Origin of the sequence: Micromonospora sp. NPDC049114 (assembly GCF_040648635.1) — a bacterium.
Classification (GTDB): Bacteria; Actinomycetota; Actinomycetes; order Mycobacteriales; family Micromonosporaceae; genus Micromonospora.
Genome location: NZ_JBEZEA010000010.1, coordinates 155,324 through 200,739 on the forward strand (window position 1 = coordinate 155,324; position 45,416 = coordinate 200,739).

The following is a 45,416-nucleotide window of genomic DNA, read 5'->3' on the forward strand; positions in this document are numbered from 1 at the left end:
AGGTCGCCCGCCCGGCCGGGGTGTAGAGCTTGAGGATCCGGCGGAGCTTGGTCAACGGCGGAGCGGAGGAGCGGGTGACCGCGTCCAGGCGGGCCAGGTCCTGCTCGACGGCGTACGCGAACGCCTGCGCGAGCAACCGCTCCTTGGTGGCGAAGTGGTAGAACACCAGGGCCTGACTCACGCCGGCGGCCTGTGCCACGTCCGCCGTCCGGGTGTTGGCAAGACCGCGCTCCACGATCACGTCGCAGGCTGTGCGCAGCAGGGCATCCAGGCGGATTTCGGCCGCACGTCTCGTCACGACCGTTACCGTAGCCCATCCATCCGAACACGAACAGTTACCACCGCCGTCCGTTTCGTGAGGTAAGAGTCGGAAGCCGGACACTTCCCTGGAATGCCGTGGTCCGGTCTCCCGACGGTGTTCGTCGCGGCCGGCCGCTCGCCGCAGCGGTACGTCCTCGCTGGTCAAAGGGTCTCTGCTGCCGGCAGCGGCATCGACCGTCGCATGATGCCGGGGTTGTGCCCGTCGGGAGCTGATGGGGAAATCAGGTTAGCTCCCTAGGAAGCCTGCACCATGTGGGTCCGGCCCACCCCCTGGGTCCGGCCTCCCGCCCCGCCCGCGCGGGAGGGGACGCGCCGACCCGGACCCCGAGTTGGCAGTCGTTCACCGGCTCGGCTAAAGTTCTCATCCGTCACCCGGGAACGCCGGGGGCGTGCGGACGTAGCGCAGCTGGTAGCGCATCACCTTGCCAAGGTGAGGGTCGCGGGTTCGAATCCCGTCGTCCGCTCGGAGCTGCCGCCACGCATGACGGGGGCAACCTCGGTGGGGTGGCCGAGAGGCGAGGCAACGGCCTGCAAAGCCGTGTACGCGGGTTCAAATCCCGTCCCCACCTCGGCATTATGCACGGGCGATTGGCGCAGTGGGAGCGCGCTTCCTTGACACGGAAGAGGTCACTGGTTCAAACCCAGTATCGCCCACCAGCTGTGGACGTACGACTGAGGCCCGCTACCGGACAACCGGTAGCGGGCCTCAGTCGTACTGGCCGTCCTACTCGCCCGCGCGGAGCACCTCGCTCAGCCGGTCGCGTCGCCGCAGCGCCGACTCGACAGGTACGACCGTCGCGGCGGCCACGAGCAGCGCCACGCTCACCAGAGCGAGCAGCCACCACGGCAGGACCGCCCCCGGATCGGCGGCCTGGCCGGTGAGCAGCCGCAGGTCGAGCGGGCCGAGCGTCAGGCGTGCGAGCAGGGCCCCGAGCAGCGGGCCGCACACCGCGGCGACCACTACCGGCGGTAGCACCTCTCCGGCGGCGACCCAGCGGGCGTCGCGGTGCCGCAGGCCGAGGGTCCGCAGCCGGGTCAGGGTCTGCCACCGCTCCGCCGCGCCCGCGGCGGCGGCGAGCGTGAGGCCGAGCAGCCCCAGCGCCAGCAGCATCGCGGCGGCCGTCCACGCCAGCCGGAGGAGTCCTGCGGTCAGCGGCGCCACCCGCTGCGCCCGCAGGACGTCCGCGCGCAGTACGACGTCGGCGGCGACGCCGCTGTTCGACACGGCCCGCGCCGCGCCGGGGCCGGTCACCCAGACGGTGTTCGGGACGGCGGGCAGCCCGGCGCTCGCGAGGGCCGCGGCGTCCACGATGACGACGTCACCGGCGCCACCGACGGAGGGCGCGGTGCCGACGGCGGTGAGACGGATCGCCGGGGCAACGTCCCGGGGGAGCTGCAACCGCGTACCGGCCCGCAACTCACCGTCGCTCGACCGGACCAGCGCCGGGACGTCCCCGGGGCCGGGTTTCCGGAGCCGGGCCAGGTCCGGCGCGTCGGGCAGCGGGGTGGTGGCCAGCAGGCGCTGGAACGCCGCGGTGTCCACGATGACCAGGCGTGGGGTGAACAGCGTCGACTCGCTGAAGACGCGCGCCGAGTCGGTCACCTGCGCGACGACCACCTGCCCGACGCCCGGTGCGGCGGCGATGCGCTCGGCGACCGCAGGCGTGGCGGCCCCGGCCTCGGCGCCGACGTCGAGGCGGGCGTCGGCGCCGACGCTGCTCCACGCGCCGTCGGCCAGGCCCCGGCTGACCGTGGTGCCGAGGATGAACGCGAACGACGCGAGCGCCGTGGCGCTCACCAGAACCAGCAGCGGTAGCGCGCGCCCGGCGGTCGCGGCGGCCCGGGCGGCACCGAACACGGCCAGCGGGCGGCGCGAGCGCAGGCCCTGTCGAAGCGCGAACCGTGCCCCGAGGGGCAGCAGCCGGATCAGGACCAGCGCACCGACCAGCACGCCCAGCGCGGGGGCGCTGATCGGCAGGATGGTGTCGCCGGTCAGCTCGCCGGTGTCGCCGTCGGAGGCGACGGGCAGGAGCCCGCCCTGGTGCAGGGTGACGAACGCGGCGACCGCGGCGATCAGGACGGCCGCCTCCACGGCGGCGCGGCGCAGCTGGCCGGTCGCCCGGATCCAGCGCCGAGCGGCCGCGTTGGCGGGTTGACGCCTGTCGCGGCTGGCGCGCGCGGCGGCGAGGATGCCGAACGCCGGCCCGGCGACGGCACCGGCCAGGACAGCGGGAACGGCCCAGGCCCAGGAGACGCCCGGAGCCGCCGCGCGGGCGAGCGCGAGCCCGACGGCGGCGGCCGCGAGGGACACCACAGTGGACTCGATCGTCAGTTCCGCACCGAGGTCGGGTAGCGCCGCCCCACGCTGCCGGGCGGCGCTCAGCGCCGGGGTGCGGCGGCGGACCAGCAGGTCGGCGGCGAGCAGCAGGACCAGTACCGTGGCGGTCAGCACCCCGATGAGCAGGACGGCCGCCTGCGCGGACACGGCGCTGATCCGTCCGCGGACCTCGCGCAGGGTGACGTCGAGCCGCGACTCCCATTTCAGGGACTCGTCACGGGCGGCCGACGAGCCGGACGCTGCCTTGAGCTTGACCACCTGGCTGGCGAGCGTCGCTGTGGTGTCCCAGGTGAGCGCATCGGGGACGGGTGCGAAGTGGACGGTGCGCCGCAGTTCGTTCTCGCCGACGGCGAGCCGGGCGTCCGGCAGCGACTCGCGTGACAGCAGGCCGGCGATCCGGGTGATCCCCACGCCGTCGGCGCCGGGCACCGGGTGCAGGAGCGCCGGGGCGAGTCGCCAGGCGGGGTCGGCGCTGTCCGCGGGTCGGTAGATTCCGCTGATCCGGACGTCCTTCTTGCGACCGTGGCCGTCCTTGACCGGAATCCGATCGCCGGGGCCGAGGTGGAGTTCTGTGGCGTCCGCCTCGGAGAGGCCGACCTGCACCGGCCAGGGCGGTCCCTGGTAGGGGGTCACGACGTATTCGTCGGTGACCGTGGGCCCGGGCGCGCTGCCGGCGATCCAGGTCACGTCCGGGCCGCCGCCATCGCCTGCCAGGTAGGTGAACTGGAAGGTACGTGGCGCGTTGCCCTCGGTGACGGTGAGGATCGGGCCGCTGGCGACGGCGATGGGCGAAAGCAGCACGGCGTCCAGGTCGGGCCCGAGCGCGGAGGTCGCCCGGTCCCGGAAATTGTCGATGTCATCGGCGAGGTGGGCGGTTCGGACCCGCCCGCCGGTCGGGCCGTCGTCGCGTTCCCAGTCGGCGCCTACGAGGACGTTCGAGTCCTGGCCGGAGCGGCGGACCGCGTCCTGGACGGCCTTGTCGGCGGCGGCGCGGAGCAGCCCCGGCACGGCCCCGGCGAGCAGCGCGACGGCAGCGATGACGGCGGCGGTGAGCAGCAGCGGTCCGGCGTCGGTCCGGCCACGGCCGCGGACGCTGGGCCAGTGCGGCGCCGGCCACCGGCGGGTCAGCCAGCGGTTCACGGCGCCACCCGCAGGTGCGCGGCGTCGGCCCGGCGGACCTGGACGGTGACCACGACGGCGACTGCCAGCAGGCATCCGGCGAGCAGTACGGCGAGCAGCGCGGTCTCGGCAGGCCACGGCCACTGCGGCTGGGCGGCCGGGATGGGCGCGGCGCCGGTGTCGGAGCGCACGAGCAGGGGGGCGACGACGCGGGTGGCGAGCGCGCCGACGGCCGCGCCCGCCGCGAGCAGGGGCAGCAGCACGCCGACGTGCTGGCCGAGCAGCACGGCCCGGATGCCGCGCCGGGACATCCCGAGGCCGCGCAGCCGCGCCACCTCGACGGCGCGGGCCTGCAGATCGCAGGTGACGTGCAGGACGACGCCGGCGAGCAGCAGCAGGGCCGCGGCCGGGACGATGAGCCGCAGCGCGGCGGGCAGCCCGGCGCGCAGCGGGCCGCCGGTGAGGCGGGCGGTCTCCGCCTCGCGGTTCGTGACGGTGCCCAGGTGCAGGGCTGTGGCCCGTTCGGCGGCGTCGGGACCGGCGGGGTGGCCCACCCACCAGGCGTCGACCGGGAACGTCAGGTCGCCGGTGACGGCGCGTGCGCGGGACAGCGTGTCCAGGTCGGCAAGGACGGCGACGGCACCGGGGGCGGAGGGCACGGTCGGCACGACCTCGGCCACGACGATGGGGACGGGCGTGGTGCCGACGGTGACGCTGAGGGTGCTGCCGCTGGCGACACCCACCTCGCTGGCGAAGCGGGCGGACACGGCGACGGGCACCGGCCCGGGGTCCGCGAAGGCGGTGGCGACGAGGGTCCGGGCGGCGTCGTCGGCGCTGTCGAGGTCTACTGTCGCGGCCATCCGCAGCGCGGTTCCGGTAGGCGCGGGAGACAGTTGGACGGTCAGGTCGCGCATCCTGCTCGGAACCGGCGGCGCGGAGGTGGCGGTCCAGTCCGACCCGTCGGTGGGCCGCTCCGGCGAGCCCGCGGGCGGCACGGTGAGCGCGACCGCTATGGCGACGGGTCCGGTGATGGCCACGGGTTCGTCGCCCACGTCGGTGGTGACCGGCAGGGCGACCGCGACGAGACGCAGCCCGTCAGCTGTCGCGCAGGCGGGGAGCCGAAACTCCCGGCCGTCGAGCGGTATGGCAGGACCGGTGCAGGACGTGCGCAGTCCGGTGGCGTCCTGCAGCAGCAGCCGCGGCGTCACGGCGAGCGAGGCGCCGCCGGCCGCCGTCCCGCTCAGGACGAGCGGGGCGCCGGCCGCGACGGCGAGGCCGGTGATTCGGGTACGTGGTGCCAGGGTGGCACCGACGTCCGCCCATCCGCGGTCGCTGTCCACCGGCCCGCGCAGCAGCGCGTCGGCGCGGGTGGTGTCGACGGCTACCAGGCGTGGCGCGTCGCCGGCGGTGCCGAGCCACTGGCCGACGGCGGTGCCACGGTTGAGGACCGGACTCACCGCCCCGGCGGTGGCCGCGCTGACGACCGCGCCGTCTCCGGGCACCGGCGTCGTACCGAGGGTGAGTGCCAGGTCGGTGCCGACGGAGAGCGCGGCCTGGTCGCGCTGCGACTGGTGCCAGGTGGCGTCGAAGGCGAGGCCGAACGTTCCGGCCGCGCAGGCCAGCCCGACGAGCAGCCCGGCGGCGACCGCCTGGGGCCGGCGGGCGCTCTCGGACACCGCCAGTGGGAGGGCCAACCCACGGGCGCGGTACGCCAGCCGGTCGGCGCCGCGCAGGGCGGGCAGTACCACCCGCAGCGCCAGGGCGGCGCCGGCGGTGAGCAGCAGCGCCGGCGCGAACATCCGGACCGCGTCGGCGCGTGGACTGGCGACGGTGGGCTGCGCGTGCAGCTGCCACCATCCGGCGATGGCGAACACCGCGAGCATCAGGTCGGCGCCGGATCGGGCCAGCAGTTCGCGGCGGGTACGCCGGTCGCCGGGTGCCGGCACGGGCCGGATCGCCAGGACGGTGAGCACAGCGGTGAGCACCAGCGCGCCGCCGGCCACCGCGAGGACCTGCGCGCCGGTGATGGCCGGCCGGACGGTCAGCCCGGCATCGTCCAGCGGCGAGAGGTGGGTCAGGCCGGCGTGCAGGGCCGACGAGGCAGGTATGGCGAGCGCCGTGGCGACGGCGGCGACGAGCCCTGCCTCCAGTGTCGCGGTGGCCGCGAGTTGGCCACGGCTGGCGCCCAGGGCTGACCGCAGGGCTGTCTCGTCCGCGCGGATGCCCGCGGTGAGCCGGCCGGCGAGGACGAGTGCCGTCGCGGCCAGGACCCCGCCGAGGACGGCGGTGGCGAGCACGACGGCGGCTGTCGCGCGCCGTTGGTCGTCGGCGTTCCCCAGGGTCAGCGCCAGGTCGGAGGAGACACGGGCGAGCGTGACCCGGTCGCCGAGGGTGCCGGCCAGCCGGCGGTCGGCGCTGCGGACGGCCCCGGCCATGGTTTCGAGGTCGCGACGGTGGGGGTGGGACAGGTCCGGATGGGCGGTGATTTCCATCCGGTCGACGGTGGCCCCGGTGGTGAGCAGGTCGGCGAGGTCGACGAGGAACGGCCCGTAGGCGTTGACGGGTTGCAGGAAGCGGCCGTCCCGGTAGCCGGTGGCGGAGCCGGCCGCGGCGAGCGGGTCGCGGTCCCAGCCGCGACCGGGCAGCGGGCGTACGACGCCGACGACTGTCACGTCGATGGCCGGGACGGGCGGGTGGGCCAGCTCGGCGCCGAGGCGCACCCGGCTGCCGGGGGTGAGGTGCAGGAGTCCGGCTGTGGATTCCAGCAGCACCGCGTCGCCGGGGTGCTGTGGCCAGTGCCCGGTGATCAGCTCGGCTCGGGCCGGCAGGTCGTCCAGCCCCGACAGGTACGCCTGGGGCGGGACCGTGGTGCCCGGGGCGAGCGCGGGCGGCAGCGCCCGCAGCACCGTCGACGCCCGCGCGGTGGTCGTCACCGGGAACGGTGCGAGCGCGGAGGTCACCACGGTACGGGTGTCGGCGGCGACGGACCGCGTGTCCCGACCCTCCACGGCTCCGGTGTAGACGGTCACGTCGACGGCGGAGGGGGCGGCGCGGGCCACGGCGACCTCCAGCGCCCGCTCGGCGGTGCGGGTGACCAGCAGGGTGCAGGTGCCCAGCAGTGTCGCGCCGATCGTGACGACCCCGAGGAGGGCCGCCAGCAACTGCCACTGCGCGCGGGCACGCCGGCTGACCAGCCTCAGCATCGTCGCGTTACCTGGCGTCCGGCACGGGCGCGTACGGCTGCCCGGTCGCCTGTTCGTCGAGGTGTCCGTCGTGGATGCGGATCACCCGGTCGGCCAACGCCATCATCACCGCGTCGTGCGTCGACACCAGCACTGTGACGCCTTCGGATTCCGCTATCCCGCGCAGCAGGGCCATCACCGACAGACCTGTCTCGGCATCCAGTTGCCCGGTGGGCTCGTCGGCGAGCAGCAGCCGGGGCGAGGCGGCCAACGCGCGGGCGATCGCCACCCGCTGCTGCTGGCCGCCGGACAGCTCGGTCGGCCGCTGCCGGGCGTGATCGGCCAGGCCGACCAGATCCAGCAGCAACTCCACCCGCCGCTCGCGCTCGGCCGGGGCGGCGCGGGCCAGCCGCAGGGGGGCGGCGACGTTCTCCGCGGCCGACAGCACCGGGATCAGTCCGAAGCTCTGAAAGACGTACGACACCTTCTCGCGCCGCAGCCGGGACAGGCCGTCCTCGTCGAGCGCGCTGATGTCGGCGCCGTCGACGTGCACGGAGCCGGCGTCCGGGCGGTCCAGGCCGCCGATGACGTTGAGCAGTGTGGTCTTGCCCGAGCCGGACCGGCCGACGAGCGCCACCATGGAACCGGCGGCCACGTCGAACGACACCCCGCGCAGGGCGTGGACGACCGTCGGGCCGGTGCGGAAGCGTCGGTGTACGTCGCGCACGCGCAGCAGCGGCTCGCCGCTCATTCGCCGCTTCCCGCGTCGGGACGGATCGTGATGTGGTCGGGTTCCAGGGCCAGCCGGACCCGTCGGGTCAGCGCCAGCGCCTGGCGGAACTCGCGGGGCACCTGGACCCGCCCGGCCCGGTCCATCACGGCGTACTCCTCGGCGATCACGTGGGTGTCGCCCTCCGCGTCGGTGGTGGTGCGACGCAGCACCTCGCTGCTGGTGCGCCCGTCCCGGATCGCGATGGTCCGTTCGACCTGGCCGCTGACCTCCGCGTCGTGGGTCACCACGACAACTGTGACGCCGTAGCGCCTGTTGACGTCCCGCAGCACGCCGAAGACCTCCGCTGACGTGGCGGCGTCCAGTTCGCCGGTCGGTTCGTCGGCGAGCAGGACCCGCGGCTGGTTGGCCAGCGCCACAGCTATCGCCACCCGCATCTGCTGCCCTCCGGAGAGTTGCCCGGGGCGCCGGTCCGCGCAGTCGGCGACTCCGAGGCTGTCCAGCAGTTCGGCCGCGCGCTCCCGGCGCTCCTTCTTCGCGGTCCGGGCCGCCGTCATCGGCAGGTCCACCATCTCCCGTGCCGTCAGGTAGGGGATCAGGTTGCTCGCCGTCTGCTGCCGTACGAACCCGACGGTGTGCCGGCGGTAGTCCACCCGGTCCGCGCGGGACATCGCCAGCAGGTTCCACTTCTCGACCCGGACGCGCCCGGCGGTGGGGGCGTCGATGCCGGCCAGGATGGAGAGCAGCGTCGACTTGCCCGACCCGGAGGCGCCGACGACGGCGACCAGCTCACCACTCTGCACGGCCAGGTCCAGGCCCTGTAGCGCCTGCACCTCGATCGAACCGGTCTGGTAGATCCGCACCAGGTTCTCGCAGACGATGAGCGCGTCCCGGCCGAACTCGGGCGTCCGCGCGGATGGTTGCGGCAGGGACAGCGGTGTGCTGGACATTGCGAGCAGTTTCGCAATCCGCGGCTCCGTTGACCATGCCCCGGGGCGGCTTTTCTGCGTTCCGGGTGAGCATCTGCTCCGGGAACGTGTCAGCGAGCGGGCGGCCCGGTCAGAAGATCAGCAGCCGGACCTCGGCCACCGGCCGGAAACCGAGGCGGCGGTAGACCGCCTCGGCGATGGGTGACGAGGTGAGCGGGCGCCGATGTCGGCTATGCCGTTGCGGAGAGCAGTGCCTCGGCGAGGTCGGTGCGGGCGCTGAGCAGGCTCCGGCCCCGCCGGTGGGTCACCACCAGACCGGCCGCGCGCAACGCGGTGAGGTGCTGGGAGACGCCGCCGGGTGACATCCCGCTGCGACGGGCCAGCTCGGTGGTGCTCGCCGGCCCGATCAGTTCGGTGAGCAGCCGGGCCCGCCCGCGGCCGAGCACCGCGGCCAGCGCGTCCGGGACGCCGGTGGGCCGCTCCCAGAGGGTGCCCAGCCCACTGGCGGGGTAGGCGAGCTGCGGCGCGTCCCCGGCGGACACGCTCAGCACCGACGGCCAGACGAAGACCGACGGGACCAGCACCAGGCCCGGGCCGTCCGCGACGTCCGGGGCCAGGCAGTGCCGCTGCGCGACGACAAGCGTGTCGCCCTCCCACCGGACCTGCCGGTGCAGATCGTTGAGGAGCACCGCAGCGCCGTCCTCGGCGAGCAGCCGGGCGCGTGCGGTGACATCGGCGTCGAGCAGCAGCCGCAGTCGCGGCCAGTGCGGGGCCAGGGCGATCCGCCAGTACGCCTCGATCTCCTCGCTGAGGCGGCGCAGCCCGGCCGGCGGGTCGACGTACAGGGCGGCCAGCGCCGGCGTCCGGTCGCCCGGATACAGGTCCAGGTGGGCGCGGACGACGCTGGCCGGGGTGGCCCGCAGGGCGGTCAGTTCGGCGGCCAGATCGGGGTTGAGGTTGGCCGGCGGAGGGGTGAGGAAGTCGGCCAGGTAGCCGGGCGGGGTCGGCACGAGCTGCCAGAGCAGCCCACCGTCCGCCTCGATCAGACCCGCCTCGACCAGCTGTCGACGTACCCGGCGTACCCAGGGCAGGTGGACCGCGTGGTCTCCGGGGTCGCGCAGCACGCGGACGCTCGCGACGACTTCCCACAGGCAGGAGACGGCGAACCGGATGCGAGCGACGGCGCCCGCCGACATGCTGATGGCGACCACGGCACCCCCCGGTGGTTTCAGCTGGCGCTAAAACATTACCGGCGGTCGCGGGGCCGGCCGAGACTTGCCGCGTGAGCGAACACCACACCCGAGCCGAACTGTTCCGATCCCTGCACACCCCCGGGTCACCGCTGGTCCTGGTCAACGCCTGGGATGCCGCGAGCGCCCGCGTCGTTGCCGCCGCCGGCGCCCGCGCGGTGGCCACCACCAGCGCCGGCGTCGCCTGGAGTCTCGGGGCGTCCGACGGAGACATCCTCGGCCGCGACGCGGCCGTCGACCTGGTCCGCCGGATCACCGCCTCGGTGTCGCTGCCGGTCACCGCGGACATCGAGTCCGGGTACGGGATGACACCGGCGGAGGTCGGCGTGACCACCCGGGCCGTGCTCGACGCCGGTGTCGTCGGCGTGAACATCGAGGACGCCCGACGCGAGGGCGGCCCACCACTGCGCGACGTGCCCGACCAGTGCGCCCGGATTGGCGCGGTGCGCGGCGCGGCCGACGCCGCGGGTCTGCCGCTGTTCGTCAACGCCCGGATCGACACGTTCCTCAGTGGCGCCGACGACGTCGCCGAGACCCTGGACCGGGCCACCGCCTATCTCGCCGCCGGCGCGGACGGCATCTTCGTGCCCGGGGTGGTCGACCCGGCGACCATCGGCGCGCTGGTGCGGGCGGTGCCGGCGCCGCTGAACGTGCTCGCCGGGCCGGGTGCGCCGCCGGTGGGGGACCTGGCCCGGCTCGGTGTGGCCCGGGTGAGCCTCGGCTCGTCGATCGTGCAGGCCGCGTACGCGGTTGCCCGCCGGGCGGCGGACGAGGCCCTCGGTGCGGGCACGTACGACGCGCTGGCGGACGCCCTCGACTACGGCACGCTCAACGCCCTCATGCGGTGAACGGGGCGGGCAGCGTCAGGTGTCTCCCGTGGCGCGGGGGGCACGGACAACGCCGGGCCGGCCGCCTCTGTCGAGGTGGCCGGCCCGGATGTTCCGCTAATTCCGTCAGTGGTCGCCGGTGTCGTGTCACAGCGGCGGGGCGATGTCCCGCCGCTCCTCGACCCGGCGGTACTCGACCGGCTCCTCGACCCGGCGGTACTCCACCGGCTGCTCGGTGGCCACGGGAACCGCCTGGCGACGGCGACCCCAGATCAGCGTGGTCATGATCAGGCCGAGCACGCCGGCGCCCATCAGGATCCAGCCGACCACGTCGAGGTCGATGCCGCCGACGCTCGCGTCGAGCGCGAAGGTGAGGATCGCGCCGAGCGCGATCAGGAAGATGCTGGTGCCGATACCCACGACAGCCTCCTTAGGGGGTGTGGTGCGCTGTCGAGGTCCCTCAGTACCCCGGCGGCGACCAGCGCAATCGTCGCCGCCCAGGGTCGTGCGCCCGCCGATCTTGGCATCGGGTAGAGTTTGCCGCGTCGCCGACGTTCGTCGGGGACGTGCGGACGTAGCGCAGCTGGTAGCGCATCACCTTGCCAAGGTGAGGGTCGCGGGTTCGAATCCCGTCGTCCGCTCGCGATTTCGCCTCGACGGGCTTGAGCTCCCGGATCGGGCGGAAACCACGGGCGATTGGCGCAGTGGGAGCGCGCTTCCTTGACACGGAAGAGGTCACTGGTTCAAACCCAGTATCGCCCACCAGTAAAGAACGGCTCGTCATCGCATCCTCGATGACGAGCCGTTCTTGCCGTGCTGACACCACCGAGGCCCCGACGCCCGGCAGACCGCGGCAATCCGGTTGTGACGCCGGTGGGTCGTTGCGAGACTCGGTCCCGTGCCTGCCCCGGACCGTTTCCGCGCCGCCGTACGCGTCTGGGCGGCCGGCGGTCCGGACGCTGCGACCGCCGCCGACACGGCCCGGGAGTCGGCGGCCGGCCTGCGTACCGTCGTGCTCGTCGAGGGGGTCAGCGACCAACGTGCCGTGGAGGCGCTGGCCGAACGACGGCACCGCGATCTGGCCGCCGAGGGGGTGTGCGTGGTGCCGCTCGGAGGCGCGATGAGCGTCGGTCGGTACCTGCGGCTCTTCGGCACGCAGGGCCTCGCCGTGACCGTGCGGGGGCTGTGTGACGAGGCCGAGGAGGGCTTCTTCCGCCGGGGCCTGGAGCAGGCGGGTTTCGGTGCCGGCCTGAGCCGGTCGGCGATGGAGGCGCTCGGCTTCGGTGTGTGCGTGACAGACCTGGAGGACGAGCTGATCCGCGCGCTCGGCAGCGACGGCGTCGAGCGGGTCATCGCCGAGCAGGGCGACCTGGCCCGCTTGCGCGTGTTCCAGAACCAGCCCGCCCAGCGCGACCGCTCGGTCGAGCGGCAACTGAGGCGCTTCCTCGGGACGATGAGTGGCCGCAAGGCCCGCTACGCGGGGGCGCTCGTGCGCGCTCTCGACCCGGGCGCCGTGCCCCGCCCGCTGGACCTGCTGCTCGCCAATTGACCGGCCCGAGCCCGGTAGCCGGCCCGAGCTCGGGTGCCGGCCCGATCCGGCAGCGCCTGGACGTTGGGGCGGGGTTCTGCCGAGGGCAGATCCGCTCGCGGTGAACAGGAACGCCACGCGACGCAGCCACCCGGCAGGGTGGAGCACATGAGATTGCTGGTGTTGGGCGGTACGGGTTTCGTGGGCGGCGCGACTGTCGCCGAGGCGGTTCGCCGGGGCTGGTCGGTGACGGTGTTCAACCGGGGGCTGCACGGGGCGGTCCCGCCGGGCGTACACCGGTTGCGGGGTGACCGGAGCGCGCCGGACGGGCTGGCGGCGCTCGCGGACGGCGAGTGGGATCTGGTGGTCGACACCTGGGACGGCGCTCCGCGCGCCGCGCGCGACGCTGCCCGTGCCCTGGTCGACTCCGTCGGGCACTACACCTACGTGTCCAGCGGCTCGGTCTACGCCGACCCGGTGGTGCCCGGCTCGGACGAGACCGCGCCGGTGGCCGACGCCGACCCGGACGCTGTCGACGGCGACTACCAGCACCTCAAGGCGGGGGCGGAGCGGGCGGTGCGGGAGGTCTTCGGTGACCGCGCGCTGATCGCCCGGGCCGGGTTGATCCTCGGGCCGGGGGAGGACATCGGCCGGCTGCCCTGGTGGCTGAGCCGCACGGCGCGGGGCGGCGACGTGCTCGCCCCCGGCCCGGCCGAGCTGCCGATCCAGTGCATCGATGTGCGCGACCTGGCCGGCTGGATGCTGGACCAGGGCGCCCGACGGCGGGGCGGGACGTTCAACGCGGTCAGCCTTCCCGGGCACTCCACAATGGGTGAGCTGCTCGGCGAGTGCGTGGCCGTCACCGGTTCCGGCGCCCGGCTGCGCTGGACCGACCCCGAGTCCATCCTCGCCGCCGGGGTGGAGCCGTGGAACGAGCTGCCGATCTGGTTGCCGCTCGGGCATCCGTACCGCTGGCTGCTGGAGCGGGACACCAGCCGGGCCCACGCGGCGGGGTTGACCTGCCGGCCGGTGGCCGAGACGGTGGCGGACACGTGGCGGTGGCTGCGGGAGGTGGGCACGGTCCCGCCGCGCGCCGGCAGGCCCGGCCGCGGTTCGGTCGGCCTGGACCCGGCCCGGGAGGCCGCGCTGCTCGCCGCCACCGAGCCGGCGGCGAGCTGACCGGCGGTCGCCGGCTCATTTGTGTGAAGCGATCGACGGCCATTGTCCGGTGACGGCGGGTGCGGCCGCAGTGATCATTGCGGGCTAGTACCCCATTTGTTATCACGGGCGGTAGCGGACATAGACAAACCTCTTAGCCAGTCCTACAGTTCGGCCGACTAGTTCTCATCAGCACGGGGGAAACGTGATGACCACTGGCCGCTGGCTGCTGCCTGCCCACCTCAAGAGACGCTCCCTACTCGTCGTCGCAAGCGCGGTCGCGCTTGTCGGCACATCCGTCGCGGTGCCCGCGCAGGCCGCACCGGCCGCGGCGCCGAAGCCGTCGACAGGCATCTCCGAGGCGGCCGACTCCGCCTCGGCCTCCGCCGCCGCCCGCCGCTCCGGTGAGCGGGTGGAGGTCGCGTCGGCGCGCACCGAACTGACGCAGGTGTTCGCCAACCCGTCCGGGGGCTTCACGGCAGAACTGGCGGTCGTGCCGCAGCAGGTCAAGCGCCCCGACGGCTCGTGGGCGGTCGTCGACCTCGCGCTCCGTCGGGGTGCGGACGGCTGGCGGCCGACGGCGTCGGTAGCGGACGTGCGGTTCTCCGACGGTGGTGATGCCGCCGCGGTGGTCCTGTCCCGCAACGGCAGGTCGTTCTCCCTGTCCTGGCCGGGTGGTCTACCCCGTCCCTCGGTGTCCGGTGACTCGGCCACCTACGCGGACGTGCTGCCCGGCACGGACCTGGTGCTGCGGGCCACCCGGACCGGGTTCACCCACGTCCTCGTGGTCAAGACTCCGGAGGCGGCGGCGAACCCGCGTCTGCGGGAACTCCGCTTCGACCTGGGCGGCGACGCCCGGGTGGTGCGGGGTCGGGACGGTCGTCTGTCGGCCCTCGCCGGCGATGAGGTTCTCGCCGCCGCCGACAGCGCCGTAATGTGGGACTCCCGCGCCGGTGTCGCGCCGTCGGGCCAGCGATCGGCGACGTCCTCGGCCGGGGACGCCACGTCGGCGGGTGGGTCGTCGTCCGACCTCTCGTCGTCGGCGGCGCCGGGTGACGGAGCGCGCGTCGCGGCCGTCAACGTCGGCGTCGACGGCGGTGACCTGGTCCTGCGCCCGGACGCCGCGCTGCTGGCGCCGGCCGGCGCCACCTTCCCGGTCTACATCGACCCGGCCTGGTCCACCGGCAAGTCGCGGTGGGCGTACTCGACGAACAACAACAGCAACAACACGGACACCTCGGTGGCCCGGGTCGGTCGTGACCCGGAGTCCGGCAAGCTGTACCGGTCCTACTTCGACTTCCCGTTGACCAGCGTGCGGGGCAAGCACATCGAGTCCGCGTACGTGCAGATGAAGCTGGACCACTCCTGGTCGTGCGGCAACACGCCGACCTACATGTACCACTCGGGCGGCATCGCCTCGACCCCGCGCACCAACTGGGCGCCGAAGCTGATCGGCCTGAAGTCCTCGGTCAGCTCACACGCCAACGAGGGCTCGGGATGCTCCGACTCGCCGCAGCCGGACATGACCGTCAACTTCCAGGGGTCCGCGGTGACCAGCGTGATCCAGTCCTCCGCGACGAGCAACGCCACCAACATCACCTTCGGCTTCTGCGCGTGCAGCGCCACTGACGGGTCGGGCGAGTCCACCACCGACCGGTGGAAGAAGTTCTTCCCCGGCAACGCCAAGCTGGTGGTCGACTTCGACGCCATCCCGGGCAAGCCGACCAATCTGCAGGCCGCCGGTGTCGCCTGCCCGGTCAACACGACGCTCGTCATCGGCACCCTGAAGCCGACGTTCTCCGCGATCTTCCCGGACGCCGACAGCACCCAGGCGCTGTCGACCGGGTACGAGTGGGTCCAGGTGCCCAGCAACGGCGTGATCGATGCGTCGACCCCGCGCCGGTCGGCTCCCGCCGGGGCATCCGTCCCCGCCGGAGGCCGATCGACGACTGCCGCCGTGACCGCCAGCGAAGGTGTGACGTACGCGTTCCGCGCCAAGGCCACCGACCCTGCCCCGTACAGCCGGACCAGCGTCTGGTCGGACTGGTGCAAGTTCATGGCGGACACCAAGGTCCCGCCGGTGACCGCGACGCTGACCTCCGGGACAGCGATGCCGGGCAGCACGGCGACCTTCGTGATCAGGTCCACCGACACCACTGTGACGAAATTCCGGTACGGCTGGGTCGACCCGCCCGTCACCGAGATCGCGGCGAGCAGCGGCACGTGGACAGATCCGCCGAACCCCACTGTCAACGTGAAGCAGGCGACGGTGTCGCTCGTGGTGCCCAAGTACGGATTGAACACTCTCTTCGTGTCGGCGACCGACGGCGCCGGCAATGTCGGCCACGGTTCGCGGGAGTTCACCGCGCTTCGGCCGGCGCCCGCGGCGGCCCGCTGGGGTCTGGAGACCTACCCCGGTGTCACGGCGTCGGAGGCGCTCGATGACCGGCAGCAGTCGCCGCCCTCCGGCAGGACCCCGCTGTCCTCGGGCAGCGTCTCCTGGACCGGTGACCTGCGGCTGATCCGTGGCGAGACCGCCTCGTTCAACGGCACCTCGTCCAACCTGGCCACCTCCGGACCGGTGGTGGACACCACGAAGTCGTTCAGCGTCGCGGGTTGGGTGCGCCTCGGGGCGCTTCCCACCACGGCGGACATGGCGGTCGCCGCCCAGGCCGGCACCAGCACCGTCGGGCTCCAGCTGGGCACCCGGCTGGAGGGTTCCCCGGCGACGCCGCGCTGGTCGTTCATGATGAAGGACAGCGACCTGCAGACCAGTTCCACCCGCGCAGCGGTCAGCTCCGCCCTGACAACTGCTGACGTCGGACGGTGGACGCACCTCGCCGGTGTCTACGACAAGACCGCCGGGAAGATCCGGCTCTACGTCAACGGCACACTCACCGCCGAGACGGATCGGACCGCGACCGCGTGGAGCGCCGGCGGCCCGTTCAGCCTCGGGCGGGGCTGGGCCTCGGGTGCCCCGGTGAACTGGCTGAAGGGCAACCTGGCCGACGTGCAGGTGTACGACCGTGTCCTGGTCGACCACGACTTCACCGGTCAGCTCGCCGAAGATCCGGATTCCGGGGGCTTCGACGAGCCGGGAATGCTGTCGGCGATCAGAGTGGGTGAATGGGGCTTCGGCAACGGCATGGCGTGTTACGTGGAGTCGACGGACCCCACCCTGTGCAGCGCGCCGGAGGACGGCCAGTTCGGCCGCAGGCTGGCCCTGACTGCCGGCGCCGACTTCGGCTCCCTCTCCGATGACAAGTTCCTCTCGCTGGACCGGCAGGGCATCGACGACCCAGCCCAGGAGACCGTGGAGTACGGGCGCTCGCAGGACAATCTCGCCGAGCCGCAGAACCCAATCTGGCAGGACGGCCGGGTGCTGCGTACGGACCAGTCCTTCTCGGTGTCCGTCTGGGTGCGACCCGACGCGCAGGCACTGGGCACCATGACCGCCGTCAGTCAGGCCGGCACCAAGCAGTCGGCGTTCTACCTCGGCCAGCGCGCCATCGCGGTCGGCACCACCACCGAGTACCGGTGGTGTGTCAGCGTCTTCGGCGTCGACTCCGATGTCACCACGGGTCAGACCGCGGCGGTTCCGATGGCGTCGAGGGCCCTGACGGAGGACGACTGGGCTCGGTGGACGCATCTGGTCGCTGTCTATGACGCGTCCCGACGCGAGATCCGGCTGTATGTCAACGGGAAGCAGGAGGGCATCAAGAGTTTCAGCACCGGCACCTTCACCGGTGCTTTCGACGCGACCGGTCCGCTCGTTGTCGGTGCCGCCCGTTTCACTCCGTCGGGAAGTACGCCGCGGTGGTCCGACCTCTGGCGGGGCGACATCGACAAGCTCGGCCTCTACCAGGGCGCGCTTACCGACGTGGCGGTCAAGACGCTCTTCGACGCGGAGTCGCCGGCGTCGGTGGAAGCACCCGAGGACTGACCGCACTCCGGCCCCTGACCCAACCCCGCACGTCGACCTCGTCCGTGGAGGCATGGTGACCCCCTACCCAAAAACTCGTCGTCAAACTCTGCATATGCCGCATAACGTCGGCAAGGCCCTCCTGGCCGGACTGCTCAGCACCGCCTTGGTAATCATGGGAGCGTCGGTTCCGGCGCAGGCCGCGCCGGGCGGCCCCAAGCCCGGGACCGGCCAACGAGAGAAGCTCGACAAGGACGGCGGCCCGGCGGTCGGTCGTGCCCGGACGACGAAGGCCGTACCGAACGCCAAGCCTGCCGCGCCCGTGTGGCCCGGCCCGGGCAGTGCGACGGTGACCCTGCTGACGGACGGCGCGGCAGGCGCGGCAGGTCAGCGCCGCTCCTCGTCCTCGGCGGTGCCCGCTGGTGCCCTGCCGGTGTCGGTCCAGCGGGCGACCGGCCCCGCAGGCGCCCGGACCTCGGCGGTCTCCGTTCAACTGCTGGACCGCGCGGCCGTGCCGGCCCGGTGGCGCGACGGACTGATGTTGCGGATCGGCGACGCCGGTCAGGCCGCCGCCCGGTCAACGACACCCGCTCAGCCCGGCGCGGCCACCGTCTCGGTGGACTACCGCGGTTTTCGGGACGCCTTCGGTGGCGACTGGGCATCCCGGCTGCGGCTGTGGCAGGTCCCGGAGTGCGCACTGCGCGACCCGCAGCGGGCCGAGTGCGCGGCCAAGCCCCTGATCTCCACGAACGACGGCGCCTCGGTGACCGCCGACGTGCCGGTGGCCGCCGACAGCGCGGCGGCACGGACCGCCGGGCAGGCCGGGACGCTCGTCGCGCTCGCCGCGGGCAGCTCGGGTCCGGAGGGTGACTTCTCCGCGACCCCGATGGCGGCCAGCGCCACCTGGTCGGCGGGCACGTCGACCGGCGGCTTCTCCTGGTCGTACCCCATGCGGATGCCGCCGGGCATCGGCGGCCCGGCACCGAGCCTCGGCCTCTCCTACAGCTCGGACGCGGTCGACGGCCAGTCCGACGCGTCGAACAGCCAGCCGTCGTGGGTCGGTGAGGGCTTCAGCCTCTGGTCCGGCTACATCGAGCGCAGCTACGTGCCGTGCGCCGACGACATGAGCGGCGGCAACAACAGCTCCAACCGCACCGGGGACCAGTGTTGGCGCTCCGACAACGCGACGATGTCGCTGAACGGTCGGGGTGGCGAACTGATCTTCGAGGCCGGCAAGGGCTGGCACAGCCGCAACGAGGACGGCACGAAGATCGAGAAGTTGACCGGCACCGCCAACGGTGACGACGACGGTGAGTACTGGAAGGCGACCACGCCCGACGGCACGCAGTACTTCTTCGGCCGCAACACGCTGCCCGGCCAGAGCGCCACCACCGAGTCCGCCTGGACCGTCCCGGTCGCCGGCAACCACGCGAACGAACCGTGCAACGGCTCCTCGTTCGCCTCGTCGTTCTGCAACCAGACCTGGCGGTGGAACCTCGACTACGTCGTCGACCCGCGCGGCAACACCCTGTCGTACTGGTACGAGAAGGAATCCAACTACTACGCCAAGCTCGCCACCTCCACCAACAAGGCGTCCTACGTCCGCGGCGGATCGCTGCGGCGGATCGACTACGGCACCTGGGACCGCAGTTCCACCGACCGCTCGGTCAAGCCCCTGGCCCAGGTCGTCCTCGACGTCGCGGACCGCTGCGTGACCGACTGCTCGAACCGGGGCAACTGGAAGGACGTCCCCTGGGACCAGGAGTGCACGTCGGCCGCGGCGGACTGCAAGGAGAACTACGGTCCGACGTTCTGGACGACCAAGCGGCTCTCGACGGTCACCACGCGCGTCTGGGACACCACGAAGACCACGCCGGACTGGCAGCCGGTGGACTCGTGGACGCTTACGCACTCCTACCCGCCGGTCGGTGACGGGAGCGATCACGCGGGCATGTGGCTGACCTCGCTGGTGCACAGGGGCCTGGTCGGGGGCACCGTCGTCATACCACCGGTGACCTTTGAGCCGGTGTCGATGCCGAACCGGGTGTTGACCAAGAACAACACCAGCAACAACCGGATGCGCATCGGCAACATCTTCACCGAGACCGGAGGGCAGATCCAGGTCACGTACAGCCAGGCCGACTGCAAGAGCAACAGCCTTCCGTCGTCCCCGTCGTCCAACACGCGCCTCTGCTACCCGGTGGTCGGCCCCGACCCGTACCTGCCCGGCACGGAGCTCACCGAGTACTGGCACAAGTACGTTGTCACGCAGGTGTCCGAGTCCGACATCAAGGTGATGGCCGGCGGCACCGACCACGGCCAGCCGGTGCAGAACACCTACTACACCTATCTGGGCGCTCCCGCCTGGCACTACGCCGATGACAACGGGCTGGTGCAGCCGAAGCGCAAGACCTGGAACCAGTTCCGCGGCTTCGGTCAGGTGGAGGTCCGAAAGGGTGACGCGCCGGCCCAGACGCTGACGCGTACGACGTTCCTGCGCGGCATGCACGGTGACCGGGCGGCGCCGTCCGGCGGCACCCGTAGCGTCACCGTCGGCGCCTCGCTCGGCAGCGAGACCGTGTACGACGAGGACCAGTTCGCCGGGATGGTCCGTGAGCAGGTCGTCTACAACGGCGTCGAGAACAAGCCGGTCAGCAAGACGGTCAACGTGCCCTGGCGATCGAAGGCGCTCGCGACCCGCACCATCAACAAGGACGTGGTCTCCGCCCACTACACGAACACCCGGGTCACCTACGAGGCGGTGGCGTTGGGAGTCAACGGGGCATCCGGCTGGCGGACCGGACGTACGGTGACGGACTTCGACGACGACTACGGCAGCACGAAGTCGGTCCAGTCCGATGGCGACGTCGGCAAGACCGGTGACGAGACGTGCACGACCTACCTCTACAACCGCAACACCGGCGCGAACCTGCTCGAGACGGTCAAGCAGATCACCGTCAAGGCCCTGCCGTGTGCCACCGCCCCGACCAGCCAGGACGACATCGTCGCGGACGAGCGGAAGTTCTACGACGGCGCGACGAGCGTCGACGCCGCGCCGACCCGGGGTGAGGTCACCCGGATCGACCGGCTGGGGGACTGGTCCGCCGCCGGCGGCACCGTCTGGCAGACCATCAGCCAGGCCACCTTCGACGCCTACGGGCGTCCGGCGACCGCCACCGATGCCCGTGGCCGCACGGTGAAGACGGTGTACACCCCCGCGACCGGTGGACCCGTCACGAGCGTGACCACCCGGACGCCGGACCCGAACGGCGGCACCGTCGACTGGGAGAACACCATCGAGGTACGCCCCTACTGGGGTCAGCCCATCCGCACCAGGGACTACAACGGCAAGCAGGCCGACCTGGTGTACGACCCGATGGGTCGGCTCGCCAAGGGCTGGAAGGTCGGCTGGCCGCAGGCGGATCACCCGAACAGCCCGTCGGTCGAGTACACGTACTACTACGCGCCCAACCGGGACGCCTACCCGTACACGAAGAGCCGGGCTCTCAACGCCGGCGGCGGGTACCTGACGTCGTACGAGATCAAGGACGCCTTCCTGCGGCCCCGCCAGACGCAGGCCGCCGGGGTGGGCGGCGGCCGGGTCGTCACCGACACCCTCTACGACGCGACCGGCCGGGCCGTGACCTCCTACCAGGCCCACGCCGAGCCGGGCACGCCCGACGGCGCGCTCTGGTGGGAGCCGGAGTGGTCGGTGCCGGCGTTGTCCAAGGCGCTCTACGACAACGCCTCTCGCCCCACCGACCAGGTGTTCTTCGGCACCGACGGTGTCACCAACCTGGTCGAGAAGTGGCGGACCAGGACCGAGTACCTCGGCGACGCCACGAAGGTGACCCCGCCGACGGGTGGCACCGTCACCACCACCACTACCGATGTGCAGGGCCGCACGGTGGAGCTGCGGCAGCAGACCGACCGGACGCAGGTCACGCCGGACCACGTCACGACCTACGCCTACAACCGCAAGGGTCAGCTCACCCTCGTCAAGGACACCGCCGGGAACGAGTGGGTCAACACGTACGACGTCAAGGGTCGCCAGACGAGCGCGAAGGACCCGGACAAGGGCGTCACCACGACCACCTTCACCCAGTACGACCAGGTGGAGACGGTCACCGACGCCAACGGTGTGCTCGTCAACGAGTACGACTCGTCGGGGCGGCGCAAGGGTCTCTACGCCGGCAGCGTGAGCGCCGCCAACAAGCTGGCCGAGTGGAAGTACGACAAGCTCTACACCGGTCAGGTGGTTCGCGGGCAGCTCACCGAGAGCATCCGCTACGAGTCGGCCGGGTCCTCGAACGCCTACAAGTGGCAGGTGCGCGGCTTCAGTGACCGCTACCAGCCCACCGGCACCAACTACGTCATCCCGACCAACGAGGTGGCGAGTCTCGCCGGCACCTGGACCTACGGCTACGAGTACTCGCCCTACGACGGCAGTCCGACGGCTGTCACCTATCCGGCCGGCGGTGGTCTGACCACCGAGAAGGTGCAGACCACGTACGACTCGACGACCGGCCTGCCCACCGAGCTGACCACGAACCTGATCAACGTGGGTCGGTACGTGATCGGCCAGCAGTACACCCAGTACGGCGAGCCGACGCTCACCACCCGCAAGACCGACGGCGGCGTGTACGTCGAGGACAACACCTACTACGACCTCACGACCCGGCGCGTCGACCGGGTGACGGTCACGCCGGAGACCGCCGCCGGCACGGTGGTCGACACCGACTACGAACACGATGCCGCCGGCAACATTCTCTGGATCAAGGACACCCCGCAGGTCGGCGCCGCGGACACCCAGTGCTTCCGCTACGACGACCTGCGCCGGATGACCAACGCGTGGACGCCCAAGGCGGGTGTCGACTGCAAGACGGCTCCGAGCACGGCCAACCTGGGTGGGCCGGCGCCCTACTGGCACGAGTGGACCGTCGACGCGGTCGGCAACCGCAGCACGGAGAAGGTACACACGGCGGCGGGGGACACCACCCGTACCTACACGTCGCCGGCGAGCGGCAAGAACGCCGTACGGCCGCACTCGGTCACCTCGGTTCTCACCGAGGCGCCCGGTCAGGCCGCAGTCACCACCCAGTACGCCTACGACAACGTCGGCAACATGACCTGCCGGCCGGCGGCCGCCACGGCGAACAACTGCGCCAACGGGACCAACTCGCAGACGCTGAAGTGGAACACCGAGGGCAAGCTCGCCTCGGTGAGCGCCGGCGGGCAGACCGTCGAGACCAACATCTACGACGCCGAGGGCGCGCGTCTGATCCGTCGCGACGCCACCGGAAGCACGCTCTACCTGCCGGGCCAGGAGATCCGGCGCGACAACAACTCCGTCGTCACCGGCACCCGCTACTACAGCTTCGCCGGCAGGACGGTCGCCAACCGTACGCCGAGCGCCCTGACCTGGCTCTACTCGGACCACCAGGGCACCCAGCAGACCGGCGTCAACGCGGCGTCCCAGGCGGTCACCGTCCGCCGGCAGACACCGTACGGTGACCCGCGCGGCACCCAGCCGCAGTGGACGAACAGCAAGGGCTTCGTCGGAGGCGACAAGGATCCGACGGGTCTGACCAACGTCGGAGCCCGCCAGTACGACGCCGGTATCGGACGGTTCATCTCCGTCGACCCGGTGCAGGACCTCGCCGACCCGCAGCAGTGGAACGCGTACGCCTACAGCAACAACAACCCGATCACGTTCTCCGACCCGAGCGGCCTGCGAGCCTGCTCCGACGACGCCTGCGGTCCGGGCGCCGACTACGAGGACATGTACGGCAACTACGTCGAGGTCAAGGGCGACAACGACGGTTGCGGTGGTAGCTGCGGCGACGACGACTGGGCCGAAGCCCGCGCCGCGCACGAGGCCGGTGGCGGCAACGGCGGCGGCAGCAAGGGCGGCAAGGGCGGCGGCAAGAACGGTGGCCCCACCGACGAGGAGATCAAGCGGGCCAAGGAGGTCAAGAAGCAGAACGCCATCTCGATCATCATCCAGGCCGGCGGTGAGCTGCTGCTCGACTTCTTCGGCATCAACGACATCCTGGACTGCATCCACGGCGATCTGATGGCCTGTGCCTTCACCCTCGCCGGCATGCTGCCCGTGGGTAAGGCCCTCCAGTTCCTGCGCAAGGCCAAACCGATGGCCAAGACGATCACCAAGGCCGGCAGGGCGCTGTTGAAGTGGACCCAGGAGACGAAGTGGGCCGACGACGTCCTCAAGGCGGCCGAGAGCTGCCTGACGAAACGGCACAGTTTCGCGCCGGGGACGAAGGTGGTGCTGGCCAACGGCGGCTACAAGGCCATCGAGGAGTTGCGCGAGGGTGACCTGGTCCTCGCCACCGACCCGGAGACCGGGAGGACCGAGGCTCGCGAGGTCACCAGGACACACCGCAACGAGGACGCGGACCTGACGGATCTGACGGTCAAGGCCGACGGCGCCGAGGCGACGGTCATCAAGACCACCCAGCACCACCCGTTCTGGAGCGAGGACCGCAAGGACTGGATCGACGCGGCCGACGTCCAGGTCGGTGAGGCGCTGCGCGCGCTCGGCGGCACGGCGATCACGGTCCAGGCCGTGCGCTCGTACGCCGGACTGGAGGCGATGCACGACCTCACGGTCGCCGACATCCACACGTACTACGTGGTGGCTGGTGCCACGCCAGTCCTCGTGCACAACTGCGGCGTGGGACGGGATCTCCTGGGCAATGATGCCGACCACATCCTTGAGGGGCATGCGTGGCCGGGGTTGCCGGGGAAGTCTGCCTTCCCCAAGGAGTGGAGCGACGATGAGGTCCTGGACGCCGTCGCAGATGTGCTCACCGACCCGCAGAGTACGCGCAGCTGGAAGACCGGGTCCGCCCATTACGCTGAGAAGACCCTCCGTACGAGGAAGGGTGATCCCGCCGTTCAGGAGATAATCGGGGAGGTGCGAGGAGTGGTGATCGAGGTCCGTTTCGAACCACTTACCGGTAAGGTCCTCACCGCCTTCCCGAGATGATGAGGGCAATATGGAGAGATACCAATACCTGCGTTCTCTCATCTCGGGTCTTCTCGACGAATCTCCGTTGACGTCGACGGAGGTCATCGCCGATGTCCGTCATCTGATGAGCGTGGGCGAGGAGGAATTGGCCTTCGACACGATGTGCTCGTGGCTGTACGAGGATGATCTCCCGATCACCTCCGCCTACTACGAGCGTCTCGTGTCAGCCGCGAAGGAACTGGGAACGCTGAAGTCGATCAACAAGCTGGACGAGCTCATCGCGGACTAGTGGGGTTCGGGAGGCTGTTCGCCCGGCGGGCGTGCGGCGACCGGAGCAGCGGTCGGTGAGGTCGGGTGGGCTCTCGTGGTCAGCGAGCCCACCCGACCGATCACCGTCGGGGGCGAGCCTGAACCGCAGGCTCACCGGCTGCCGACGGGTTGGACCAGCACCTCGTCGACTCCCCGGCGCGGGGTGGGTCGGCCCGGCTGGCCGTACCCGATGCGCAGCACCATCTGCGGCGTGCCGAACCGCCCCAGCGACACCCGTAGCTGCTCCCGCGCGGTCGGCACCTCGATCGGCTGGGACAGCATCGACACGCTCAACCCGGAGTCGGTGGCGGTGAGCAGCACCCGTTGCAGGGCCTGCCCGGCGACCACCTGGTCGATGGCGGTGTTGCCGACCGAGCCGAGCACCCCCACCAGCGGTTCGGGTTCGAAGTCGCGCCCCGGCGCGCGGTCGCGCCCACCGAAGCCGCGCGCCGGCAGCACGTCCTGCGGCTCGTGCTGCGGGCCGCCCGCCGAGGTGGGTACGCCGTCCGGCGCGGGCTCATGCCGCAGCCACAGCTCCCGCTCGGCGCGGTACGCCGGGTCGCGCTCCAGCACCCGGTGCGCGCTGCGGGCGATCTCGCCGAACGCGTTCACCGCGCTCACGCCGACCAGCAGCTCCAGCCAGCACCCCTCGGCGCGGGCCGCGTCGCCGAGCCGCCACCGCGCGTCGGACGGCACCGGGTCCGGCCAGAACGGCAGCCGGTTGCTGTACCGGCGGGGGATGGCCACGTGCAGGCTCTGCTCGGCGGGTGTGGGCCGGCGCGGGATGTCCGGCACCAGCCGGGCCAGCAGATCCGGCTCGGACGGGTCCGGGCGCAGCCGCACCTGGGCGGGAACGCCGGCCACGGCCAGCGCGATCCGCAGGTTGAACAGGGCGGCGCCGCACGCGACCCGTACGCCCCAACCGCTCGGATCGGTCGCCGGCAGCCGGCGGGTCGGGTCGGCCAGCACCTCGATGCCGCCGTCGCGCAGCCGGAACCGCCACGGCTGCGTGTTGTGCAGTGACGGCGCCCGGACCGCGTCCGCGGCGGCGGCCCGCAGGTGGGCTGTGGTGTAGCCGATGTCCATGGCGGTGCTCCCTTCCGGTGGGCCGGCCGTCGAGCCGCGACGGCTGGCGCACTCCCACGGTCCGCCCACCGGGTGGGTGCCGAGCAGGGCCGTACGTCCCGATCCACCGGGCCCGACCGCCCGGGCCGAGACCACCCGGGTCGGGACCTCCCGGGTGGCGACCACCCGGAGCCCGGGCGGGTCGGGACCTTCGGCCCGTGCACCCGTCGCTCGGCACCTGTAGAAACGAGGGATGATCCGCGTCTTCCTCCTCGACGACCACGAGGTCGTCCGCCGTGGCCTGGCCGACCTGCTGCAGAGCAGCGGGGACATCGAGGTGGTCGGCGAGTCCGGCTCCGCGCAGGAGGCGTCCCGCCGCATCCCGGCCCTGCGGCCCGACGTGGCGATCCTCGACGCCCGCCTGCCCGACGGCAACGGCATCGACGTGTGCCGCGACATCCGGGCCGTCGACTCGTCCATCAAGGGCCTGATCCTCACCTCGTACGAGGATGACGAGGCGCTGTTTGCCGCGATCATGGCGGGGGCCGCCGGGTACGTGCTCAAGCAGATCCGCGGCACCGACCTCGTCGACGCGGTGCGCCGCGTCGCGGCCGGGCAGTCCCTGCTCGACCCGGCGATCACCACCCGGGTGTTGGAGCGCATCCGCAACGGCGTCGAGCAGCCGCGCGAGTTGAAGTCGCTCACCGAGCAGGAGCGGCGGATCCTGGAGTACGTGGCCGAGGGGCTGACCAACCGTGAGATCGCGGGAAAGATGTTCCTCGCCGAGAAGACGGTGAAGAACTACGTCTCCAGTGTGCTGGCCAAGCTCGGCCTGGAGCGCCGCACCCAAGCCGCCGTCCTGGCCACCCGGCTGCTGGGTAAGACGCCCTGACCCGGCCCGCGCCGGTCAGTCCCGCAGGGGCACCGACCAGCACAGCTCGGTGCCGTGCGGAACGGCCGGGCGGATCGTGAAGATGCCGCCGAGGCGGTCGGCGCGTTCCCGCAGGTTGACGAGGCCACCGCGGGCGGCGGCCGGGTCGCAGCCCACCCCGTCGTCGGTGACCGTCACGCTGACCTGACCGGCGTCGACGCGTACGGCCACGTCGACGCGGGTGGCCCGCGCGTGCCGGACGGTGTTGGACAGCGCCTCGCGCAGCACGGCGGTGAGATCCGGGCGGATGGTGTCCGGCACGGCGCTGTCCACCGGGCCGGTCACCTCCAGGTGCGGCTTGAAGCCCAGCGACTCGGCGGCCAGCTCGATGGCCTCGCGGATCTCGGTGCGCAGCGCGGCGGTCATCGGCGTCCGCAGCTCGAAGATGGTGCGCCGGATGTCGCGGATGGTGGCGTCGAGGTCGTCGACGGCCGCGTTGATACGTCTGGCGACCTCGGGGCGGGTCATCATCGGCGCGGCGCTCTGCAACTGCAGGCCGGTGGCGAAGAGTCGCTGGATCACCACGTCGTGCAGGTCGCGGGCGATCCGTTCGCGGTCCTCGAGGACCACCAGCAGCTCTCGTTCCTCCTGGCCGCGGGCCCGTTCCATGGCCAGCGCCGCCTGACCGGCGAAGCTGCCGAGCAGCGCCACGTCCTCGTCGCTGGCGCCGCCGCCGCGCTCGGGCCGGTGCGCCACGATCAGCACGCCGTGCAGAGTGTCGGCGGTGGCCAACGGCGAGACGATCGCGGGGCCGGTGTGCAGCAGCGCCGGCCACGGCGCGGCGTGGGCCAGGTCGTCCACCTGGTCGTGCCGGCCCTCGGCGACGGCCGCCCCGAAGCTGGTGTCGGCGGCCGGCAGGACCGCCCCGACCAGCGCCCGGGCCCGCTCGTCGACGCCGTCGACGACCTCCACGGTGAACTGCGCGGACTCGCTGTCGTGCAGCAGCACCAGCGCCAGCTCCGCCTCGGCGACCTCCCGGGCGCGTCGGGCGACAAGCGCCAACGCGTCGGTGCGGCGTACCTCACCGAGCAGCACAGTGGTGATCTCGGCGGTCGCGGCGAGCCAGCGTTCCCGCCGGTGGGCCAGGGCGTACAGGCGGGCGTTCTCGATGGCCACACCGGCGGCGGCCGCGAGCGCGACGACGATCTCCTCGTCGTCCTCGGTGAACTGCGCGCCGCCCTGCTTCTCGGCCAGGTAGAGGTTGCCGAACACCTGCTCCCGGATGAGCACCGGCACGCCCAGGAAGCTGTGCATGGGCGGGTGGTTGGCGGGGAAGCCGTAGGAGCGCGGGTGCTGGGTGATGTCCGGCATGCGCAGCGGGCGCGGATCGTCGATGAGCAGGCCGAGCACGCCCCGCCCGTGCGGCAGGTCGCCGATCTGCGCGTGCTGCTCGGGCGTGATGCCGTGCACGATGAAGTCGTGCAGCAGATGGTCCGGGCCGACCACGCCCAGCGCGCCGTACCGGGCGCCGACCAGCTCGCAGGCCGCCTGCACGATGCGGCGCAGGGTGGTGCGCAGATCCAGGTTGGTGCCGATGCCGACGACCGCGTCGAGCAGCGCCCGCAGCCGCTCCCGGCTGGTCATCACCTCCCCGACCCGGTCCAGCATCTCCTGGAGCAGTTCGTCGAGGCGGACCCGGGACAGGGGGCTCAGCCCGAGCGACGGCGTCACCGGGGACTCCGGGCGGGGCTGCGGAACGCTGCTGGTCACCGCGCGATCGTAGCGCCGGCGTACACCGTCGATCTGCCCCCGTCAGGCCCGCTCGCCGCGCACCGCTGAGGTGTCCACCACCTGCTCGCCGGACAGTCGCGGGGTGTGCGGTGGGCCGGCGTGTGCCGGGTCCGCGATCCCCATGCGCAGCACGAGGTACGGGTAGCCGATGCCGGCAAGCATCTGGCGCAGGGTCTGCCGGGTGCCCGGGACCTCCACCACCGCGCTGAGCGGCACCATCGACACGCCGAGTCGGGTGGCGGTCAGCCAGGCGGCGGAGAGGGCTTCACCGGCGCGCAGCCAGCTGTCCCGCTCGTCCTCGTCGCCGTGCAGCAGCGCGTACACCGCCGCGCGGTCGTGACCGGGGCCGACCGGCAGGCTGCCGGGGCGGCCGAAGTCGCGGGCCGGCACGGTCGTCTGCGGCGGCTGCTCGGGCAGCACCTCGGCCGGCAGGCCGGTGCCGGCGCCAGCCCGGCTGGTCCAGTACGCCAGTTCGGCGCGCAGCTCCGGGTCCTCGGCCTCGACCGTGTCGGCGTGCCCGGCCGTGGAGGCCAACTCCAGCACCTGGTCGCGGTCGAGGACCTGGAGTCGGCCGCCCTCGGCGGTGACCGCTCGCGCGATCTCCCCGATCGCGTCGGTGGGCACCGGCTCGTCGCTGACCGGCCGCCGGTCGGTGTGCCGCACCGACATGCACTGCACCATGCGCATGGCGTCCGGGTCGGCGGCCGTCCGGCTCAGGTCGGTCAGGCGTGCCAGCAGGCTGGGGTCGTTCGGGTCGGGCAGGCGCCGCACCACCGCGCGCCAGCCCTCGGCGGCGAGTGCCAGCCGGGCGTGGTGCAGGGCGGCGCCGCAGCTGATCGCCAGGAGTCGTCCCTCCGGATCGCTGGCGGTGAGCTGCCGGTCGGCGACCGTGTGCAGCTCCAGCGCGTCGGGGAGCACCCGCCAGCGCCACGGCTGCGTGTTGTGCACCGAGGGGGCGTGGCCGGCGGTGGTGGCGGCCTCCGCCAGCGCGGTCGTCAGCTGACTGTCCTGACTCATCGTCACGACCTTTCCGTCTCTGCCCATCGTGCCTCACCTGGCGTGGTCGCGCGGTGTGTTGCCGCTCCATCCTGCGGCATCGGCCGGGGGCGTGCAGGGGCCAGAGGTCCCGACCGCGGCGGGTCGTTGCGCCTCCCCGGACGGGCCGGCCGACACCCGTCGCGCCGCCGCCCAGGGCGGGAAAAACCCTGCGGTGTGCCGTCGAGGAGGGTCGTGGGCTGCGACGATGCGCAGGTGGCAGCCGAGTCGACCGAGTGCGTGCCGGAGCGGCCGGCCCGCAGCCGCATCCGGCGGTGGGGAACGTGGACGCCGCTGGTCGGGCTGGGCGTCGCGGTGCTGGCGGGCGCGGCGCTGCGGATCGCGGGCCGCCCCGGCGCGGCCGACCTGATCTGGGCCGCCGTCACGGTGGCCGCGCTGCTGCCCGCCGTCTGGTCGATGCTGCGGGCGTTCTGGCACCGGCACTTCGGTGTGGACGTGATCGCCGTACTGGCCCTGGCCGGTGCGCTCGGCGTCGGCGAGTACCTGGCCGGGGCGGTGATCGCCGTGATGGTGGCGACCGGACGGTCGCTGGAGGCGTACGCGCAGCGCCGGGCGACGCGCGACCTGCGGGCCCTGCTGGAGCGGGCCCCGCGTACCGCGCGTCGGCGGGGGCCGGGCGGCACGATCGAGGTGGTGCCGCTGGACCGGGTGGCGGCGGCGGATCGGCTGCTGGTCGGGCCCGGTGACGTGGTGCCTGTCGACGGGACCGTCGACGAGGCGGCCACGCTGGACGAGTCGGTGGTGACCGGCGAGTCGCGGCTGGTCCAGCGGGCGGCGGGCGAGGCGGTGGCCAGTGGCGTGGTCAACGCCGGCGCGGGGTTCGGCATGCGGGCGACGAAGAACGCGGCGGAGAGCACGTACGCGGGGATCGTCCGGTTGGCCGAGGAGGCGACAGCCCACCGGGCCCCGATGGTCCGGCTCGCGGACCGGTACGCCGCCGCGTTCGTACCGTTCACGCTGGTGCTGGCCGGGCTGGCGTGGCTGCTCTCCGGCGACGTGGTCCGGGCGGTGGCGGTGCTGGTGGTGGCCACCCCCTGCCCGCTGCTGCTGGCCACCCCGATCGCGATCGTGTCCGGGTTGTCCCGGGTGGCCCGGCGCGGGGTGCTGGTCCGCGACGGTGGCGCGTTGGAGCTGCTCGGACGGGCCCGGACGCTGCTGGTGGACAAGACCGGCACGTTGACCGCCGGCCGCCCGCGTACCGCCGAGACGGTGGTCGCGCCGGGCGGTGACCGGGACGAGGTGCTGCGGCTCGCCGCGTCGGTGGAGCAGCTCTCCCCGCACGTGCTGGCCAGCGCCCTGGTCCGGCACGCCCGCGAGCGGGGGCTGGCGCTGACCGAGCCGACCGGGGTGACCGAGGAGCCGGGGCGCGGCGTCAGCGGCCGGGTCGACGGGCGGCTCATCCGGGTCGGGCAGCTCGCCGGCGCGCTGCCCGAGTGGGCCGACCGGGCGCGGTCCCGCACCGAGCTGGCCGGCTGGTCCGTGGTGTGGGTCAGCGACGACAGCGGCCCGCTCGGCGCGATCCTGCTGGAGGATCCGGTACGCCCCGACGCCCGCCGGACCGTACGCCGGCTGCGCGCGGCGGGGCTGCGGCGCATCGTGATGGTCACCGGCGACCGGCCGGCGACCGCCGCGCAGGTCGCCGAGGCCGTCGGTGTGGACGACGTGCTCGCCCGCTGCACGCCGCAGGAGAAGGTGGGCCGGGTCCGGGCGGAGGCCGACCGGGCCGTCACGGTGATGGTCGGTGACGGGGTGAACGACGCCCCGGCGCTGGCTCAGGCGCACGTCGGCGTAGCGATGGGCGCTACGGGCGCCAGCGCCTCCGCGGACGTGGCGGACGCGGTGCTCACCGTGGACCGGCTGGACCGGCTCGCCGACGCGGTCGAGATCGCCCGCTACGCACGCCGGATCGCCGTGCAGAGCGCCACCGTCGGGATGGGCCTCGCGGTGCTGGCGATGCTCGTGGCGGCGGTCGGCCGGCTGCCCCCGGTCGCCGGCGCGTTCCTCCAGGAGGGCATCGACGTGCTGGTGATCCTCAACGCGCTGCGGGCCCTCGGTGGTGGGCTGCGCCGACGGGACGTCCCGCCGCGTACCCGGGAGCTGCTCGCCCGCTACGCCGGGGAACACCAGGAGGTACGCGATGTGCTGGCCGGGCTGCGCGACACCGCCGACCTGGTCGCCACCGAGCCGGCCTCCCCGAGGTGCCTGCCGGCGGTACGCGAGACGCACCGCCGACTGACCGAACGGGTGCTGCCGCACGAGGCCGCCGAGGAACGGCAGCTCTATCCCGCCCTGGCCGACCCGCTGGGCAGCGGCGAGGCGACCTCGACGATGAGCCGGGCACACGTGGAGATCCGCCGACAGGTCGACCTGCTGGGCGCGCAGCTCGCCCAGACCGCCGACGGCCGGCTGCGCCCGGATCAGGTGCCCGACCTGCTCGCCACCCTCTACGGGTTGGACGCGGTGCTGCGTCTGCACCTGGCCCAGGAAGAGGAGGAGTTCTTCTCGCTCGACCCGTCCGACCCGGTGTCCGAACGCCGCTGAGAGCTGCCGCTCAGCGTTCGCGGACGACCGCGACCGGGCAGCCGGCGTGCTGGATCACCTGCTGGCTGACCGAGCCGAGCAGCATCCCGGCCAGCCCACCCCGGCCCCGACTGCCGACCACCACCAACTGCGCGGACCGGCTCGACTCGATGAGCGTCCCGGCCGGACTGCCCGCGACGAGGTCGAGCGTGATGTCCAGCTCGGGGAACGTCCGCCGCCACGGCTCCAGCGCCTCCTCGACGGCGGCCTGCTCGTCCGGCGCTCCGGCCGCCCCACCGGGGCCGGGGGTCCAGGCGTGCAGCACGCGCAGCGGCACCCGACGTTGGGCGGCCCGCTCGGCCGCGAACCCGAGCGCCACCAGCGACGGCTCCGAACCGTCCACCCCGACCGCCACCGGGGCCGGTGGCCCGCTGGCGGTCCCGTCGCGGACCACCACGACCGGGCAGTGCGCGTGCGCGGCGACCGCCACCGCCGTCGACCCGGCCAGCAGCCCGCCGAACCCGCCGTGGCCCCGGCTGCCGAGCACCAGCAGCCCCGCGTCGGTCGAGCGCTCCTGCAACACCAGGGCCGGCGGCCCGTCGTACACCTCGCTGGTGATCGTCAGGCCGGGGTGCGCGGCGGTGGCGTCCGCCGCGGCCTTGCGGACCAGGTCGTCCGCCTGCCGCCGGGCGGTGTCGTCCGGCCAGACGCCGGGCGCCACGCCCGGACCGACCCAACTGGCAACTGTCAGCCACTCGAAGACGTACGCCAGCCGCACCGGCTGGCCGCTGTGCTCGGCCTCGGCCAGCGCCCAGGTAAGGGCCACCGACGCGTCGGTGGAGCCGTCGTAGCCGACCAGGATCTCCGCGTCCCGCACGTCGTCCTCCTCAGGGGTTCATCGGGTCGGTCTCGCGGACCCAGCGCCACTCGGCGACCCGGGGGTCGTCCTCACCGTGTTCGCGCGTGTAGTCGCGGGCGGCCTGGCGCGCGTCGACCATCTGCTGGCGCAGGTGCGCGGCGCGGGCGCCGAGGCCGGGCACCCGGTCGATGACGTCGATGACCAGGTGGAACCGGTCCAGGTCGTTGAGCATCACCATGTCGAACGGAGTGGTGGTGGTGCCCTCCTCCTTGTACCCGCGCACGTGCAGGTTGTCATGGTTGGAGCGGCGGTAGGTCAGGCGGTGGATCAGCCACGGGTAGCCGTGGTAGGCGAAGATGACGGGCCGGTCCGCGGTGAAGATGGTGTCGAACTCCTTGTCCGGCAGGCCGTGCGGGTGTTCGGTGTCCGGCTGCAGGCGCATCAGGTCGACCACGTTGACCAGCCGCACCTTCAGCTCCGGCAGGTGCTCGCGCAGCAGCTCGGTGGCGGCCAGTGTCTCCAGGGTGGGCACGTCACCGCAGCAGGCCAGGACGACGTCCGGTTCGCTGCCGCCGTCGCTGCTGGCCCACTCCCAGATGCCCAGGCCGCGCCGGGTGTGCTGGATCGCCTCCTGCATCGTCAGCCAGTTCGGCGACGGCTGCTTACCGGCCACCACGACGTTGATGTAGTGCCGGCTGCGCAGGCAGTGGTCCATGGTGGAGAGCAGGGTGTTGGCGTCCGGTGGCAGGTAGACCCGCACCACCTCGGCCTTCTTGTTGACCACGTGGTCGATGAAGCCCGGGTCCTGGTGCGAGAAGCCGTTGTGGTCCTGCCGCCAGACATGGCTGGACAACAGGTAGTTCAGCGAGGCGAGGGGCTGGCGCCAGGGAATCGCCCGGGTCACCTTCAGCCACTTGGCGTGCTGGTTGACCATCGAGTCGACGATGTGGATGAACGCCTCGTAGCTGGTGAACACGCCGTGCCTGCCGGTCAGCAGGTAGCCCTCCAGCCAGCCCTGGCACAGGTGCTCGGAGAGCACCTCCATGACCCGGCCGTCGGGGGAGAGGTGGTCGTCGCCGGGGACGGTGCGAGCGACCCACGCCCGGTCGGTCACCTCGAAGGCGGCGCCCAACCGGTTGGACGCGACCTCGTCCGGGCCGAACAGCCGGAACGTCTGCGGGTTGGCGGTGATCACGTCACGGATCCACGGACCGAGCACCCCTGTCGCGCCGGCCATCGGCTGGCCCGGCTCGGGGACGTCCACGCCGTAGTCGCGGAAGTCGGGCAGGGTCAGGTCGCGCAGGACCACGCCGCCGTTGGTGACCGGGTTGGCGCTCATCCGTCGATCGCCGCGGGGCGGCAGCGTCCGCAGCTCGTCGACCGGGGCGCCGGTGGCGTCGAACAGCTCCTCCGGCCGGTAGCTGCGCAGCCAGTGCTCCAGCTCGTCCAGGTGGGCGGGGTTGTCGCGGACGCCCGACAGTGGCACCTGGTGGGCGTGGTACGTGCCCTCCACCTGGGTGCCGTCGACCTCGCGCGGGCCCGTCCAGCCCTTCGGCGTCCGCAGCACGATCATCGGCCAGCGGGGGCGCTCGACGACACCACCGGAACGGGCCCGCCGCTGGATCTCGGCGATCTCGTCCAGCGCCCGGTCCAGCGTCGCGGCGAGGGTGCGGTGCACCACGGCCGGGTCGTCGCCGGACACCACGTACGGCTGGTAGCCCGAACCCCGCATGATGTCGAGCAGGTCGGCCTCGGGGATCCGGGCCAGCACGGTCGGGTTGGCGATCTTGTAGCCGTTGAGGTGCAGGATGGGCAGCACCGCGCCGTCGCGGGCCGGGTTCAGGAAGACGTTGGAGAGCCAGCTGCCGGCCAGCGGCCCGGTCTCCGCCTCGCCGTCGCCGACGACGCAGGCCACCACGAGGTCCGGGTTGTCGAACGCGGCACCGTAGGCGTGGCTCAGGGCGTACCCGAGCTCGCCGCCCTCGTGGATCGAGCCCGGCACGTCCGCCGCGACGTGGCTGGGAATGCCGCCCGGGAAGGAGAACTGCCGGAACAGCCGGGCCATCCCGGCCTCGTCGCGCGCCACGTCGTGGTAGCGCTCCGACCAGGTGCCCTCCAGCCAGGTGTTGGCCACGATCGCCGGGCCGCCGTGCCCGGGGCCGGTGACCAGCATGGCGTTCAGGTCCCGGGCGACGATCACCCGGTTGAGGTGCGCGTAGATCAGGTTGAGCCCGGGGCTGGTGCCCCAGTGCCCGAGCAGCCGTGGCTTGATGTCGTCGGGGGTCAGCGGCTCGCGCAGCAGAGGGTTGCCCAGCAGGTAGATCTGCCCGACGGTGAGGTAGTTCGCGGCACGCCAGTAGGCGTCCAGTCGGCGCAGCTCGTCTTCGGTCAGAGGGCTGTGCAGGTCGATAGCGGAATCCATGCTGCGTAAGCCTCTCGCGAAATCGGGGACGTCGCGTCCGGTGTCCCGGGTTCTCCCGGCCACGTCCAGCTTCATCGCCGCCGAGAGGATGGGGCAGGGCCGTTGACCCCCACTGGTGCGGACGTGTGTCCCGCCTGGCGCGATGGAGGCCGGTCCGCGAACGGCCCCACCTCCCGGCGCCGCCCCTCTTCCCTGACCGAGGGTAGTCGCGTCGGTGCGTCGACGGGGTCGGATCGGCGGTGCGTGAAGGCCGCCGGGGAACGTGGTCCGCTCTGGCAGGACCCGTCGGTAGGCCCACCTCGGCTTGCGCTGCGTGGCGTGGCCGGGCCGGAGAGACCAACGATTGTGATCGATTCGAGACTTGTGGATCTATGAACTTTACACAAAGATCATTGATGTAAAGAACTGACGACCGACAACTGACGACGGACCATCGACGTACGTCGAGGCGAGTGTCGGATCCCCTACGTGTCCCAGGTCAGACAGCGGGTGGGCCTGGAAGTCCGGCGCCATGATCTGTCGGAGTCGACTTCCCGATTACACCCTGCGCGCCATGATCGGACAGAGAGAAGTCCTCCATGCCTCATTCCCGTAGTCGATCATGGGTGCACAGAAATAGGCGGCACGGCACCCGTCTCACGGCGTTCTTCCTTGCGTTGGTGCTGGTCGTGGCCGGCTCCACCAATATTGGCGTGACCCAAGCGGCCGCCGCCCCTGCGGATGCCGCGTGCTCCGTGCACGGCTCGTCCTTCGACGTCAAGCCGGTCGAGGCGGATAGCGTAGGGCTGCGCGTGGGCTGCGCGCGCGACTCCGGGCAGTTCCGGCAGTTGGCCAACAATGACGACGATGTCGTGGCGATCCTGGACTTCAATCCTGTGCAGCGCCCTGAGCAATTTCAGGAGATACTGCTGCAAAGGGTAGCGGTCTTTCACCGCGACCAGACCCAAGCAGGGCTTCTTCTCAGCGAGTCTTTCGCGCGCCAAGCCCAAGAAAATGCGGCAGGCTATTACTCACCGCGGAGCGACATCACGTTCGGCGGAAGCATCCAGGCTTTCGGCAACAGCCTGGTGATCGTGGTGCCCAAGGGGGACGTCGGCGCTGCGGGCTTCTGGGATGGCTTCTGGAAGGCGCTTGTGGTCGGCCTCGTCCAAGCAGCGACAGTGATCCTGATCGGTGCCGTTTGCCTAGCCTTCTTCAACGTCGGTGCTCCCGCCGCTGCACCGTTCTGCGGTGCTGTCTCTGGAGCCTTCGCCGGAGCCTTCGGCGAGTTGACGAGCGCCGGCGTGGACGGACATCCGATTGACGCCGACGTCTGGGGCAAAGCGGCAGGCGCCGCGTTGTGGGGCGCTCTCGGCGGCGCCATCACCGGGGGTCTCATGCAAATCCTCTCCAAGAGCACGCGGCCGTTTATAGAAGAGGGCCAGAAGTTCTTGCAAAAATTGGCGACTCAGTTCCGTTTCTGGGAGACACCTCTTACTGCCATAGCCAACATACTCAACCCGAAAACTGCCGACACGATCTTCGAGACGGTCATGCGGTTCAGGCGGGGCGCCGGGTCAACGACAGAAGGGCCAGCCGGGGCTCTCAGGGTCATGGTGGTGGGCGATTCGATGTCCCAGGGTGCCGAGGGTGACTGGACTTGGCGCTACCGGCTGTGGGACTGGTTCAGAACTCAGAATGTCGCTGTCAACTTCGTCGGTCCCTACTACGGCACCACGCCCCCTACGGAAGCAACCGGTCCGACTCCGCCGCGTTTGCAAGGGGCTCCCGACCCTGGGGAGGGCATTCCTCGCGTCTGGGGGCAGTACGCCGCAGGAGCGCCGGCCTTCGACTCCGACCACTTCGCGGTCTGGGGCCGCCAAGCGGCGCAGGTCAAGAACGAAATCCGTACGCAGGTAGCGGAGCACAAGCCCGACCTGCTCCTGGTCGGGCTCGGGTTCAACGACCTGGGCTGGTTTGTCGACAACCCCGACGGGACCATCGCCAGCATGAGGACGCTGGTGAGCGAGGCCCGTGCCGCCAATCCCAACATCAAGGTGGCCCTGGCCAACATCCCTCAGCGCACCCGGCTCGGTATCAATCCAGATCTGCCAGCCAAGACGGATCGTTACAACACGCTGCTGGCCACCTCGATCCCGTCGTGGAGCACCAGCCAGTCCCCGGTGGCGTTGGTCGACTGGCGGGCGAACTACGCCTGCGGGCCCGACAGCTGTCCGGACGGTTACGACGGGCTGCACCCCAACGCCCGCGGCGAGTACAAGATCGCCCAGGCGTTCGAACGCACCCTCGTCAACAACTTCGGCATCGGCTCGAGCGTGCCCGCCATCCCCAACACCATTCCGGCGCGGCCGACCCCCGTGCCGAGAAACGTCGTCGTCGAGCCTGGCCCCCAGGGTCTCAAGGTGACGTGGGATGCGGTCTTCGGTGCCCACGGATACACCGTCCGGTCCCGTCTTGTCGGCTCCGCGGACTGGAGCGAGTCCAGGGCGGCGTCCAACCGCCACGACACGCTCTCTGTCCATGGCCTGAAGTGGGAATACCAGGTCCGCACCGACAACGGCGACACCGAGGACCAGAAATCCGCTTGGACGTCCCCGACGGCGCCCGTGGTGGCGAGCCCGACGGCTCCTCCGGGCCCGGCGCAGATCGTCACCCGGGCCACCAGCACCGGCTTCGACATCACCTGGGGCGAAACGGTCGGGACGGTCGAACGTTACGGGGTCATCTACTGGGACCAGGACGATCCGGGCGCATTCCTCAGCGCGGTGGGAATCAGGGGTCATGCGGCCCACATCGACGGTCTGACAGTCGGCCACCGCTATCTCGTCTCGGTATCGAGTTGGGACACCAGCGGCGGCGGAGGGGTGCCGAATCCCGGCCGCCCGGTCCTCGTCGGCGGCGGAACCCCCGCGGCGCCGAGCGGCCTGAAGGCCAATGCCCTCGACGCCTCAAGCGTCTACCTCACCTGGAACAAATCCACCGGTGCGGCCGGCTATCGCGTCTGGGTCCGCAACCCTCTCGATGGCAGCGAGATGACAGCGAGTGATCAGACGAGCATGGAAACGACCTGGGGCGTCGGGTTCCTGGTCTACGGTGCCTTGAACTACGAATTCTGCGTCACCGCCGTCAACGGTGCGTTGGAAAGCGGAATGTCCAACTGCGTGAAACCCGTGGGATCGTCCTGACCGTCGTGCTGTGGCGCGGTCGGGTGACCGCGCCACAGCCATGCCGCCACGGAATTGTCCGCCCCCGCGTCAGCTCTTGTTGAGACTGCGTGTCGCCGCCCCGGGTCAGGGCCGTTGGTCCCTCGCCGGACGGGTGTCAGGCCCGGTCAGTGGCATTTCAGCCAGACCGCGGACGACGACCACCGGGGCGGGGGAGTGGTAGAGCAGGGACTGGGCGACCGCGCCGAGCATGGCTCGTCCCGGTTCGTCGCCCCGGGCGGCGACAACCGCCACCTGGGCCGACCGGGACGTGTCGACGAGCACCTGCCCGGGGTCGCCGCGGACGACCCGGCACTCGGTGGGCACCCCGCTGTGGGGGTCGGCGTGGCGGGCCAGTGCCTCGCTGAGCTGTTCGGCGACCGCGTCGGTGTCCTCGTCGCTCTCGACCACCCGCAGCGCCACGAGGCGGGCGTCGCGCCCGCGGGCGCAGTCCGCTGCCCACCGCAGGGCGAGGTGTGAGCTGGGGGAGCCGTCCACCCCGACCAGGACGGGGCCCTGCGGTGGCGGTTCGCGTCGGACCACCAGCAGTGGGCAGTTGGCTCGCGCGGCCAACTGCACGGCGGACGTCTCGGCCGGGACGCACTGGCCGCTGCCGGCCATTCCGCTGTCGCCGACGGCCAGCAGGAAGGCCGTCTCGGACCGGCGGATGAGGGTGGGCAGCAGACCGCTCTCGACGATCTCGGCGCGTACGGTCAGGCCGGGTTCGACCTGGTGGGCGAGCTGGGCGGCCCGGGTGATCAGGTTCTCGGCCTCGTCCCGCGGCGCGGCGACGGTCTCCGCCGCGAAGGCCGCCTGCCAGTCGAAGGTGTGTATGACGTGCAGGGGTCGGTCGTGCCCGGCGGCCTCCTGCGCGGCCTGCTCCACGACCGGAAGGTCACCGTCCGAGCCGAGGCCGACCAGCACCTCCGCGTCGGCGGATACCGCCATCGGATATCACCTCCCGGGCGTCGCGCCCGGCACGACTGCGCTGTCTCCTTACCGAGGGTAGTCGTGTGGTGACGACGGCGGGCCGGTTCGGGCCGCGCCGACGGGCCTGCGGTGGTCGGCACGTCGGGGTCGACGCGATTGGCGTCAACAAAGGTTGACAGCGGGGAGGCTGTCAACGTATGTTGACGGCATGAGTCAGGCGACGGAACTCGCGGCGGCAGCCGGCAGCACCGACCCCCGGGTCGGGCTGCGCGCCGTCCGCGCGCTGCGCCGGCTGCTCGAGCGACTCGAGGTGGTCCAGGTGGACAACGCCCGTCGACAGGGCTGGTCCTGGCAGGAGATCGCCGACGCGCTCGAGGTCAGCCGGCAGGCGGTGCACAAGAAACACGCTGGGCGACCGGCGGTCAACTCATCCTGGGAGGCGTGATGTTCGAACGGTTCACCGAGCGGGCGCGCGGCGTGGTGCGGGCGGCGCTGGAGGAGGCACGGGCCGAGGGTCAGCGGCCGGTCGGCACCGAGCACCTGCTGCTCGGCCTGCTCGCCGACGAGGCCGGCCTGGCCAGTCGGGTCCTGACCGACGCCGGGGTGCGCGCCGACGACCTGCGCGAACGGGTCCGGCGGCACACCAGCGGCGGAGGCGCGGGCCTCGGCGACGCGGACGCGGCGGCGCTGCGCGAGATCGGCATCGACCTGGCCGCCATCGTGGCCCGCATCGAGCAGTCCTTCGGCCCCGACGCGCTGCGCGAGGCCGTGCCCGCGCCGCGGCGCCGGTGGGGGCGTCGACGCTACCTGGGCGGGCCGTTCTCGCCCCGGTCGAAGAAGGCGCTGGAGCTGTCGTTGCGCGAGGCGCTACGGCTGCGCCACAAGCACATCGGCACCGAGCACATCCTGCTCGGGGTGCTGCGAGAGGGTCAGGGGCTGGGCGCGCTGGTGCTCACCGAAGCGGGCGTCGACCTCGACGATCTGCGCCGACGGGTGGAGACCGCGCTGCGGACGGCGGCGTGACGGACGCGTACGCGTTGAAACCTGTCTGTGGCACTTCCGACGCCGGCGCGTCGTCGGGTCGCTGAAGGCGGCCCGGTGCTGCACACTGGCGCCGTGAATGCTGGACAGGACAGGCGCCCCTCAGGTGGCGACGGCGGGCTGCGCTCCGCCGTGGTGGTGAACCCGGCGAAGGTCGACGATCTCGACGGGCTGCGCCGCACCGTGAACGACGCCCTGAGCGCCGCCGGCTGGCCCGAGCCGCAGTGGTTCGAGACCACCGTCGACGATCCCGGCCGAGGCCAGACCGAGCAGGCCGTCAAGGCCGGCGTCGACCTGGTCTTCGCCTGCGGCGGCGACGGCACCGTGATGTCCTGCGTCAGCGGGCTCGTCGGCACCGACGTGGCCCTCGCCGTGCTCCCGCAGGGCACCGGCAACCTGCTCGCCGCCAACCTCGGCCTCTCCACCGACCTCGCGGCGGGGCTTCAGGTCGCCGTCGAACGCGGCCGGCGGCTGCTCGACGTCGGCGCGGTGGAGGGCCAGTACTTCACCGTCATGGCCGGCATGGGCTTCGACGCCAAGATGCTCGAGGCCACCAACGAGACCACCAAGGCCCGCATCGGCTGGCCGGCGTACGTCGTGGGTGCCGTGAAGCACCTGCGCGACCGGCCGATGCGGGTGCAGATCCGCATCGACGACCGCCCACCGGTACGCCGCCGGGTCCGCTCGGTGCTGATCGCCAACGTCGGCCGGCTCCAGGGCGGGGTGCGCCTGCTCACCGAGGCCGAGCCGGACGACGGCTGGCTCGACGTCGCCGTGCTCACTCCGCGCAACCTGCGGCACTGGCTCGCGCTCGGCTGGGCCGTGGTCCGCCGCAGCGGTCAGGTGCCGCAGATGGAGGTCTTCCGGGGCCGCACCGTCGAGGTCAGCAGCAACCGCGCGCAGCCGAGGGAACTCGACGGCGACCTCATCGCGCCGGGCCGGCGGCTGCGTGCCGAGATCCGACCGCAGGCGCTGTGGCTCTGCGTCCCGCAGCCCGAAGACGCCCCCGACCTGTCCGTCGACGCCCAAGCCGCCGGGGAGCGGGGCGAGCAGCTGATCGAGGAAGCGCGCCGTGAGTAGCACCCGGATCGTGCCGGAGACCCGGCTGATGGCCAACGAGGAACTGTCGGCCGACGACGCCTGGCACACCCTGCGCCGCAAGGGCGGCTGGCACCTGCTGCGCGACGCGTTCATCCGGTTCCGCTACGGCGACGGGTTCAGTCACTCCCGCGCCTTCGCGTTGCAGCTCTGCCTCGCCGTGGTGCCGTTCCTGATCGCCCTCACCGGCCTGATCAGCGAGCTGGGTGTCGAGGAGGGCGGCCAGGTGGTCGCCGACACCGTGCTGGCGCTCACCCCGGGCCAGAGCGCCCAGGTGGTCGGCGAGCTGCTCGGCGAGGGCGAACGCGTCGAGGACGCCGGCGAGCTGGCGCTCACCCTCGGTCTGCTCACCGGACTGGTCGCGCTGACCACCACGATGGCGCAGATCGAGCGGGGCGCGAACCGCATCTACGGGGTCGAGCGGGACCGCCCGGCCCTGTGGAAATACCTGCGGGCGGCAGTCCTGGCCGTCACCGCCGGTCTGCCCGCCCTGGCCGGCTTCCTGATCCTCGTCGGTGGCGGGGCGATGGGCGACTCGGTCCGCAAGCACTACGAGTGGGGCGAGGTCGCCAACGGCATCTGGGACGTGGTCCGCTTCCCGTTGAGTCTCGCGCTGACCGTGCTCGCCGTGGCCGTGCTGTTCCGGCACGCGCCCCGCCGCAACCAGCCCGGCCTGTCCTGGCTCTTCTTCGGCGCGGGCATCGCCACGGCCCTGTGGTGGTTGGCCAGCCTGCTGCTCGCCGCGTACGTGCGGTTCAGCGACGGCTTCGGCCAGACCTACGGCGCGCTGGCCGGCATGATGGCGCTTCTGCTCTGGGCCAACCTGACCGGCATGGCGCTCTTCGGCGGGCTGGCCTTCGCCGCCCAGTTGGAGGCACTGCGTATCGGTGTGGAGGAGCCGGCGCAGCCCGACCTGTGGGAGCCCGAGGCCGACCGTGCCGAGCTGTTCGACACCGGGGACATGACGGCGCTCTGAGCGACGCCCGGGTGTACGCCGGACCCGGATCGGGTACAGCGCCTCGCCAGGTACAACAAGGGAGGTGCGGGGTGACCGCGGTCAAAGAGGTGGCTCGGCGTCCAATCGGTCACTTCGCCGAGCGGAGCATCGCCGGCCTGGTGGCCGTCACCGGCGCCGGCGTGGCCTTCGGGCTGTTGCTGTTGCTCGTGCGGGTGCGGTGGAGCCCGTTGCAGGACGCCGACCACGCGGTCGCCGAGTGGTTCAACTCGCTCGTCGCCCCGCACCACCCGCTGGTCACCGTGCTTCAGGCGGTGACCGATCTGGGCGGCCGGCCGATCCTCATCTGGCTGGTCACCATCGCCGTGGTCGGGCTGCTGATCCGTCGGCAGCCGCGGCTGGCCGTCTATCTGATCATCACCGGGGTCGGTGGGCTGATCCTCGACCCGTCGCTCAAGGCGCTTGTCGGCCGGCTCCGCCCGGTGGTGGACGTGCCGGTCGCCAGCGCGCCCGGCAACAGCTTCCCGAGCGGGCACGCGCTCGGCTCGTTCGTCGCGTACGGGGCGCTGCTGCTGGTGTTCCTGCCGGCGATGGCGCCGCGCTGGCGCAAGCCCGCGATCGTCGGCGTCGGTGTGCTGGTGGCGCTGATCGGGCTGACCCGCATCGCGCTGGGCGTGCACTTCGTCTCCGACGTGCTGGCCGGCTGGCTGCTCGGCGCCGCGTGGCTGGGCGTGACCGCGTACGCCTTCCGGCTGTGGCGGCGCGAGCGCGGCAAGCCGGTGCCGCCGCTGAGCGAGGGGCTGGAGCCGGAGGCCGGGCACGACATCGCGCCCGCCCCGGCCGAGGAGCACGTGCTGGCGCACCCCCGCTCGGCGGTGGCCGAGCTGCTGGTCGGCTGGGTGCTGGTGTTCGGCGCGCTGTACGGCTTCGGCATGTACGTCAGCTATCACGCCAAGAACACCTTCTTCGACACCCTGGACACCGAGGTTCCCCGCTGGTTCGCCGCCCGGCACACCGACGTGCTGACCGACGTGAGCTGGTGGTGGAGCAAGTTCGGTGACACCCACGCGATCCTGCTCATCTCGCTGGTGTTCTGCCCGCTGGTGCTCGCGGTGTGGCGGCGGTGGCGGCCAGTGCTGTTCGTGGCGCTGGCGATGGTAGGTGAGCTGACCCTCTTCCTCGCCTCGGCGCGTGTGGTCGACCGGCCACGGCCCCCGGTGGAGAACCTGGACGGGCAGATGCCCACCTCCTCCTTCCCGTCCGGGCACATCGCGGCGACGATCTGCGTCTGGCTGGCGATCACCCTCATCGTGTTCCCGCGTACCGACCGCTGGTGGCGGTGGATCTTCGTGGCGATGGCCGTGATCATGCCGGCCGGGGTGGCGACCTCGCGGATGTACCGGGGGATGCACCACCCGACCGACTTCATGGGCGCGATCCTGCTCTCCGCACTCTGGATCGGGCTGCTCTACCTCGTGATCCGCCCGAACGCCGACCTCAAGGAGGGCAACCAGCCGGCCATCGAGTCCGAGGACGTGGACACCCTCGACGACGAGCTGGCGCGCGCCGGCCGAGCCGACTGAGCGCTGCCGTGCGGGCGATGACCTGGAACATCCGTACCGGCGGTCGGGACCGGGGTGGCGCCGACCGGCTGGATCAGGTGGTTCAGGTCGTCAACGAGCAGACGCCGGACGTGCTGGCCCTGCAGGAGCTGCGCGGCTTCGACGCCGATGGGCTGATGGCAGGCGTGGCGGGCCGGGTGGGGATGACGCCCCACCTGGCCCGGTCCTGCTTCGGGCAGCCGGTGGCGGTGCTGGTCCGGCCGCCGTACCGGGTTCTCGCCGCGGGGGCGGTGCGCCGGCCGTTCCACCACGCCGCCGCCCGCGTCGTGGTGTCCACCTCGGCCGGCCCGCTCACCGTGCTCGGCACCCACCTCTACCCGTACTCCGGGGGACGCCGGCGGATGGAGGTCGACTGGCTGGTGGCGGCGCTGCGCCGCGCCCCGGAGCCGCTGACGCTGCTCGCCGGCGACCTCAACTCGCTGGACCCGACGGTCGACCACACCGCCCGCCTGGCCGGCCTGAGCGCTCTCTACCGGCGACGACACCTGCGCCGGGGCGGTGGCGCCGTGGACACCCGCGCGATCGCCCGCCTGCTCGCGGCCGACCTCGTCGACCTGTGGCCGTCGTCGAACGTCGGTGCGCCGGAGGCCGACGGTCTTACCGTGCCCACCCGCTTCGGCGGGGCCGAGTTCGCCGGTATGCGGCTGGACTACCTCTTCGGCAGCCGCGCGGTGGCCGAGCGGGTACGTGGCTGCCAGGTGATCCGTGGTGGAGCCTCGGACACTGCCTCGGACCACTATCCGCTGCTGACCACACTGGACCTGGGCGTCGGCTGACGCTGCCCGCACCGCCGACGCGGTGCGACACACGCCGATCCCCGCGGGCTGGCGCGGCCCGGTTACGGTGCCACCGTGACCGACCGCCCCACAGTTCCCGCACCACAGCCCGCGCACCCGGTCGCGCCGCGTCAGGCCCGCGACCTGTCGGCGCCGCACACGCCGGAGCCGGCCGCCGTCGCGCTCCCACTGGTCGCGGCCGTCGCGCGCGTCGTGGCGCTGGCCGTGGTGCTGCCGGTACGCCTGCTCTGGGAGCTGTTCGCGGCTGCCGGCCGGCTGCTGCGGCAGTACCTGATCAGCCCGGCCGGCCGGTTCCTGCGGCAGTGGGTGCTGGCCCCCGTGGCCTGGGCGCTGCACCGGCTGCTCTGGCTGCCCCTGCTCTGGTGCGCCCGCACGCTCGTCTGGCTGCCGTTGGTGTGGCTCGGCCGGGGGATTGCCTGGGCGGCCCGCACGCTCGTCTGGCTGCCGCTGGTGTGGTTGGGCCGGGGGATCGGGTGGGTGGCGAGGACGCTCGTCTGGCTGCCGTTGGTGTGGCTCGGCCGGGGGATTGCCTGGGCGGCCCGCACGCTCGTCTGGCTGCCGCTGGTGTGGTTGGGCCGGGGG

Annotated in this window: 29 protein-coding genes and 5 tRNA genes (1 of these 34 cut by a window edge); 21 read left to right on the forward strand and 13 right to left on the reverse strand. The window is 72.2% G+C overall.

Annotated features, from left to right (window positions below; translation table 11 throughout):
* Nucleotides 1-298 carry the 5' end (the start) of a TetR/AcrR family transcriptional regulator gene (locus AB0B39_RS25270; protein ID WP_234581598.1) on the reverse strand. 305 nt of this gene lie to the left of the window's left edge, so 298 of the gene's 603 nt are visible here — the first part of the coding sequence; the start codon lies at nt 296-298; its stop codon lies beyond the left edge, outside the window.
* A gap of 414 nt (nt 299-712) precedes the next feature.
* Here AB0B39_RS25270 and AB0B39_RS25275 point away from each other — a divergent pair.
* The 3 genes from AB0B39_RS25275 (at nt 713) to AB0B39_RS25285 (ending at nt 978) form a co-directional block, all read left to right on the forward strand.
* Nucleotides 713-785 (forward strand) — tRNA-Gly (locus AB0B39_RS25275).
* 34 nt (nt 786-819) lie between these two features.
* Nucleotides 820-890, forward strand: a tRNA-Cys gene (locus tag AB0B39_RS25280).
* Between the two features lie 13 nt (nt 891-903).
* Nucleotides 904-978, forward strand: a tRNA-Val gene (locus tag AB0B39_RS25285).
* Between the two features lie 67 nt (nt 979-1,045).
* On the opposite strand, the gene AB0B39_RS25290 is transcribed toward AB0B39_RS25285, so the two are convergent.
* The 5 genes from AB0B39_RS25290 to AB0B39_RS25310 all read right to left on the reverse strand — a co-directional run bounded on the left by AB0B39_RS25290 (nt 1,046) and on the right by AB0B39_RS25310 (nt 9,830).
* Nucleotides 1,046-3,799, reverse strand: a complete 2,754-nt coding sequence (locus tag AB0B39_RS25290) for an FtsX-like permease family protein (protein ID WP_357575560.1) — start codon at nt 3,797-3,799, stop codon at nt 1,046-1,048.
* Nucleotides 3,796-6,981, reverse strand: coding sequence for an FtsX-like permease family protein (locus AB0B39_RS25295; protein WP_357575561.1), 3,186 nt, complete (start codon nt 6,979-6,981; stop codon nt 3,796-3,798). The genes AB0B39_RS25290 and AB0B39_RS25295 overlap by 4 nt, the downstream gene beginning before the upstream one ends.
* A gap of 7 nt (nt 6,982-6,988) precedes the next feature.
* The gene (locus AB0B39_RS25300; RefSeq protein ID WP_357495654.1) at nt 6,989-7,711 is read right to left on the reverse strand and encodes an ABC transporter ATP-binding protein; all 723 of its coding nucleotides are present in this window, start codon (nt 7,709-7,711) and stop codon (nt 6,989-6,991) included.
* Complete coding sequence (locus AB0B39_RS25305; RefSeq protein ID WP_357575562.1) at nt 7,708-8,640, reverse strand: ABC transporter ATP-binding protein; 933 nt, start codon at nt 8,638-8,640, stop codon at nt 7,708-7,710. Before AB0B39_RS25305 ends, AB0B39_RS25300 begins: the two co-directional genes overlap by 4 nt.
* Nucleotides 8,641-8,849: 209 nt before the next feature.
* Nucleotides 8,850-9,830, reverse strand: a complete 981-nt coding sequence (locus AB0B39_RS25310) for a DUF5937 family protein (RefSeq protein ID WP_357495650.1) — start codon at nt 9,828-9,830, stop codon at nt 8,850-8,852.
* A 71-nt stretch (nt 9,831-9,901) separates the two neighbouring features.
* Here AB0B39_RS25310 and AB0B39_RS25315 point away from each other — a divergent pair, with 71 nt between their 5' ends.
* The gene (locus tag AB0B39_RS25315; protein WP_357575563.1) at nt 9,902-10,717 is read left to right on the forward strand and encodes an isocitrate lyase/phosphoenolpyruvate mutase family protein; all 816 of its coding nucleotides are present in this window, start codon (nt 9,902-9,904) and stop codon (nt 10,715-10,717) included.
* A 126-nt stretch (nt 10,718-10,843) separates the two neighbouring features.
* Here the strand turns inward: AB0B39_RS25315 and AB0B39_RS25320 are convergent, their stop codons facing one another.
* On the reverse strand, nt 10,844-11,116 hold the full coding sequence (locus AB0B39_RS25320; protein ID WP_234581604.1) for a DUF6458 family protein: 273 nt from the start codon (nt 11,114-11,116) through the stop codon (nt 10,844-10,846).
* 148 nt (nt 11,117-11,264) lie between these two features.
* Here AB0B39_RS25320 and AB0B39_RS25325 point away from each other — a divergent pair.
* From AB0B39_RS25325 to AB0B39_RS25355, 7 genes are all read left to right on the forward strand, one after another.
* A tRNA-Gly gene (locus tag AB0B39_RS25325) sits at nt 11,265-11,337 on the forward strand.
* A gap of 49 nt (nt 11,338-11,386) precedes the next feature.
* Nucleotides 11,387-11,461, forward strand: a tRNA-Val gene (locus tag AB0B39_RS25330).
* A 133-nt stretch (nt 11,462-11,594) separates the two neighbouring features.
* A complete protein-coding gene (locus AB0B39_RS25335) occupies nt 11,595-12,245 on the forward strand; it encodes a TOPRIM nucleotidyl transferase/hydrolase domain-containing protein (protein ID WP_357575564.1) in 651 nt (216 codons plus the stop codon).
* Between the two features lie 147 nt (nt 12,246-12,392).
* The gene (locus AB0B39_RS25340) at nt 12,393-13,403 is read left to right on the forward strand and encodes a reductase (protein ID WP_357575565.1); all 1,011 of its coding nucleotides are present in this window, start codon (nt 12,393-12,395) and stop codon (nt 13,401-13,403) included.
* A gap of 187 nt (nt 13,404-13,590) precedes the next feature.
* Entirely contained in the window at nt 13,591-17,325 is a 3,735-nt protein-coding gene (locus AB0B39_RS25345; RefSeq protein WP_357575566.1) for a LamG domain-containing protein, read from the forward strand.
* A 94-nt stretch (nt 17,326-17,419) separates the two neighbouring features.
* A complete protein-coding gene (locus tag AB0B39_RS25350) occupies nt 17,420-24,313 on the forward strand; it encodes a polymorphic toxin-type HINT domain-containing protein (protein ID WP_357575567.1) in 6,894 nt (2,297 codons plus the stop codon).
* A gap of 10 nt (nt 24,314-24,323) precedes the next feature.
* Nucleotides 24,324-24,584, forward strand: coding sequence for a MafI family immunity protein (locus AB0B39_RS25355; protein ID WP_357495638.1), 261 nt, complete (start codon nt 24,324-24,326; stop codon nt 24,582-24,584).
* 131 nt (nt 24,585-24,715) lie between these two features.
* Here the strand turns inward: AB0B39_RS25355 and AB0B39_RS25360 are convergent, their stop codons facing one another.
* A complete protein-coding gene (locus AB0B39_RS25360; RefSeq protein WP_357495636.1) occupies nt 24,716-25,690 on the reverse strand; it encodes a nitroreductase in 975 nt (324 codons plus the stop codon).
* A gap of 232 nt (nt 25,691-25,922) precedes the next feature.
* Between AB0B39_RS25360 and AB0B39_RS25365 the strand changes: the two genes are divergently transcribed.
* Entirely contained in the window at nt 25,923-26,561 is a 639-nt protein-coding gene (locus AB0B39_RS25365; RefSeq protein ID WP_234581614.1) for a response regulator transcription factor, read from the forward strand.
* Between the two features lie 15 nt (nt 26,562-26,576).
* On the opposite strand, the gene AB0B39_RS25370 is transcribed toward AB0B39_RS25365, so the two are convergent.
* On the reverse strand, nt 26,577-28,208 hold the full coding sequence (locus tag AB0B39_RS25370; protein WP_357495714.1) for a GAF domain-containing sensor histidine kinase: 1,632 nt from the start codon (nt 28,206-28,208) through the stop codon (nt 26,577-26,579).
* Between the two features lie 144 nt (nt 28,209-28,352).
* On the reverse strand, nt 28,353-29,375 hold the full coding sequence (locus tag AB0B39_RS25375; protein WP_357575568.1) for a nitroreductase family protein: 1,023 nt from the start codon (nt 29,373-29,375) through the stop codon (nt 28,353-28,355).
* Between the two features lie 207 nt (nt 29,376-29,582).
* Between AB0B39_RS25375 and AB0B39_RS25380 the strand changes: the two genes are divergently transcribed.
* Nucleotides 29,583-31,928 carry a heavy metal translocating P-type ATPase gene (locus tag AB0B39_RS25380; RefSeq protein WP_357575569.1) on the forward strand — a complete coding sequence of 782 codons (2,346 nt, stop codon included), beginning with the start codon at nt 29,583-29,585 and terminating at the stop codon, nt 31,926-31,928.
* A 10-nt stretch (nt 31,929-31,938) separates the two neighbouring features.
* Here AB0B39_RS25380 and AB0B39_RS25385 read toward each other — a convergent pair whose 3' ends face one another.
* Both AB0B39_RS25385 and AB0B39_RS25390 read right to left on the reverse strand, forming a co-directional pair.
* Nucleotides 31,939-32,784 carry a universal stress protein gene (locus tag AB0B39_RS25385; RefSeq protein WP_234581616.1) on the reverse strand — a complete coding sequence of 282 codons (846 nt, stop codon included), beginning with the start codon at nt 32,782-32,784 and terminating at the stop codon, nt 31,939-31,941.
* 10 nt (nt 32,785-32,794) lie between these two features.
* Nucleotides 32,795-35,188 (reverse strand): phosphoketolase family protein, encoded by a 2,394-nt coding sequence (locus tag AB0B39_RS25390; protein WP_357575570.1) that lies wholly within the window; start codon nt 35,186-35,188, stop codon nt 32,795-32,797.
* Nucleotides 35,189-35,847: 659 nt separating this feature from the next.
* Between AB0B39_RS25390 and AB0B39_RS25395 the strand changes: the two genes are divergently transcribed.
* A complete protein-coding gene (locus AB0B39_RS25395; protein WP_357495625.1) occupies nt 35,848-38,373 on the forward strand; it encodes a GDSL-type esterase/lipase family protein in 2,526 nt (841 codons plus the stop codon).
* A 105-nt stretch (nt 38,374-38,478) separates the two neighbouring features.
* Here AB0B39_RS25395 and AB0B39_RS25400 read toward each other — a convergent pair whose 3' ends face one another.
* On the reverse strand, nt 38,479-39,339 hold the full coding sequence (locus AB0B39_RS25400) for a universal stress protein (protein ID WP_357495623.1): 861 nt from the start codon (nt 39,337-39,339) through the stop codon (nt 38,479-38,481).
* Between the two features lie 190 nt (nt 39,340-39,529).
* On the opposite strand from AB0B39_RS25400, the gene AB0B39_RS25405 reads away from it, so the two are divergent.
* The 7 genes from AB0B39_RS25405 to AB0B39_RS25435 form a co-directional block, all read left to right on the forward strand.
* Complete coding sequence (locus AB0B39_RS25405) at nt 39,530-39,766, forward strand: HTH domain-containing protein (protein ID WP_007457155.1); 237 nt, start codon at nt 39,530-39,532, stop codon at nt 39,764-39,766.
* A complete protein-coding gene (locus AB0B39_RS25410) occupies nt 39,766-40,344 on the forward strand; it encodes a Clp protease N-terminal domain-containing protein (protein WP_234581619.1) in 579 nt (192 codons plus the stop codon). Before AB0B39_RS25405 ends, AB0B39_RS25410 begins: the two co-directional genes overlap by 1 nt.
* 93 nt (nt 40,345-40,437) lie before the next feature.
* Nucleotides 40,438-41,442: a diacylglycerol kinase family protein gene (locus tag AB0B39_RS25415; RefSeq protein ID WP_357575571.1), complete on the forward strand. Its 1,005-nt coding sequence runs from the start codon at nt 40,438-40,440 to the stop codon at nt 41,440-41,442.
* Nucleotides 41,435-42,436 (forward strand): YihY/virulence factor BrkB family protein, encoded by a 1,002-nt coding sequence (locus AB0B39_RS25420; RefSeq protein ID WP_234581621.1) that lies wholly within the window; start codon nt 41,435-41,437, stop codon nt 42,434-42,436. Before AB0B39_RS25415 ends, AB0B39_RS25420 begins: the two co-directional genes overlap by 8 nt.
* A 71-nt stretch (nt 42,437-42,507) precedes the next feature.
* Nucleotides 42,508-43,998, forward strand: a complete 1,491-nt coding sequence (locus tag AB0B39_RS25425) for a phosphatase PAP2 family protein (RefSeq protein WP_357575572.1) — start codon at nt 42,508-42,510, stop codon at nt 43,996-43,998.
* Between the two features lie 17 nt (nt 43,999-44,015).
* Nucleotides 44,016-44,813 carry an endonuclease/exonuclease/phosphatase family protein gene (locus AB0B39_RS25430; protein WP_357495617.1) on the forward strand — a complete coding sequence of 266 codons (798 nt, stop codon included), beginning with the start codon at nt 44,016-44,018 and terminating at the stop codon, nt 44,811-44,813.
* 75 nt (nt 44,814-44,888) lie between these two features.
* The coding region (locus AB0B39_RS25435) for a hypothetical protein (protein ID WP_357575573.1) at nt 44,889-45,416 on the forward strand (528 nt) is incomplete at its 3' end.

What these genes read in the sequence shown, in the direction of transcription:
- AB0B39_RS25340 (WP_357575565.1), top strand. Translation starts at nt 12,393, where the DNA reads ATGAGATTGCTGGTGTTGGGCGGTACGGGTTTCGTGGGCGGCGCGACT.
- AB0B39_RS25410 (WP_234581619.1), top strand. Translation starts at nt 39,766, where the DNA reads ATGTTCGAACGGTTCACCGAGCGGGCGCGCGGCGTGGTGCGGGCGGCG.
- AB0B39_RS25375 (WP_357575568.1), bottom strand. Translation starts at nt 29,375, where the DNA reads ATGGGCAGAGACGGAAAGGTCGTGACGATGAGTCAGGACAGTCAGCTG.
- AB0B39_RS25370 (WP_357495714.1), bottom strand. Translation starts at nt 28,208, where the DNA reads ATGCTGGACCGGGTCGGGGAGGTGATGACCAGCCGGGAGCGGCTGCGG.
- AB0B39_RS25355 (WP_357495638.1), top strand. Translation starts at nt 24,324, where the DNA reads ATGGAGAGATACCAATACCTGCGTTCTCTCATCTCGGGTCTTCTCGAC.
- AB0B39_RS25295 (WP_357575561.1), bottom strand. Translation starts at nt 6,981, where the DNA reads ATGCTGAGGCTGGTCAGCCGGCGTGCCCGCGCGCAGTGGCAGTTGCTG.
- AB0B39_RS25305 (WP_357575562.1), bottom strand. Translation starts at nt 8,640, where the DNA reads ATGTCCAGCACACCGCTGTCCCTGCCGCAACCATCCGCGCGGACGCCC.
- AB0B39_RS25430 (WP_357495617.1), top strand. Translation starts at nt 44,016, where the DNA reads ATGACCTGGAACATCCGTACCGGCGGTCGGGACCGGGGTGGCGCCGAC.
- AB0B39_RS25360 (WP_357495636.1), bottom strand. Translation starts at nt 25,690, where the DNA reads ATGGACATCGGCTACACCACAGCCCACCTGCGGGCCGCCGCCGCGGAC.
- AB0B39_RS25300 (WP_357495654.1), bottom strand. Translation starts at nt 7,711, where the DNA reads ATGAGCGGCGAGCCGCTGCTGCGCGTGCGCGACGTACACCGACGCTTC.
- AB0B39_RS25400 (WP_357495623.1), bottom strand. Translation starts at nt 39,339, where the DNA reads ATGGCGGTATCCGCCGACGCGGAGGTGCTGGTCGGCCTCGGCTCGGAC.
- AB0B39_RS25350 (WP_357575567.1), top strand. Translation starts at nt 17,420, where the DNA reads ATGCCGCATAACGTCGGCAAGGCCCTCCTGGCCGGACTGCTCAGCACC.
- AB0B39_RS25365 (WP_234581614.1), top strand. Translation starts at nt 25,923, where the DNA reads ATGATCCGCGTCTTCCTCCTCGACGACCACGAGGTCGTCCGCCGTGGC.
- AB0B39_RS25345 (WP_357575566.1), top strand. Translation starts at nt 13,591, where the DNA reads ATGACCACTGGCCGCTGGCTGCTGCCTGCCCACCTCAAGAGACGCTCC.
- AB0B39_RS25405 (WP_007457155.1), top strand. Translation starts at nt 39,530, where the DNA reads ATGAGTCAGGCGACGGAACTCGCGGCGGCAGCCGGCAGCACCGACCCC.
- AB0B39_RS25390 (WP_357575570.1), bottom strand. Translation starts at nt 35,188, where the DNA reads ATGGATTCCGCTATCGACCTGCACAGCCCTCTGACCGAAGACGAGCTG.